The sequence below is a fragment of the Stenotrophomonas sp. STEN056 genome, assembly GCF_056759635.1.
In genome coordinates, this window is record NZ_JBRRDL010000005.1 from 57,672 (window position 1) to 114,682 (window position 57,011).

Genomic DNA, 57,011 nt, shown 5'->3' on the forward strand with positions numbered 1-57,011 from the left:
CGCGCAGCTCCCGGCACAGCGACAGCCCGTCTTCGCGCGGCAGGTTGAGGTCCAGCACGATCAGGTCGATATGCTCGCGCGCCAGCACCTGCCGCATCTGGTTGCCGTCACCGGCGGTGCTCACCGCATAGCCGGCCCGCCCCAGCTGTTCGGCCAGCAGGCCGCGGATATCGCTGTCGTCATCTACCACCAACAGTCGGTGCATGGTCTCTACGTTGCTCATGGCGCCATGATCCATGCTAGCGGATGAACCTGTGTGATCGTGCATGTATCGGCGTGTATCAACCGCCCATCTGGATACATTGCGATACACGGCAGCTGCGGCCGGACACAAAGTGACACACGGCGAGTGTTGAGACGCCACCGCCAGCTGTCCACACTGGCACCGACGCCGCAGCGTGCGGCCCGCCATGAGTGCCCCATCATCGTGAAGCTGCTGCCCTCCTCCCGCCGCAACCGGATCCTGCTTGCCACCGCCATCGTCGCCCTGCTGGCCGGCTGCGCCGCGTGGGCCACGCGCAAACCTGCCGCGCCTTCGGTGGCCACCTCGCCGGTCACCCGCGGCAACCTGGAACAAACCGTCGATGCCACCGGCGTGATCGACGCCTACAAGCTGGTCAGCGTGGGCGCGCAGGCCTCCGGCCAGATCAAGTCGCTGAAGGTGCAGTTGGGCGATGTGGTCAAGCAGGGCGACCTGATCGCCGAGATCGATTCGGTCACCCAGGAGAACAGCCTGAAGAACGCCCAGGCGGCGCTGGAGAACATCCGTGCCCAGCGTGCGGTGCAGGCCGCCTCGTTGAAGGAATCGGAACTGGCTTTTGCCCGGCAGAAGGAAATGCTGGACGCCGAGGCCACTTCGCGCGCCGAATACGAATCGGCCGAAGCCAACCTGGCCAGCACCCGCGCGCAGATCCGTGCCCTGGATGCACAGATCCGCCAGCGCGAAACCGAACTGGGCACCGCCCAGGCCAACCTGGGCTATACCCGCATCACCGCGCCCATCGACGGCACCGTGGTGGCGGTGGTCGCCGAAGAAGGCCGCACCGTAAACGCCAACCAATCGGCGCCAACCATCGTCAAGCTGGCGCGGCTGGACCTGGTCACGGTCAATGCGGAGATATCCGAAGCCGATGTGGTCAAGGTCAAGCCGGGCATGCCGGTGTACTTCACCATCCTTGGCAATCCGGATCACAGGTACGAAGCCAAGCTGCGCACGGTGAACCCGGCGCCGGCGTCGATCAGCACCGACAGCACCAGCTCCAGCAGTTCGTCCTCGTCCAGCTCCAGCACGGCGGTGTACTACAACGCGCTGTTTGACGTGGAAAACCCGGACGGCACGCTGCGCATCGACATGACCGCGCAGGTGTCGGTGCTGTTGGCACAGGCGACCGACGCGTTGTTGATCCCCACCGTCGCACTCGGCCAGAAGGTTCCCGAAGGCGGCGCCCCGCGCGCCGCACGCAGCAAGCAGGAAGGCCAGCGCCAGCAACGTCGTCAGCCCGATGCCGCCGCCCTGGCCAAGAGCAACAGCTACATGGTGCGCGTGGTCAACCAGGAAGGGCAGCCGGAGCCGCGCCGGATCAAGGTCGGCCTGAACAACGGCTCCAATGTGGAAGTGCTTGAAGGCCTGAGCGAAGGCGACCTGGTGGTCGTGGGCGAAGGCAATGCGGCCGACAAGGCCAATGCACGCGGCAACCAGCGCAACCCGATGAGCCCGATGATGGGCGGGTCGCGCCGATGAGCCAACCGCTGCTGCAACTGCGCGAACTGCGCCGCGAGTTCCCGGCCGGCGAGGAAACCATCGCCGTGCTGAAGGACGTCAACCTCGATATCCATGCCGGTGAAATGGTGGCCATCGTCGGCCAGTCCGGCTCGGGCAAATCGACGCTGATGAACATCCTCGGCTGCCTGGACCGCCCCACCGTCGGCTCCTACAAGGTGGCCGGCCGCGAGACCGGACGCATGCAGCCGGACGAGCTGGCCGAGCTGCGCCGCGAACACTTCGGCTTCATCTTCCAGCGCTACCACCTGCTCGGTGATCTGGACGCGCGTGGCAACGTGGAAGTACCGGCGATCTATGCCGGCACGCCGTCCGATGCACGCCGCACCCGCGCCGAGGCCTTGCTGGCACGGCTGGGGCTGTCCGACCGCATGGGCCACAAGCCCGGGCAGTTGTCCGGCGGCCAGCAACAGCGCGTGTCGATCGCGCGTGCGCTGATGAACGGTGGCGAGGTGATCCTGGCCGACGAACCCACCGGCGCGCTGGACAGTGCATCGGGCGAGGAAGTGATGAACATCCTCGGCGAGCTGCATGCCGAAGGCCACACCATCATCATCGTCACCCACGACATGCACGTGGCCGAACACGCGCAGCGCATCATCGAAATCCGCGACGGCGAGATCATCGCCGACCGTCACAACGACAAGGTGCCTGCACTGCAGAAGCAGCAGCGCCCTGCCCCGGTGAAGACCGGCGGCAGCGCTTTCCAGGCGGCGCGTGATCGCTTCCTCGAAGCCTTCCGCATGGCACTGCTGGCCATGAACGCCCACCGCCTGCGCACCTTCCTGACCATGCTCGGCATCATCATCGGCATTGCCTCGGTGGTGTCGGTGGTGGCGATGGGCAATGGTTCGCAGCAGCAGATTCTGCAGAACATCTCCGCACTCGGCACCAACACCATCGACGTGTACCCGGGCCGGGGTTTCGGCGACATGCGCTCGGGCCGCGTGCAGACGCTCAAGGCCAGCGACGCCGATGCGCTGGCTGCGCAGAGTTACATCGACAGCGCCACGCCCAGCGTATCCAGCTCGGTCACCGCACGCGTTGGCAACAAGGCCGCCAGCGCGCAGGTCAGTGGCATCGGTGAGCAGTACTTCCGGGTCAAGGGCATGACCCTGGTGTCGGGCCGCTACTTCGACCAAAGCGAAGTGAAAAGCCTGGCCCAGGTGGTGTTGATCGACGAGAACACACGCACGCAGTTGTTCGGCAGCGATGACCCGATCGGCCAGGTGGTGTTGCTGGGCAATGTGCCGGCGCGGGTGATCGGCGTGGCCAAGCGCCAGTCGATGGGCTTTGGCAGCAGCACCAACCTGTCCGTATGGGCGCCGTACACCACGGTGATGTCGCGCATGCTCGGGCAGAGCTACATCAGCGGCATCACCGTGCGCGTGGCCGACGACACGCCGATGGACGCAGCGCAATCAGCCATCACCAAACTGCTGACGCTGCGCCACGGGACCGAGGATTTCTTCCTTTCCAACACTGCTGAAATCCGCGAGACCATCGAGTCCACCACCAAGACCATGACCCTGCTGATCGGCGCCATTGCCGCCATCGCGCTGGTGGTCGGCGGCATCGGCGTGATGAACATCATGCTGGTGTCGGTGACCGAACGTACCCGTGAAATCGGCGTGCGCATGGCCGTTGGCGCACGCCAGAGTGATATCCGCCAGCAGTTCCTGATCGAGGCGGTGCTGGTGTGCCTGCTCGGCGGCATCCTCGGCATTGCGTTGGCGCTGTCCATCGGTTGGGCGTTCAAGACCTTTGGCGCCAGTTTCACCCTGTTGTTCTCCACCGCCTCGATCATCGCCGCCTTCGCCTGCTCGACGCTGATCGGCGTGGCGTTCGGTTTCCTGCCGGCCCGCAATGCCGCACAGCTCGACCCGGTGGAGGCATTGGCCCGCGAATGAAGATGACCATGAAACCTATTCGTCCCCTGCTGCTTGCCGCTGCATTGACCGCCGCACTTGCAGCCTGCGCCACCACACCCAGCGCCGACCCGGCCGCACACCTGCCGGTCGCCGCGCAGTATGGGCGTGGCGATGCTCTTGCCAACGCGGCGGTGCAGGACATCGAACGCAACCTCACCGCGCCACCGGCCGACGTGCGCGCCGATGCGTGGTGGCAGGGCTTCGCCGACCCGCGCCTGGATCGGCTGATCGAACGCGTGCTCGACAGCAACACCGACATGGCTTCGGCCGGGCTGAAGCTGGAGCGCGCGCGCGTGCAGGCGGGCCTGGCCGGGGTGGATCTGTGGCCCCAGGCATCAGGCTCAGTCAGCGCCAACGGCAGCCGCAGCATCGACAGCAGCGATGACTGGTCACGCAACCACAGCGCCAACGTGTCGCTGGGCTGGGAGTTGGACTTGTGGGGCAAGCTGCGCGGCCAACGCGACATCGCCCGCTGGGAAGCACAGGCCACCGCGCAGGACCTGCAGAACACCACGCTGAGCCTGATCGGGCAAAGCGCCGAGCTGTACTGGCAGCTGGGTTACCTCAACCAGGCCATTGCCACCGGCCAGGCCAACCTGGAGCGATTGAAGCGCACCGCTTCGCTGGTACAGACCCAGTTCGATGCCGGCGCGGTATCGCGGCTGGAAGTACGCCAGGCGCGGCAGAACATCGAAAGCCAGAAAGCCACGCAGGCGCAGTTGGAACAGCAACGCGTGGAAACCCGCAACGCACTGACCGTGCTGCTGGATGGCCAGCCGTGGCCGCAGGCCGATGAGCCGCAGAATCTGGATGTCGCGCAAAGCCCTGCGCTTGCAGAAGGCCTGCCGGCGGAGCTGTTGGCCCGCCGTCCAGACCTGCGCGCGGCCGAGCTGCGCCTGCGGCAGTCGCTGGCCAACATCAAGGTCACCGCCACCAGTTACTACCCGAGCCTGAGTTTGAGCGGCTCGGTGGGAAGTTCCAGTCCATCGCTGGGTGATGTGCTGAGCAACCCGGTAGCGACGCTGGGCGCCGGATTGAGCCTGCCGTTTTTGAAGTTCCGGCAGATGCAGCTGGATATCGACTCGGCTGATCTCTCGTATCAGATCGCGGCCAACGACTTCCGTAAAACGCTGTACACCGCATTGTCGGAAGTGGACAACGCACTGTCGGCACGCACGCGCCTGGCCGAGCAGGTTGCAGCGGCGCAGGCCTCGTATGACGAAGCCGTGGAAATCGCGCGTCTCTACGAGGTGCGTTACCGCGCCGGCGCCACCGATCTGCGGACATGGCTGGAAGCGGAGCAGACGCGTCGCAACGCGGAATTGTCACTGGCGCAGACCAAGCGCAGCCAGCTGGTGAATGATGTGACGCTGTACAAGGCGTTGGGTGGAGGGGCCCAAAGCCTGCAGTGACCAAAGCCCCTCTCCCGTTTACGGGAGAGGGGTTGGGGTGAGGGGAAGCTTCTAGCCAAGCAACGTCAAAAGCTCCCCCTCTTCCGCCCTTCGGGCACCTTCTCCCACAAGGGGAGAAGGGAGTGGCCAAGCATTACGACAATTGGTGAGCAATCCAACACCGTTCCCGCTCAAAGCCCCTCCCCCGTCTACGGGAGAGGGGTTGGGGTGAGGGGGCTCTATCGCTTCAACGCACCAACCCCATGCGCTTGCAGAATCTCCCGCACCCGCTCCAACGGAATCGCCTCCACCGTCTGGCCGTTGCCGCTGACCGTGGTGGCCATGAACAGGGCGTTGTAGACCGATTCTTCCACTGCATCCACGCTGGCCTGGAACACCGCGCTCATCGCTTCGTTGGCCAGCTCGGTGGTCTGCAGCTGCGGTGCATCGAAAGCACGCCGCACCGATTCGGCGGTGGAAAACGCCAGTACGTAATCGCCACTGCCGTTGGATGCGGAGCTGCCGGTGCGGCCCAAACCCATCATTCCGCGTGATGCCAGCCGCTTGAGATTGCGATCAGACAACGGTGCATCGGTGGCGATGACGATAATCACCGAGCCATCGCCGCGGTCATCAGCAAGCCCACGCCCATTGCCCTGCGCAGCTACTGCATTCTGGAACGCATAACGGTCCAGTTCGCGGCCGACCGGCGCGCCTTCCACCTGCAGTACGCCGCCAAAATTGGCCTGTACCAGCACGCCGACCGTCCAGCCACCGAGGCTGTCGGGCAGTTTGCGCGAAGACGTGCCGATGCCGCCCTTCCAGCCGAAGGCTACCGTGCCCGTGCCGGCGCCCACACTGCCTTCGCGCACCGGACCGCTCTGCGCGGTGTCCAGTGCGCGACGCACGGCGTCGGCAGTGATCGGCCGCGCGCGGATGTCATTGAGCCCGCCGTCATTGGTCTCGCCGACCACGACATTCAACGAGCGCACCTGCTGCATGTCCGGCCGGGCCAGCATCCACTCGGCCATCGCATCGGCGGCCTTCCACACGCACAGCGTGCAGGTCAGCAGGATCGGGGTTTCCAGTTCGCCCAGTTCGTTGACCTGGGTGCTGCCGACAAACTTGCCGAAGCCGTTGCCCACGTGCAGTGCTGCCGGTACCCGCGAACGGTAGACATTGCCCGCATGCGGCAGGATCGCGGTGACGCCGGTGCGTACCGTGTCACCTTCAATCAGGGTGGTTTGGCCCACGCGCACGCCGGCCACGTCGGTAATGGCGTTGTGCTGGCCGGGGGTGAAGATGCCGGGCGCAACGCCCAGCTCGCGGGCGCGCGCCCGTGGGGCTTCCTGCGCGGAAGCGGCCAGGGCAACCAGCCCCAGCAGCGCCGCAGTCAGTCGAAGGGAGAGACGGTGCGGCGCGTGGGGCATGCAGGTTCCTTTACAGACGTTGGCGGACGGCTTCAAACAGGGCCACGCCGGTGGCCACGGAGACGTTGAGGCTTTCGACATCACCCGGCATCGGGATGCGCACCAGCTGGTCGCAGGTTTCGCGGGTGAGACGGCGCAGGCCATCGGCCTCGCCGCCCATCACCAGGGCCACGTTGCCGCGCAGGTCGAGCTGGTGGATGGTGGTGTCCACTTCACCGGCCAGGCCGTATACCCACACGCCCAGCTTCTGCATGTCCTTGATGCAGCGGACCAGGTTGGTCACCGCCACCACCGGAATGCGGTCGGCCGCACCGGCACTGACCTTGCGCACGGTCGCGTTGACCGGCGCGCTCTTGTCCTTGGGAATCACCACGGCGGTGACGCCGGCAGCAGCGGCGCTGCGCAGGCAGGCGCCGAGGTTGTGCGGATCCTGCACCTCGTCCAGCACCAGCACCAGTGCCTTGCCTTCGGCCGCTTCGATCAGGCCCTGCAGCTCGCTCTCGGCCCACAGCTTGGGCGCGGCATAGCGCGCGGCCACGCCCTGGTGGCGCACCTGGCCGGCCACGCCGCCCAGTGCCTGGGCGTTGACCTTGCGCACGTCGATGCCCTTGCGCAGGGCTTCTTCTTCAATTTCGACCAGGCGCGGGTTCTTGGCCCCGGCCTCGATCAACACTTCGCGAACGTTCTCCGGGTCCTTCTCGATGGAAGAAGCCACGGCATTGACGCCGACGATCCACTGGTTCTGCTTGCTCATGGGCGCCACATGGGGAAATTCGGGGGGCAATGTTACTACCGGGGGGCCGGCGGGGCGTAACCGGAGCCCGTGGCCAGCCTTGCTGCCACGGGTCCCTGCCGGGCGACCCGCGGCGGTCCTCAGTACTTCTGCTTGATCCGCTTGGCCGGCTTGCCACGCTCCGGCAGCGGCGGCAGGCCGCTGTCCACGGACTCGCCGTCCAGCTTCTCGACCAGGCGGAAATCGATCTTGCGCTCTTCCATGCTGGCCTTGAGCACCAGAATCCGCACCCGGTCGCCCAGCCGGAATTCATTGCCGCGGCGGTCCCCGGACAGCGTCTTGCGGATCGGGTCGAACTGGTAATAGTCGTGCGGCAACTGGGTCACGTGGATCAGGCCGTTGACCTTGGATTCGTCCAGTTCAACGAACAGGCCGAAGCTGGTCACGCCGCTGATCACGCCATCGAACTGGCCGCCGACGTGTTTTTCCATCCAGGCCGCGCGGAACCGCTCGTCCACCTCGCGCTCGGCCTCGTCAGCACGGCGTTCGCGCTCGGAACACTGCAGCGCCAGCGCCGCCATTTCACGCGGGGTGTAGGTGTATTTCTCGCGCGGGCCGCCGGTCAGCGCGTACTTGATGGCACGGTGCACCAGCAGGTCCGGGTAACGGCGGATCGGCGAGGTGAAGTGCGCATAGGCTTCCAACGCCAGACCGAAGTGGCCGTTGTTGTCCGGCGAATACACCGCCAGCGACTGGCTGCGCAGCAGCACCGACTCCAGCAGGGCTGCGTCCGGGCGCTCGCGCACCTTCTTCAACAGCTTGGTGTAGTCGCCCGGCTGCACCTTGCTCCACGCCGGCAGGCTCAGCTTGAACTCCTTGAGGAACTCCAGCAGGTCGGCGTACTTGGACTCCGGCGGCCGCTCATGCACGCGGAACGGTGCCGGAATGTGCGTGGACAGCAGGTAACGTGCGGCCTCGACGTTGGCCGCGATCATGCATTCCTCGATCAGCTTGTGCGCGTCGTTGCGCACCATCATGCCGGCCTGGGTGACTTCACCGCGGTTGTCCAGCACGAAGCGTACTTCGGAGGATTCAAACTCGATGGCGCCACGGCGCTCACGCGCCTTGGACAGGATACGGTAGAGCTGGTGCAGGCTCTGGATCTGCGGCAGCAGCGGCCCGATGAAGGCCTTGGCATCGGCGTCGTCCTCGCCCACCGCGCCCCACACCTGCGTGTAGGTCAGGCGTGCGTGCGAGTTCATCACCGCTTCGTAGAACTTCGAGCCGGTCACCTGGCCGTCGCGCCCCACCTGCATGTCGCAGACAAAGCACATGCGGTCTTCCTTCGGCCGCAGCGAGCAGATGCCGTTGGACAGCGTCTCCGGCAGCATCGGCACCACGAAACCCGGGAAGTACACCGAGGTGGCACGCTTCTGCGCTTCGTCGTCCAGCGGCGTGCCCGGACGCACATAGTTGGATACGTCGGCGATGGCCACCACCAGACGGAAGCCGTCATGGTTCGCTTCGCAGTACACCGCGTCGTCGAAATCCTTGGCGTCTTCGCCGTCGATGGTCACCAGCGGCATCGACCGCAGGTCCACGCGCTTGCCGATCATCGACGGCTCCACCGTCAACGGGATGGCAGTGGCTTCGTCCAGCACTTCCGGCGGGAATTCATACGGCAGTTCGTGGCCGTGGATGGCGGTTTCCACCACCAGCGACGGGGTCAGCTTGTCGCCGAGCACGGCGATGATCCTGCCGATCGGCGGGCGTCGCGAATCCGGCGCGTGGGTCAGTTCGCACACCACCAGCTGGCCATCCTTCGCACCGCCGGTGGCGTCAGCGGGAATCTGGATGTTGCGCTGGATGCGCTTGTCATCGGGCACCACATAACTGATGCCAGCCTCCACGCTGAAGTGGCCGATCATGCGGTTGACGCCACGCTCCAGCACGCGCGCGATGCTGCCTTCGCGGCGGCCGCGGCGGTCGATGCCGGTGACGTTGGCCAGCGCGCGGTCACCGTGCATGACCTTGCGCATTTCATACGGCGGCAGGAACAGATCGTCGCCGCCCTCGTCCGGGCGCAGGAAGCCGAAACCTTCCGGGTTGGCGATCACCACGCCGGGGATCAGGCTCAGCGCCAGCACCGGGGCGAAGCCGCCACGGCGGTTCTGCACCAGTTGGCCGTCACGCACCATCGCGCCCAGGCGCTTGGCCAGCGCGTCGGCACGATCCGGTTCGGTCAGGCCCAGTTGTGCGCCAATTTCCTCGGCGTTCTGCGGGCCTTCGCAACGCTCCAGCAGCTGCAGGATGGCTTCACGGCTGGCAATGGGTTGCGCATAGCGCTCGGCCTCGCGTGAGGCGTAGGGGTCATCAAAGACAGGTGCCGGTGCTGCCTTGCGGCGCCCCCGCACGAAGCTCTGCGGCGCAGCCGCGGTGTCCTTGGGTTTCTTGCTGCGGCCGGATTTGGCCGGGGCCGACAGGCTCTCCGGCATCCACGGCGGCAGCTTTGCGGATTTGCGGGCCTTGCCCGGGGCCTTGTCCGGCTTGGCGCCGGCGGCGGACTTGTGGGCCTTTCCGGCCCCAGTGGTCTTTTTGTTTTTCATTGACCGCCATGGTACCTGCTGAACCGTGTACACAGTGCGCATGCCAGCACACCCGGCAATGTGAAAAAACGTTGACAAAGGCAGCTGCGCTGGCCAAAATCGCCGGCCTGAAGTGCCCAGGTGGCGGAATTGGTAGACGCACTAGCTTCAGGTGCTAGCGGGGGCAACTCCGTGGAGGTTCGAGTCCTCTTCTGGGCACCACGTTTCAAGATCAAACCCGCGCAAGCGGGTTTTTTCGTTTCCGGCGTTTGGTTTTGGGGTTGAGCCAGAGGCAACGGCCTTACCCCTCCCCAACCCTCCCCTTCGCTATGCGAAAGGGAGGGAGCCCATCTCACAGACCGCGAAATGGCGGAGATATCGCTTTTGCCCCCTGCCTTTGCCGCAGGCAAGGGGAGGACTGGGGAGGGGTAGCCTCGGATCTCCCGGAGCCGAAGCCCGCCTCTTCACAAAATGGTTGACGGCATTCAAAACGTCCCACATAATTCCGCTCCTGAGTCGCCCAGGTGGCGGAATTGGTAGACGCACTAGCTTCAGGTGCTAGCGGGGGCAACTCCGTGGAGGTTCGAGTCCTCTCCTGGGCACCATGACTCAAGAATGAAAAACCCGCGCAAGCGGGTTTTTTCTTGCCTGCGATTCGGCCTTGCCGAGGTGATGCAGGTATCGCGCCGTTGTCGGCAACTACATGAAGACCGTCGAAGAACTGTGCACCGGCACTGCCGTGCATCCATGGTTGCAGACACGACGACACCACCACCGCACTCCACCATCAACGCGTTGCATTGAGCGGCAACTGGACCCGCATCACCTGTGCCTGCGCTTTGCACACGGAAAGACACTCGCCACTGCAATGCGCAACCTGCTGCTCCTGCGCATGAGCACACCCGGGTATCGAAGGCTCGAAGAAAGCCAGGCTTCTGCGTGAAAACCTGTTGACACATCCAGCGTTCTCACACAGAATTCGCGTCCTGAGTCGCCCAGGTGGCGGAATTGGTAGACGCACTAGCTTCAGGTGCTAGCGGGGGCAACTCCGTGGAGGTTCGAGTCCTCTCCTGGGCACCATGACTCAAGAAAAAACCCGCGAAAGCGGGTTTTTTGTGCCTGCGATTTGGACATTGCAACCGCGGTACCGAGCCATGCGCGGTAGAGGCAACACCGATACCCCCGGCGGCGCATGGCCCGCGCTGCCAATGCAACGCGGGCCTGCGGCTCAATGCCCGCCCGCAGCCGCCGCCCCGCCACCTGCGCCGAACGGCGGCCTGGCCATCCATACGAAAACGATGACCGCCAGGAACACCCAGCCCAGCAGCAGGAAGATGTCGTTGAAGCCCATCTGCGATGCCTGGTGGACGATCATGTTGTCCAGCACCGCCGCGCCACGTTGCAGGTCACCCTGCCCCATTGCCGTGATCTGTTCGTGCATGCCCGGGTCGTAAAGCGAGATGTGTTCGGTCAGGCCGGCGTGGTGCTCCTGGGTGCGCCGCGCCCACAGCCAGGTGGTCAGCGATGCGGCAAAGCTGCCGCCCAGCGTGCGCAGGAAGGTTGCCAGGCCGGAGCCCGCCGCCACTTCGCGGCCGTCCAGGTCGGACAGCAGAATCTGCAGCACCGGCATGAAGAACAACGCCAGGCCCATGCCCATCAACAGCTGCACACCGGCCACATGCGCGAAGTCCACCTGCAGGTTGAAACCCGAACGCAGGAAGCTGGTCATCGACAACACAAAGAACGCCAGCGTCGCCAGCATGCGCATGTCGAACTTGTGCCCGAACTTGCCCAGCATCGGTGCCAGCAGGATCGGCAGGAAGCCCAGCGGCGCGGTGGCCAGGCCCGCCCAGATCGCGGTGTAGCCCATGTCACGCTGCAGCCACTGCGGGATCATCAAGGCCACCGAGAAGAACGCCGCGTAACCAACCACCATCGCCAGCGTGCCGGCGCGGAAGTTGCGATGGCGCAGCAGGCGCAGGTCAACGATGGGGTCCTTGTCGGTCAGCTCCCAGATCAGGAACACCGCCAGCGACACCACCGAGACACAGGTCAGCACCACGATCTTGGTTGAGGCGAACCAGTCTTCCTCGTTGCCCAGGTCCAGCAGCAACTGCAGGCAGCCGACGCCGATCACCAGGGTGACCAGGCCAACGTAGTCCATCTTCGGCCGCTCGGTCTGCTCCACCCGGTGGCGCAGCTGGCCACCCACGATGGCTGCGGCAATCACGCCCAGCGGCACGTTGATCAGGAAGATCCATTCCCAGCTGTAGTTGTCGGTGATCCAGCCACCGAGAATGGGCCCGGCGATGGGTGCGACCACGGTGATCATCGCCAGCAGCGCCAGCGCCTGCCCGCGTTTTTCACGCGGGTAGATCGACACCAGCAATGATTGGGTGATCGGGTACATCGGGCCGGCGACAAAGCCCTGCAGCGCGCGCGATACCACCAGCATGCCCATGCTCTGCGCAATGCCACACAGCAGCGAGGCGATGGAGAAGGCAATCGTCGCCCACATGAACAACTTGACCTCGCCGAAGCGACGACTCAGCCAGCCGGTCAGCGGCAGCGCGATGGCTGTACTGACCGCGAACGAGGTGATGACCCACGTCGCCTGTTGCGAGCTGGCGCCAAGGTTGCCGGCGATGGTCGGCAGCGACACGTTGGCGATGGTGGTGTCGAGCACCTGCATGAACGAGGCCAGCGCCAGGCCGGCGGTGCACAGGGCGACATTGGCCGGCCCTGCACCCACCGCGGGTGCGGCAGGTGCGGTGGGAGCTTGAGCGGACATGATGACCTCAGCTGGCGCGTGCCGACGACGGCAGGTTGCCCTGGATGATGGTGTGGATCAGCGCGTCAGCGTCCTGCAGTTGGCGGGCGTAGACCTCGGTGCCATACACCGTGCCCTTGGCTGCATCGACCGGCAGCACCGTGCCCTTCTGGTCGTGCAGGTTCACCTCGGCCTTCATCGACAGACCAATGCGCAGCGGGTGTGCGGCCAGCTGCTTTTCGTCGATGGCAATGCGCACCGGCACGCGCTGCACGATCTTGATCCAGTTGCCGCTGGCGTTCTGCGCCGGCAGCAGCGAGAACGCCGAGCCGGTGCCCAGGCCAAGGCTGGTGATCTGGCCGGTGTAGGTCACCTCGCCGCCGTACAGGTCCGAGCGCAGTTCCACTTCCTGGCCCAGGCGCATGTGACGCAACTGGGTTTCCTTGAAGTTGGCTTCCACCCACATCTGTTCGCTGGGCACCACGGCCATCAAGGCGGCGCCGGGCTGCACGCGCTGGCCCACCTGCACCGAGCGGCGCGCCACATAGCCGGTGACCGGCGCGACGATGCCGGCGCGGGCGTGGTTCAAGTACGCCTGGCGCAGCTGTGCGGCAGCGGCCTGCACGTCGGGCTGGGTGGCGATGACGGTGTCATCGACCAGCGCGCGGCTGCGCTCCATGGTTTCGCGCGAGCCTGCAACCGAGGCTTCGGCAGCCGCCAGTTCATCGCGGGCATGGGCCAGTTCCTCGTTGGAGATGGCGCCGCTGGCGGCCAGGTCCCTGCGCCGCGCGAAGTCGTCACGCGCACGTTTGAGGGTGACCTGACGCGCATTGAGATCGGCCTGCGCACCTTCGACGCTGCGGTACATGCCGCGCACCTGGCGCACGGTGCGGGCCAGGTTGGCCTGCGCCTGCTGCATGGCCACCTCGGTATCGGAGGGATCCAACTGCACCAGCAACTGGCCCTGCTCGACCTTCATGCCGTCATCGGCGGCGATTGCCACCACGGTGCCGGCAATCAGCGGCGTGATCTGCACCTGGTTGCCGACCACGTAGGCGTCATCGGTTTCTTCGGCCCAGCGGCCGAGCAGGTAATACCAGGCGGCAAACGCGGCAAGCAGGATCACCACGATCAGGAACAGGCCGCGCAGCAGTTTGCCGCGGCGGCTGGGTGCGGCGGTTGCCGCTTCGGGGGAGGAGGTCTGGCTCATCGGGGGTTCTCAGGAATGCGTGTCATCAGATTCGGCGGCGACCGGCAATGCGTTGTCGGCCGGCTGGAAGCCGCCACCAAGGGCGGCGCTCAAGCGGACGCTGGACAGCAGCCGCTGCGACTGCAGGTTGCTCAGGCGCTGCTGGGCCTGCAGCAGCAGATCCTGGGTGCTGAGCACGTCGAGGTAGTTGCCAATACCGGCGCGGTAACGCTGCTGCGCAAGTTCATAGGCGGCCTGCGCGATGGACATCGCCTGCTGCTGGGTTTCCACTTGCGTGGCCAGCGAACGCACCGCGTTGACCTGGTCGGCTACGTCGCGCAGCGCATCAACCACCGCGCGGTTGTAGCTGGACACGGCCAGGTCGTAATCGGCATCGCGCGTGGCAAGGCCGGCGCGCAGGCGGCCGCCGTCGAAGATCGGCAGGCTCAGTGCCGGGGCGAGGATGCCAAAGGTGGAACTGCTTTCGAGCAGGCTGCCGATGTCCTTGGACACCACGCCGCCCAGCGCGGTGAGGTTGAGGCTGGGATAAAAGCGCGCCTTGGCCGCATCAATCTGGCGGCCGGCCGCTTCCACCCGCCAACGCGCGGCAACGATGTCCGGGCGACGGCCCAGCAGCTCGCTGGGCAACACGCCGGGCAATTGCAGTGCCAACGGGTTCAACGGCTGCGGCTGGGTGATCTGCAGGCCGCGATCCGGCCCCTGCCCGAGCAGCGCGGCCAGCGCGTTGCGGGCGGCATCAATCTGCTGCTGTGCGGCCAGCTGCTGCTGCCTTGCCACCGGCAGACGTGCTTCGGCCTGACGCACCTGCAGTTCGCTGTCGATGCCGGCGCTGCGGCGCTGACGGGTCAGCGACAGGGTTTTGTCGGCGCGCGCCAGTTCGTCATTGGCAACGTGCTGCAGCTCCCAGGCGTGGGCCAGTTCCAGATAGGCCTGGACGATGCCGCTGGACAGCTCCAGACGCGCGGCCTGCGCATCCACGGCGGCGGCATGGCTGCTGTCCACGGCCGCTTCCCAACTGGCGCGTTTGCCGCCCCACAGGTCCACGCCGTAGCTGAAGTCCAGCACGGCCTGCACGCTGCCGGCGTAGTGGCCACCGGCCTCGCCGGCCATCGATTCGGGCAGGCGCATGCCGGTGTAACCGGGCGACACCGACAGGCTGGGCAGGCGGTCGGCCTGTGCGCCGGCTACCTGCGCCTGCGCTTGCCTCAGCCGCGCATCGGCAATGTCCAGCGACGGGCTGTTGCGCAGGCCTTCTTCGACCAACGCATCGAGCTGGGCGTCCCCCAGCGCGCGCCACCAGTCACCGGCGGGGAAACCCGCTGCACTGAGCGGCGTACCTGCCAGTGAATTGCCGGCCTGCAGGCCATCGACATCCAGCAGGCGCGCCTGTGGCTGCAAACCACGGCTGCTGGCGCATGCGGCGAGCGCCAACACCAAAGCACCCACCAGCAGCGGGCGGGTCAAACGTAGGGGGGAGGTTTTCATGGGGGCGTGAGGGAGTCGCGTACGCGGGTGAGCAGGGAAAACAACTGGTCGCGCTCGGCGGGCGCCAGATCGTGCATGGCCAGGTCCATCACCTGGTCACCACGCCGCTTGAGCCGCAGCCAAAGCGCGCGACCTTCGTCGGTGAGCACGATCTGCAGGGCGCGCCGATCCTGGACATGCGGCTCGCGCCGCACACAACCCAGCTCTTCGAGCCGGTCCAGCAGACGGGTCACGGCGCTGGGCACCTGACCAATGACATTGCCCAGTTCGGCTGCGGTGCAGGGCGCCTTGCAGGACAAGGCCTTCAGGCCAATGTAGTGACTGAAGCCGATGCCCTGCCCCTCCTGGCCCATGGTCTCGTCCAGTTGCCGGACAAGACCGTCGCGGACTTGCCGCAACAGCAGGCCGAAGCTGGGCGGCATGCCCGGCGGAAGGGAGGTGGAGATCGTCATGACGCGGCATTTTATTTCCATCTGGAAATATTCTCAAAGGAATATTCCTTTCTGGAAATGAATTCTGAATTACACACATGGAACAATGCCGCGCCGGCTCCATCCGGCTTGGCATCCCCGCCACCATCCGGATAATCGGCAGGCTGGAAGCCGGCAGCCACGCCGCGGCTTCACGTTTACAGGTAGCACCACCCGCAATGACCGACCTTGCACGCCCGGCCTTCCACGGCTTCGAACAGCAGCCGCTGCGCGAATACGCTGAACGCGCCTATCTCGACTACTCCATGTATGTGGTCCTGGATCGCGCCCTGCCGTTCATCGGCGACGGTCTGAAGCCGGTACAGCGCCGCATCATCTATTCGATGAGCGAACTGGGGCTCAACGCCTCGGCCAAGCCCAAGAAATCCGCACGCACCGTCGGTGACGTGATCGGTAAATACCACCCGCATGGCGACAGCGCGTGCTACGAGGCGCTGGTGCTGATGGCCCAGCCGTTCTCCTACCGTTATCCGCTGATCGAGGGCCAGGGCAACTTCGGCTCCAGTGACGACCCCAAGTCGTTCGCGGCCATGCGTTACACCGAATCCAAGCTCACCCCCATCGCCGAAGTGCTGCTGGGCGAACTGGGCCAGGGCACCGTGGACTGGGCGTCCAACTTCGACGGCACACTGGAAGAACCCAGCTGGATGCCGGCGCGCCTGCCGCACCTGCTGCTCAACGGCACCACCGGCATCGCCGTGGGCATGGCCACCGACGTCCCGCCGCACAACCTCAATGAAATCGTCAGCGCGCTGCTGCACCTGATCGACAGCCCCGATGCCACCGTGGCCGAGCTGTGCGAGCACGTGAAGGGCCCGGACTACCCGACCACGGCCGAAATCATCACCTCGCCCTCGGACCTGCGGAACCTCTACGAGACCGGCAACGGCAGCGTCCGCGCCCGCGCCACCTTCATCAAGGAAGGCAGCAACATCGTGGTCACCGCGCTGCCGCACCAGGTCTCGCCGTCCAAGGTGATCGAGCAGATTGCCGCACAGATGCGCGCCAAGAAGCTGCCGTGGCTGGAAGACATCCGCGACGAATCCGACCACGCCAACCCGGTGCGCGTGGTGCTGATGCCGCGCTCCAACCGCGTGGATGCCGAACAGCTGATGGGCCACCTGTTCGCCATCACCGACCTTGAGCGCAGCTTCCGCGTCAACCTCAACGTCATCGGCCTGGACGGACGCCCGCAGGTCAAGAACCTGAAGATGCTGCTCGAAGAGTGGCTGCGCTTCCGCCAGGACACCGTCACCCGCCGCCTGAACCACCGCCTGCAGAAGGTCGAGCGCCGCCTGCACCTGTTGGAAGGCTTGCTGGTTGCGTTCCTCAACCTGGATGAAGTGATCCGCATCATCCGCACCGAGGACGACGCCAAGGGCGCGTTGATCGCACGCTTCGAGCTGAGCGAAGACCAGGCCGACTACATCCTGGACACCAAGCTCAAGCAGCTGGCACGCCTGGAAGAAATGAAGATCCGTGGCGAGCAGGACGAGCTGGCCAAGGAGCGCGACAAGATCCTGTCCATCCTGCAGAGCAACGCCAAGCTGAAGAAGCTGGTCAAGGACGAACTGCAGGCTGACGCCAAGAAGTTTGGCGACGCGCGCCGCTCACCGCTGGTGCAGCGTGTCGCCGCGCAGGCCATCGACGAAACCGAACTGGTCGCCAGCGAACCGATGACCGTGGTGCTGTCGGAGAAGGGCTGGGTACGTGCAGCCAAGGGCCACGACGTGGACGGCTCCACCCTGTCCTACCGCGACGGCGACCGCCTGCTTGCGGCCGCGCGCACGCGCAGCACGCAGCAGGTTGCCTTCCTCGACAGCGAAGGCCGCGCCTACTCCACGCCGGTGCACACGCTGCCCTCGGCACGCGGCAACGGCGAGCCGCTGACCGGCCGTTTCTCGCCGGCAGCGGGCACGTCCTTCGTCACCGTTGCCAGCGGCGACAACACCACCCGCTTCGTGCTGGCCTCCTCGCACGGCTACGGTTTTGTCACCCGCTTCGAGAACCTGGTGGGCCGCAACAAGGCCGGCAAGGCCATGCTCAACCTGTCCACCGGCTCGACGGTTTTGTCACCGTCCACGGTGGCCAACGTGGAAACCGACCGCATCGTCGCCGTCACCAGCGCCGGCAACATGCTGGCCATCCCAGCCAGTGAGCTGCCCGAGCTGGACAAGGGCAAGGGCAACAAGATCATCGAAATCCCCAAGGCCAAGCTCGCCACCGAGCGCGTGGTGGCGGTGGTGGCGGTGAGCCCGGGCAACACCCTGCTGGTGCGCAGCGGCCAGCGCACGATGAACCTGTCGTTCAAGGATCTGGAAACGTATCTGGGCACGAGAGCGACACGCGGGCATTTGTTGCCGCGCGGGTGGCAGAAGGTTGAGGGACTGGAAGTCCAGTAAGTCACTTCACTGGCGCGCAGCGGCGCGACTGGCATTGCAACGGCCGGTTGTCTGCATGGCGCGGCAAAAGGTTGAGGGACTGGAAGTCCAGTAACAGCAAAAAGCCGGGCAGACGCCCGGCTTTTTTTGTAGGAGCGGCCTCGGCCGCGAAGCCGACCTTCATCCCGATCAAGCCCAGCCTGCAATTGCAGCCAACCTGATTGCAGAACAACCGACACCGGCCCGCATTCCCTGCTTCGCGGCCCAGGCCGCTCCTACAATGGTCGGCACCCTTCCTTCGGACACACCCCATGCACCCCGATTTCTGGCTTCAACGCTGGCAGGACGGACAGATCGGCTTTCATCGCAGCGACGTGATGCCGCTGCTGCAGAAGCACTGGCCGTCGCTTGAGCTGCCCACCGGCAGCCGCGTATTGGTGCCGCTGTGCGGCAAGACCTTGGACATGCATTGGCTGGCGGCACAGGGCCACCGCGTGCTGGGCGTGGAGCTGTCGTCGTTGGCGGTGGAGCAGTTCTTCGCCGAAGCCGGCCTCACACCCCAACGCCATCGCAGCGCCTTCGGTGAGCATTACAGCGCCGGCCCCATCGAGATCATCTGCGGCGATGCCTTTGCGCTGGACGAAAGCCTGCTGGCCGACATTGCCGGCGTCTACGACCGCGCCGCACTGATCGCATTGCCGCCGGAACTGCGCCTGCGCTACCGCGACACGCTGTATGCACGCCTGCCCAGTGGCTGCCAGGGCGTCTTGATCACCCTGGAATATCCGCAGGATGAAAAGCAGGGGCCACCGTTTTCTGTCGAACAGGTGGAGGTCGAGCGTCTGTTCGCTTCCCCTTGGCAGGCGGAGCTGCAGGAGCGGCGCGACATCCTCGACCAGCAACCGGACTTCCGCGCGCAGGGCGTCAATGCCTTGTCCACGGCGGTATACAGGTTGAAGCACGGCTGAGAACCGCCTGAAGCCAAAAGCTTCCCCTCACCCCAACCCCTCTCCCGCGTGCGGGAGAGGGGCTCAGAGTGCGTAGGCTCGTAGTGCATTAGCCCCTCTCCCGCACGCGGGAGAGGGGTTGGGGTGAGGGCGGCTCTGCGCTCTGCGTGATCAGCACTGAAAACAGCCCCGATCCCCGGAAACAAAAACCGCCCCCAACAAGAAAGGGCGGCTTTCGCCGCCCTTCCGTTCAATCAATGCGCCGCGGTGCCCTTGGCGTCCATCTTGCTGGCCTGGTACAGCTCCAGGCCGATGCGCTTGATCAGGCTCAACTGCTGCTCCAGCCACCAGGCGTGGTCTTCCTCGGTGTCACGCAACTGCGCGATCAGGATGTCGCGGCTGACGTAATCACCGTGCGCTTCGCACAGCTTCACGCCAGCGGCCAGGTTGGCACGCACCTGGTACTCGACCTGCAGATCCTTCTCCAGCATCTCCATCACCGTCACACCCGGCTCGAAACCGTGCGGGCGCATGTCCGGGTTGCCGCCGAGGAACAGGATGCGACGCAGCAGCGCATCGGCGTGCTCGGTCTCTTCTTCCATCTCGTGGCCAATACGCTCGTACAGCGCCTGCAGGCCCTGGTCTTCGTAACGGCGGGAATGGATGAAGTACTGGTCACGCGCAGCCAGCTCGCCGCGCAGCAGCTCATTCAGGCATTCAATGACTTCGGGTTTGCCCTGCATGGGGGTGCTCCTGATGGTTCGAATGCGCATAGGGTGCCCCATCCTGCGCGGCAATGATCTAATCGGAATCACTTTCAGTTGCGATTCCAGCTTCACCGCGCCGGGCTCGCCCCCACATACCCGCCGCCACACGCGGCCTTCACAACCTGTCTACAATCGGCCGCACTGACCGCTACCGGGGGTGGGCCTGTGCTGCGTTGGCTGCTGCGTGTACTGGGGATCGTGCTGGGACTGCTGCTGTTGCTGCTGTTTGTCGCATGGATGCTGCTGCGCGGCAGCCTGCCACGGCTCGACGGCGAACTCGCCTTGCCGGGGCTGTCCGCGCCGGTCAACATCGAGCGGGACGCCCTGGGGGTGCTCACCGTCGACGCCGCCAATGAAACCGACATGGCCCGCGCGCTGGGCTATGTGCACGCGCAGGAACGTTTCTTCGAGATGGACCTGATGCGGCGCTCGGCCGCAGGTGAGTTGTCCGAACTGTTCGGCGCCGATGCACTCCCGCTTGACCGCAAGATGCGTGTCCATAGGCTGCGCGCACGCTCCGTGGACAGCCTGAACACCGCACTGGGCAGTAAGCGGGCAACGGCCCAGGCCTACCGCGACGGCGTCAACGCCGGGCTGGCCGCCTTGCCCGTCCGGCCCTGGCCCTACCTGCTGCTGCGCCAGCAACCGCGCCCGTGGGAGCTGGAAGACTCGGTACTGACCGGGCTGGCCATGTACGCCGACCTGCAGGACACCACCAACACCCGCGAGCTGGCACTGGCACGCATACGCGGCGTGGTTCCACCGGCGCTGCATGCCTTGCTGTCGCATGACGGCAGCGCGTGGGATGCGCCGTTGTTTGGGGAGCCACGGGGGGATGCTGTTTTGCCGGATGCTTCCGTCCTGGACCTTCGGGCAGTGCTGAAAGCCGCAGAAGCGGCTGGCGAGTCCGCTGCCCTCACTCCACCACCTGCTTCGCAAGTGGTCCCCCTCTCTCCCGCTGCGCAGGAGAGAGGCATCGGTTGGCCGCCGGTGGCGGCCGAGTATTTTGCGGGCAGCAACAATTTCGCCGTGGCCGGCGCGCTCACCGCCGATGGCCGCGCCATCGTTGCCGACGACATGCATCTGGGCCTGCGTGCGCCCAACATCTGGTTCCGCGCACGGCTGCGTTACAACGATCCCACGGCACCGGCAGGCAAGGTGGATGTCGCCGGCTTCACCCTGCCCGGCCTGCCGGCCGTCATCGTCGGCAGCAACACGCGCGTGGCCTGGGCATTCACCAACAGCTACATCGACACCGCCGACTACGCATGGCTGCCGCCTGATGCACCGCTCAAGCACTACGACGAGCATATCGCCGTGGCCGGCAAGCCTTCGCAGACGCTCACCGTGCGTGAGAGCGCCTGGGGGCCGGTATTGGAAGAGAACACCGATGGCAGCCTGCTTGCCCTGCGCTGGGTGGGACAACTGCCAGGCGCGGTGAAGCTGGACTTTGCCGAGATGTCCAAGGCCGCCGATCTCGACAGCGCCCTGGCCATCGCCGACCGCTCGGGCATTCCGGCACAGAACCTGGTGATCGGTGATCGCAAAGGACGCATTGCCTGGCGCCTGATTGGCGCCCGCCCCGACCGCACTGCCAACTGCAGCAGGGACGGCATCGCCAATGCGCCTGATAACGCGCCCACGCAAAGCGGCAACGCCGCCTGCCAACCCTGGGCACTGCGTACCGACAACGCGCCATCCCTGATCGATCCCCCCGACCATCGCCTGTGGACGGCCAACAGCCGCGTGCTCGATGGCGACGCCCTGGCCGTTGCCGGCGATGGCGGCTATGACTTCGGCGCGCGCGCCAAGCAGATCCGCGATGGCCTGTTCGCCCGCAAGCGCTTCACCGAGCGCGACCTGCTGGCGATCCAGCTCGATGACCGCGCCTTGCTGATGGAGCGCTGGTGGAAACTGATGCGACAAACGCTGGAGCACAGCGACGATCCGGCCTTGAAGCGCCTGGAGGCCGTCAGCCGTGAATGGCAGGGCCACGCCAGTATCGATTCGGTCAGCTACCGCATGGCACGCGGCTTCCGTGGCATCACCCTGGATACGCTGCAGACTGCACTGCTGGCACCGGCCAGGCAGGCACTCGGCGAGCAGTTTGTCGCCCCCAACCTGCCGCAGCTGGAAGGCGTGGTCTGGCCGATGCTGAGCGAACGCCCCGCCCACCTGCTGCCACCGCAGTTCGACAGCTGGGATGCATTGTTGGCGGACAGTGCCCGGCAGTTGGAACACGACCTGGCCGAACAAGGGCCGGACCTGGGCCAGCGCACCTGGGGCGAACGCAACACCGCTGCCATCTGCCATCCGGTTTCGCGGGCACTGCCGGGGCTGTTCAAGCGTTGGCTGTGTATGCCACGCCAACCGCTGCCCGGCGACAACAACGTGCCGCGCGTGCAGGGGCCGGCCTTTGGCGCATCCGAACGCATGGTGGTCTCGCCCGGCCACGAAGCCGATGGCATCGTGCACATGCCCGGCGGCCAGAGCGGCCACCCGCTGTCACCGTTCTGGAGCGCGGGCCATGACGATTGGGTACAAGGCAAGCCCACGCCGTTCCTGCCGGGCGCTGCCAAACACAAGCTCACCCTGCAACCGAGATAACGCCGCTGTTGTAGAGCGGAGCCATGCTCCGCTGAAGCTCTGCTTGTAAAGCTTCTGCCGAGCATGGCTCGGCACTACAGATCACCTGTTTCAGAACGCGTCGCCCGGCACGCGCACCCAGCCTTCCATCAGGATGCGTGCGCTGCGGCTCATCACCGCCTTGGTGACCGTCCACTGCCCATCGACCAGCGCGACCGCGGCACCAACGCGCAGCGTGCCGGAGGGATGACCAAAACGCACCGCATCGCGCTGTCCGCCGCCTGCGGCGAGATTGACCAACGTGCCCGGCACTGCGGCTGCCGTGGCGATTGCCACCGAAGCGGTACCCATCATCGCGTGGTGCAGCTTGCCCATCGACATGGCACGCGCGTTGAGGTCGATATCAGCGGCGTGGATCTGCTTGTTGGCGCTGGACAGGTAATCCTGTGGCAGCGCGACAAAGGCCACCTTCGGCGTGTGCTGGCGCTTGAGTGCTTCTTCCGGCGCCTTGATCAAGCCCATGCGCAACGCACCAGCAACACGAATGGCTTCCAGCTTGGCCAGCGCCGCCTTGTCTTCATTGATCGCCGGCTGCAGCTCACAGCCGGTGTAGCCGATATCGGCGGCGTTGACGAACACCGTGGGAATGCCGGCGGTGATCATCGTCGCCTGCAGCGTACCGACGCCGGGCACCTCAAGGTCATCAATCAGATTGCCGGTGGGGAACATCGCACCGCCGCCCTCGCCTTCGCCCTCGTCTGCCGGGTCGATGAACTCCAGCACGATTTCCGCCGCCGGGAAGGTCACACCATCCAGCTCGAAATCGCCGGTTTCCTGCACCTGGCCATTGCTGACCGGCACGTGCGCAATGATGGTCTTGTTGATGTTGGCCTGCCAGATACGCACCACGCAGATGCCGTTGTCCGGCACGCGCGACGCATCGACGTAACCGGCATGCAGGGCAAACGCCCCCGCGGCCGTGGACAGGTTGCCGCAGTTGCCGGACCAATCGACGAAGTCGGTGTCGATGGACACCTGACCGTAGAGATAGTCCACATCGTGATCGGGCTTGCTGCTGGGCGAGATGATCACGCACTTGCTGGTGCTGGAAGTCGCACCGCCCATGCCATCGGTGTGCTTGGCGTAGGGATCGGGCGAACCGATCACCCGCTGCAGCAGGCGATCACGCGCAACGCCGGGTTGCTGTGCGCTGGCCGGCAGGTCTTCCAGGCGGAAGAAAACGCCTTTGGAAGTGCCGCCGCGCAGGTAGGTTGCCGGAATCTTGATCTGGGGGATGTGGGACATGGGTGGGTTCCCTTGGGTTGTTGGTTTTTGAGAGGGAGCCTTCCCCCTCTCCCCAACCCCTCTCCCACGAGGGGAGAGGGGCTTTGGTTACCTGCGAGTGCCGGCATCGCTGCCAACATCATGATCTGCTTTTACTCCCCTCTCCCTTCACGGGAGAGGGGTTGGGGGAGAGGGCGCTGACCGTTGCAAGAATCACTTCAAGCACCGCATCGCCATTCCCAAGAATCTCGTTGTTCCAGAACCGCAACACTTTGAAGCCCTGTGACTGCAACCAGGCATCGCGCGCCGCGTCCCGCGAACTCTGGTTGTGCTGCCCGCCATCCGCTTCAACGATCAGCCGCACACCGAAATGCACGAAGTCCACAACATACGGCCCCAGTGGCTGTTGGCGACGAAACTTCTGCCCCAACAATCTGTGTGCCCGCAAGTGACGCCAAAGCACCTGCTCGGCATCGGTCATGTTGCTGCGTAGCTGCTTTGCGAATTTGAGTTGCTGCATGATCGGGGCCTCCTTTGCCTCCTCTCCCCAACCCCTCTCCCGCGAAGGGAGAGGGGCTAAAGCTCATGCAGTCTCATAAATCTCGTAGCGCAGTTGGATCACCACTCCCCTCTCCCTTTACGGGAGAGGGGCCGGGGGAAAGGGTAGCTTTAGCCCTCAGCCCACCGAGCCTTCCAGAAAGTCCTGCGCAAACCGCTGCAGCACGCCGCCGGCTTCGTAGATCGCCACTTCCTCGTCCGAATCCAGACGGCAGGTCACCGGCACCTTCAGTACCTCGCCGTTGCGTCGATGGATGACCAGCGACAGATCCGCACGCGGGGTGCGCAGGCCCTGCACGTCGTAGGTTTCGGTGCCGTCCAGCTGCAGGGTGTTGCGGTCGGTGCCCGGCTTGAACTCCAGCGGCAGCACGCCCATGCCGATCAGGTTGGTGCGGTGGATACGCTCGAAGCCTTCGGCGGCAATCGCTTCAACACCGGCCAGGCGCACGCCCTTGGCGGCCCAGTCGCGCGAGCTGCCCTGGCCGTAGTCGGCACCGGCAATGATGATCAGCGGCTGCTTGCGCTCCATGTAGGTTTCAATCGCTTCCCACATGCGCATGACCTTGCCTTCCGGCTCCACGCGCGCCAGCGAGCCCTGCTTCACGCTGCCGTCTTCGTTGCGCACCATCTCGTTGAACAACTTGGGGTTGGCAAACGTGGCGCGCTGCGCGGTGAGGTGGTCGCCGCGATGCGTTGCATACGAGTTGAAGTCTTCTTCCGGCAAGCCCATTTTTGCCAGGTATTCGCCGGCGGCGCTGGACAACAGGATCGCGTTGGACGGCGACAGGTGGTCGGTGGTGATGTTGTCCGGCAACACCGCCAGCGGGCGCATGCCCTTGAGCGTGCGTTCCCCGGCCAGCGCGCCCTCCCAATACGGCGGGCGGCGGATATAGGTGCTCTGCGGGCGCCAGTCGTACAGCGGGCTGACCGGCGCGCCATGCTCAACGCGCACGTTGAACATCGGGTTGTAGACGCTGCGGAACTGCTCCGGCTTGACCGAGGCCTTCACCACCGCATCAATCTCGGCGTCGCTCGGCCAGATGTCCTTCAGCCGCACCTCGTTGCCGTCGGCATCGACGCCCAGCACGTCCTTTTCGATATCAAAGCGCACCGTGCCGGCGATGGCGTAGGCAATCACCAACGGCGGCGAAGCCAGGAACGCCTGCTTGGCATACGGGTGGATGCGCCCGTCGAAGTTGCGGTTGCCCGACAACACAGCGGTCGAGTACAGATCGCGGTCGATGATCTCCTGCTGGATCGCCGGATCCAGCGCGCCGCTCATGCCGTTGCAGGTGGTGCAGGCAAACGCAACGATACCGAAGCCCAGCTGCTCCAGTTCCGGCAGCAGGCCGGCTTCTTCCAGGTACAGCTGCACGGCCTTGGAACCGGGTGCCAGCGAGGACTTCACCCACGGCTTGCGCAGCAGGCCGCGTGCGTTGGCGTTGCGTGCCAGCAAACCGGCGGCAATGACGTTGCGCGGGTTGGAGGTATTGGTGCAGCTGGTGATGGCGGCGATGATCACCGCGCCATCGGGCATCAGCCCCTGTGCTTCTTCGGCCTTGCCCGAAGCGAGCTTGGCTTCGTCGGCAATGCCCCGCTCCACCAGATCCGACACCGGCAGGCGCTTGTGCGGATTGCTGGGGCCGGCCATGTTGCGGACCACGCTGGACAGATCAAATTCCAGCACACGTTCGTACTGCGCCGTGGCCAATGCATCGGCCCACAACCCGGTGGTGCGTGCGTAGTTTTCCACCAGTGCAAGCTGCGATTCCTCACGGCCGGTCAGGCGCAGGTAGTCGATGGTCTGCTCGTCGATGTAGAACATCGCCGCGGTTGCGCCGTACTCCGGGCACATGTTGGAAATGGTGGCGCGGTCACCGATGGTCAGCCCCGAAGCGCCTTCGCCGAAGAACTCCAGGTACGCGCCGACGACGCGTTCCTTGCGCAGGAATTCGGTCAGCGCCAGCACCACGTCGGTGGCGGTGATGTTGGGCTGCGGCTTGCCGGTGAGCTTGACACCGATGATGTCGGGCAGGCGCATCCACGACGCGCGACCCAGCATCACGTTCTCCGCCTCCAGGCCGCCAACGCCAATGGCAATGACGCCGAGTGCATCGACGTGCGGGGTGTGGCTGTCGGTGCCCACGCAGGTATCCGGGAAGGCGACGCCGTCCTGCACATAGATCACCGGCGACATTTTCTCCAGGTTGATCTGGTGCATGATGCCGTTGCCCGGCGGAATGACATCGACATTCTCGAAGGCCAGCTTGGTCCAGTCGATGAAGTGGAAGCGGTCTTCGTTGCGGCGGTCTTCGATGGCGCGGTTCTTGGTGAACGCATCCGGATCAAAGCCACCACATTCCACGGCCAGCGAGTGATCGACGATCAACTGCACCGGCACCACCGGGTTGACCTTGGCCGGGTCACCGCCCTTGTCGGCGATGGCATCACGCAGGCCGGCAAGGTCCACCAGCGCGGTCTGGCCAAGGATGTCGTGGCAGACCACGCGCGCCGGGAACCACGGGAAATCCAGCTCGCGCTTGCGCTCGATCAACTGCTTGAGCGAATCGACAAGCGTGGACGGCGAGCAGCGTCGCACCAGGTTTTCGGCCAGCACGCGCGAGGTGTATGGCAGCGTGGCGTAGGCACCTGGCTGGATGGCATCGACGGCGGCGCGTGCGTCGAAGTAGTCCAGATTGCTGCCGGAAAGATGCTTGCGGTAATCGGTGTTCATGGCTGGCCTGTGAGGGTCTGGGCTTGCTGGTGCTGCAGTGGATTGCTGCACAGATGCCTGTGATTGCAGCAATCCCACAGCAACACATGGAACGTGGGCTTTTCCCTTCTCCCGCCTGCGGGGGAAGGTGCCCGGAGGGCGGATGGGGGGAGCTCTTGCTCTTGCTTGAACTTCTGCTTTGCTTCGCTTTTTTCCACGAGCTGGAAGCATGCTGTACGTGCTGGAAGCTTCCCCTCACCCCAACCCCTCTCCCGCACGCGGGAGAGGGGCTAGATCTCGCTTGCGGGGGGTTTGCCGCTAGCGTTACGCGCGCTTGTCCAACGGCACAAACGCCTGGTCTTCCGGGCCGGTGTAGTTGGCGCTCGGGCGGATGATCTTGCCGTCAATGCGCTGCTCGATGATGTGCGCGCTCCAACCGGCGGTGCGGGCAATCACGAACAACGGCGTGAACATGGCGGTCGGCACGCCCATCATGTGGTAGCTGACGGCGCTGAACCAATCCAGGTTCGGGAACATCTTCTTGATGTCCCACATCACCGTTTCAAGACGCTCGGCGATGTCGTACATCTTCATGTTTTCCTGCTCGGCCGACAGCGCGCGCGAGACGTCCTTGATCACTTGGTTGCGCGGATCGGACACGGTGTAGACCGGGTGGCCGAAACCAATCACCACTTCCTTGCGCTCCACGCGCGCCTTGATGTCGGCCTCGGCTTCGTCCGGCGTTTCGTAACGCTTCTGCACCTCGAAGGCGACTTCATTGGCGCCACCGTGCTTGGGCCCGCGCAATGCACCGATACCGCCGGCAATGGCGCTGTACATGTCGCTGCCGGTGCCGGCGATGACGCGGCAGGCAAAGGTCGAGGCGTTGAACTCGTGCTCGGCGTACAGGATCAGGCTGGTATGCATGGCCTTGACCCACGACTCGCGCGGCTGCTCGCCGTGCAGCAGGTGCAGGAAGTGGCCGCCGATGGAGTCATCGTCGGTTTCCACGTCGATGACGCGGCCGTTGTGGCTCCAGTGGTACCAGTACAGCAGCATCGAACCCAGGCAGGCCATCAGCTTGTCGGCGATGTCGCGCGCGCCCGGGTGATTGTGGTCGTCCTTCTCCGGCGACACGCAGCCCAGTACCGACACGCCGGTACGCATCACATCCATCGGGTGGGCCGACGGCGGCAGTTCTTCCAGCGCCGCCTTGACCGATGCCGGAATGCCGCGCAGTGCCTTCAGCTTGGCCTTGTACGCGCGCAGCTCGGCCTTGTTGGGCAGCTTGCCGTGCACCAGCAGGTGCGCGATTTCCTCGAACTCACTGGTGTTGGCCAGGTCCAGGATGTCGTAGCCACGGTAGTGCAGATCGTTGCCGCTACGGCCAACGGTACACAGCGCAGTGTTGCCGGCAGCGGTGCCGGACAGGGCGACGGACTTCTTCGGCTTGAACGCCGGTGCGGCAGTGGATTCAGACATGGTGTGAACCTCGATCAGATGCGGGATTTGGCTCCCCTCTCCCGCCTGCGGGAGAGGGGCTGGGGGTGAGGGCCTACGCGTGCAGCCCTGTTACTTCTTCGCAGCGAACGTCTTGTCCAGGCTGCGCTCGAATTCGTGATAGCCGATCCGGTCGTACAACTCCTCGCGGGTCTGCATGCTGTCCACCACATTACGCTGGTGGCCGTCACGGCGGATGGTTTCGTAAACGTTCTCCGCCGCCTTGTTGGCCGCGCGGAACGCCGACAACGGGAACAGCTGGATCGCCACGCCGGCCGAAGCCAGTTCATCGCGGCTGAACAGCGGCGTGGCGCCGAATTCAGTGATATTTGCCAGCAGCGGCACCTTCACCGCATCGGCAAAACGCTTGTAGGTTTCCAGGTCGTAAGCAGCTTCGGCAAAAATGCCGTCGGCGCCGGCTTCCACACAGGCGATGGCACGTTCGATGGCGGCGTCCACGCCTTCCATCTGGATGGCGTCGGTGCGCGCGATCAGGAAGAAATCCGGGTCGGTCTTGGCATCGGCGGCAGCCTTCACGCGGTCCACCATTTCACCCTGCGTCACGATTTCCTTGCCCGGGCGGTGACCACAACGCTTGGCGCCGACCTGGTCTTCAATGTGGCACGCGCCCGCACCGGCCTTGATCAGCGACTTCACCGTGCGCGCGATGTTGAACGCGCTGGGGCCGAAGCCGGTGTCGATGTCCACCATCAGCGGCAGGTCGCAGACATCGCTGATGCGGCGCACATCGATCAACACATCTTCCAGGGTATTGATGCCCAGGTCCGGCAGGCCCAGCGAGCCCGCAGCGACGCCGCCACCGGACAGGTAGATGGCGCGATAACCGGCGCGCTTGGCCAACAGCGCGTGGTTGGCGTTGATCGCACCGATGACCTGCAGCGGGGATTCGGCGGCCAGTGCGGCGCGGAAAGCAGCGCCGGCGGAAGGAAGACTCATGGGTTGGCTCCTGGCTTGTGGCTGGGCGGTGGCGAGCATGCCATTCCGCTGTGACGGTTAATCTGTCACCATCAGATGCATTGATCAATCTTGATTCAATGAATCAACCTGTTGAATACGCCATGTCCGACGCGCTCGACCCCGAACTGATCCCCGCCAACGAAGCCTGCGCCCTGCTCGGCATCAGCCCGGCCACGCTGTACGCCTATGTCAGCCGCGGGCAGCTCAGTTCGCGGCCGGGCGCCTCGGCACGCAGCCGGGTCTACCTGCGTGCCGAGGTGGAGCGGCTGGCGCAGCGCAAACGTGCCGGGCGCGGTGCCGAACGCGGCGCGGCGCAGAGCCTGGACCGCGGCCTGCCGGTGCTGGAAACCCGCATCTCGCTGATCCGCCCCGATGCGCCGTACTACCGTGGCCGCTCGGCCGTGGCGGCCGCGCAGGCAGGCGCCAGCCTTGAGGACATCGCGCGGTTGCTGTGGGAATGCGAGGAGCAGGATCCGTTCACGGCAACCGCGCCCGCGCCCTGGCCGCAGCGCATCGCCAGCCTCGCACTGGACCCCGGCCTGCCGCCGGTGGAACGCGCCATGGCCTGCATCCCGCTGCTGGCGTTGGAGCAACGGCAATCGCTCAATGCCGCCGCCGCGGTGCGCCGCGAGGTCGCGGCCCTGCTGCTGCGACAGAACGCCGCCCTGCTGGTGGGTACCGAGCCGGACGCGCGGCCCGTACACCGCCTGCTCGCCGATGCCTGGGTTCCCGGTGACGCGGCCTTTGCCGAGCTGGTGCGCGTGGCCCTGGTGCTGTGCGCCGACCACGAACTGAATGTCTCCGCGTTTGCCGCACGCGTGGTCGCCTCCACCGGCGCGCACCTGCATGCCACCGTCAGTGCGGGCCTGGCGGCGCTGTCCGGGCCACGCCACGGCGGCGCCACCGCACGCGCGCACGCCCTGCTGGTGGACGCAGAAGCCAGCGGATCAGCGGCCACCTTCGTTTCCGAACGCTGGCGGCGTGGCGACGAGCTGCCCGGCTTCAACCACCTGCTGTATCCCGAAGGCGACCCGCGCGGTGCCGAAGTGCTGCGCCTGCTGCGCGAACTGCGCGGCAACTCGCCGCGCATGCGGCATGTGGAAGCGGTGTTGGCGGCGACCGAGGAAGTTAGCGGCCAGCGGCCGAACATCGACGGCATGCTGGGCGCCATCTGCTATGTGCATGAGTTGCCAGGCGCACATGCGCTGGTGATGTTTGCCACCGCGCGCCTGACCGGCTGGCTGGCGCATGCACTGGAACAACAGGCGCTGGGTACGTTGATACGACCGCGTGCGCGTTATACGGGCTTGGCGCCGAGGGGATGAGCCCCCTCCCTTTTGCGCAGCAAAGGGGGTGAAGAAGGCCTGCTTGCGCGCCACCGGCGCGCGGCCTGATGAACGACCGAAGGCTATGCCTTCGGGCCGGGCGGGTTGGGGAGGGGTGGGCTTTTGCGGCCTTTCGCGCATCACCAGCTTCGCTGCTTATGCCGCCCCCACATCCGGCGGATGCACCTGATTTCAGGTCAATTGGCGGTTTGGTTGCTGCCTGCTTCGCGGCCAAGGCCGCTCCTACAAGCGCCCTGCTCGTTTCGACCATTGCTGGATGATCTGCGCGATCGCCTGCACGCCGTCGGTCAATGCCGCCGGGCCAGGCTGGAGGATCAGCGGCGATTTGATTTCGTGCAGCTCGCCGTCACGCACCGCGTTGATCGCCGCCCAACCCGGACGTGCCGCTACGCGCTCGGGGCGGAACTTCTTGCCGCACCATGAGCCAATGATGATGTCGGGGTTGCGGGCAATCACCGGGTCACCATTGGCGAGAATGCGCGCCTTGGCCAGCGGCTCGCGCGACAACTCCGGGAACACATCCACGCCACCTGCAATCTCCACCAGCTCGGCGCCCCACTGGATGCCGGTGATGATCGGCTCGTCCCATTCTTCGACATACACACGCGGCCGCTGCGGCAGCAACGCAGCCTGCGCGGCAATGGCGTCCAGCCCGCGCTGCAGTTCATCGGCGTAGGCATTGGCGCGCTCGGCCACGCCCACCAGCCCGCCCAGGCGGCGGATGTAATCGATGATGCCGGCCACACTGCGATGGTTGGCAATCCACACCTCCACGCCGTTGCGGATCAACTCGGCGGCAATGTCGGCCTGGATGTCGGAGAAGCCAATCGCAAGATCCGGCTTCAACTTCAATATTTCATCCACCTTGGCACTGGTGAACGCGCTGACCTTGGGCTTCTCGCGCCGCGCCTGCGGTGGCCGCACGGTAAAGCCACTGATGCCGACGATGCGCTCCTGCTCGCCCAATGCGTAAAGCGTTTCGGTGGGTTCTTCGGTCAGGCAGACAATGCGGCGTGGGCCAATCATGGGCTTGCGAACTCCATTGCATCGACGAACACCGCCGGGCTGTTCCAGGGATGATGCGCGGCAACCGCCGCAAGCAAGCGCTGCAGGCGCTGCGCATCGCGCGGTATGCAGAACTCCAGCCGCACGCTGGGCTCGCGCACCAGCTGCCCGGCTTCGCCGCAGGCACTCAAGGTGCCGGTGTTTGCGCGGAACTGTTCATGCCCCGGCGCCGATTCCCACATGCCCTGCGAATACCCGCCAGCGGCAAGATCATCCACGGCAAGAATGCCGGCCTTCAATGCCTGCAGATGCGCCGGCGGTACAAACACCGTGATGCGATACAGCGGGTGCAGCCTCATCGCGCTGCCCCGCCCAGCGGCATGCGGTAATACACCACCCGCTCGGTTTCGGTGAAGCCGCAAGCAGCATGCGCGGCCTGTGCCGGCAGATTGTCCAACGCGGTATCGGAAGCCAGCTCGCTGCAGCCCTGCGCCTGCGCCCATTGCGCCACCGCGGCCACCAGCTCGCGCCCTGCCCCGCTGCGGCGGAACGATTCACGGACCAGCCAGCCCTCCAGAAAGCCCACCGGCGAGCTGGATGTTCCGTTGACGTAGTCCGTGCGCAGGCTGGCCTCGGCCAGCCCCAGCGCATTCCCGGCCCCATCGAACGCCAGCAGGCAAAGGCTCCCGGGGGCTTCCAGCAATTCCTGCAGATCAGCCAACGTGGTTTCGGCGTCGGGCCACAGCTCCCTGCGCAACGCGGCCCAGGCCGGCCAATCGCCAGCCTGCGCCCGCCGCACATGGAAGCGCTGTTCACTCATGGGAAAAGCAGCTGCTTGCTCCACTGGCCTGCGGCATCCGCTTCATAGCACCAGCGCTCATGCAGACGGAAGTTGGCGCCGTACCAGAACTCGATGCGCCGGGGCACCACGCGCACGCCACTCCAGCCTTCCGGGCGTGGTACTTCGCGGCCTTCAAAACGCGCTTCAAAACTGGCCAGGCGTTGCTCGAACTCCTCGCGCGAAGCCAGCGGCTGGGATTGTGCCGATGCCCAGGCACCGATCTGGCTCATGCGCGGCCGTGATGCGAAGTACGCGTCGGCTTCGGCCGCCGACACCAGCTGTGCCTCGCCTTCCACCCGCACCTGGATGCCAGCCTCGCGAAGGCTACGCCACAGGAACAACAACGCCACCTGGCCGTTGGCATGCAACTCGCGGCCCTTGCGGCTGTCCAGATGCGTGTAGAACACAAAGCCGCGCGCATCGAACGCCTTGAGCAACACGGTGCGTGCCGACGGCCGGCCATCGACGTCGGCGGTCGCCACGGTCATTGCCGTGGCATCGATTTCCTTGCTGGCCTTGGCCTCTTCAAACAACGAGGCGAAGGTCGAAAGCGCTTCTGCATAAAGATCGGTCATGGTTCCAGTTCGGACAGCACGGGATTGGGCTATTGTGGCGCCATGTCCCCCGTTCCGCACCGTTTTTCCCCCCGCCGCTTTTCGCAGACGCTGGTGACACAGGCGCTGGACGATGCGCTGGCCAGCAGTGCGTCCACTCCGGTGCTTGCGATCAGCGGCGTGCAGGGCAGCGGCAAATCCACACTGGCCGCGCAGGTGGTTGAACTGGCCCGCTCACGCGGCCTGTGTGCCGCAGCGTTGTCCATCGACGACACCTACCTCACCCGCGCCCAGCGCCAGCGCCTTGCCGACCGCATCCACCCGTTGCTGGCCACGCGCGGCCCGCCGGGCACGCACGATCTTGCGCTGGCACTGTCCACACTGGATGCCGCCAAGGTAGGGCAGCCGTTCGCCTTGCCCCGTTTTGACAAACTCGCCGACGAGCGCGTGCCTGAGCTGCAGTGGAACCGCATCGAGCAACCGCTGGACCTGCTGGTATTTGAAGGCTGGTTCCTGGGTACTCCCGCCGAAGCCGACGCTGCCCTGCAGACACCGTTGAATGCGCTGGAGCGCGACGCCGATGCCGACGGCACCTGGCGCCGCTGGTGCAACCAGGCACTGGCCGATGACTACCCCGTGCTTTGGCAACGCTTTGACCGCTTGTGGTTCCTGCAGCCGCCCGGCTTCGCGGTGGTGCCGCAGTGGCGCTGGCAGCAGGAGCAGGCGCTGCAACAGGCCTCGCCCGGCCGTACCAGCATGAGCCGGCCGCAGGTGGAGCGTTTCGTGCAGTTCTACGAGCGCGTCAGCCGGCAGGCATTGCGCACCCTGCCGGACATCGCCGACCGCACCATCGCGCTGGATGCGCAACGCCAGCCGCTGCCGGCACAGGGCGCGCACGACTGACCGGCACGGCTATTGCCTGCGTCTGAATTCCACCAGCCCCATCGGCCCGCCAATCAGCAGGTCCGCATTGCGCCGGGTCAGCGTGAACGACACGCCAGGCTGGTGCGGATTGCGCAGGGTGATGGTGTCGCCTTCCACGTCGTATTCCAGCTCCACCTGCACGCCTGCCGCCGCCTGTGTGGCCTTGCCATTGCCATGGAAGGTGATGGCCTGCTCGCCCATCACGCCGCCCTCGAACGTGCCTTTCATTCCATCACTGCAGGCGGCAAGCGCCAGCAGCAGCGATACCCGCAGTGCTTTCCCGATGGTTTTCATCACCCTCTCCCTTGTCTGCGTGCGTCTTCGACGCCAAACCCACCTGCTGCTCAGTAATCGCGCTCGGCCAGTGTCGTGCCGTCAACCGCATCGGTGACCACGGCCTTGCGCAGCACCGCGCGCACCACCGAATGACGGGTGCCGGCCACGAATCCCGGCGCACCCGGTGTGAAGGTGACCGACACCATCGCCCGGCGCTCGGGGTTGCGTTGGCTGAAGGCCGCCGCCGCGGCGCGGTCCATGTTGGGTGCCGGCACCTGCGCCGGGGCGCGGTGGTCGATCAAACCGCCCATGCCCGGCTGCGCGTCACCGAACACGACAAACCACTGGGACTGTCGCGAGAACCGATACAGCCGCTGGCCATCGGCACTGACGCAGGCAATATCGGAGATCGGTGCCTGCGCCTCGCGCAGTTGCCAGTTGCCGTCGCGGTCGGACCCCAATGTCACCGTGGCACCGTTGGGCGAGAGCTGTTCGACCTGGCGTTCCACCTGCCGCGCATCGATGTTGGTGGCGCCATGCCAGAGCGCGGTGGTCAGCGGAAAATTGCCGGTGGCCTCGTTCCATTTGCCCATCTGCACCATGAAATGCAGGGTGAGCGCCGGCGGTTGGCTGGCAGCGAAAGCCTGCAACGCCTGGCGGGCGCTGACCACTGCCGCCTGGCCGCGTGCGCGGTCGCCAAACTCCCCCGCCAGGTCCTCGCTCATGGCAATGCCCTGTTCGCACGAGCGCAACGCCGCCCACCACACCCAGACCGGCTCGAAACGTTCGTCGATCAAACTGTCATGGGCCACCGCCCACAGCGTGAACGGCGTGGTCAACTGCATTTCCTGGCGCAGTGAATGCTGCAGCGGCGGGTCCAGCTGAAAACTGCTGTTGCCATAGGCATCGCCACGGAATGCATTGCGGTCCCAGTCCGCTGGCATCCATGCCGGCGGGGTCAACAGGGAGTCCTGCGCCGGGCTGTGTTCCACCGCAGGCGCGCTGGGCGTATGCACAGGCGCCGCTGCCACAGCCGTTTGATGCGCGCCGTCAGCCGTCGAGTCCTGCGGCGTTGATGTGGCCGCCGGCTCGCCGCCACAGCCCACCAGGGTCAGCATTGCTGCCAGCAGGCAGCCGCGCCTGGCGGCCGTCCTGCTGATGAAGTTGCGGTCAGTCATGTCGATCTCCTCCCCGATGCACGCGCCAGCACGGGAACACGTGCTGACCCAGCGGCTGGCCAGCTGCATGTCACAGGTTTTTGCAGGCGGCCTTGTTGGCGCCGATGCTGTCGGCGTTGCGCTCACAATCCTTGCGTGCCTCGCTCTTGCACGCCGCCAGCAACAGCGCCACCAGCAACACCAGCACCCGTTGCAGCACTGCTCGATTCCATCTGCACGTACGCATGTTCATCACTCCTCTCCCGCATCACGTTCGCAAGCCTGCCGACGATCGGCAGGCACGTTTTCAATGGACCAGGCGCAGGGCATACGGAAACCGCCAGGCCTGCCCCTTGCTGACCCTCACCGCTGCCATCACACAGAACACCAGGTTGCACACCAGCACCGCCGGGGCCAGCACCAGACCGACCAGCAACGGAATCAACAGCAGGCTGAGCAACAACGCCGCGCTCATGGTCAGGCCGAAGTTCAATGCCTCCGTGGCCTGCATTTCCAGAAAGGTGCGGCCGGTGTCGGAGCGCTTGATCAGGCGTATGACCAGGATGCCGACCAGGCCCACCGGCAGGACGATGCCCAGCACATGCGCCAGGACCGCGCCGATCACCTGCTCGCGTGATCCGGCCTCCGTGGCAGCCGGATCGGCCGGCCCGACGTGGCCCCCACCGTATTCCTCGTCCATCGCGCTCTCCCTGCCCGGCCCCCGCCAGGCGTCGGCCGCACTATCGCCAAAGGCCGGCACACCGTCCTCACGCAGGGTTCAAGCAACCTTCAAGGTGGCGTTTGCCGCCGCACAGGATTACCGCGAGGCTGCAGCCAGCCGTGCCCCGAAGGTCCGCACCGTGGCGCTGTCACCACCAAAGCCCAGCCGCAGCTGCTGCTCGGCCTGCTGCAGGTGCCCGATACCCGTGGCATGTTCACCGCACTGCAGTTCAAGCCCACCGAGGTGGCCGGTTTCGATCAGGCTAGCCTGCATCCGGGTACCAAAGCGCCCGGCCATGCGCCGTTGCACATCGCGGGCCAGCGACAAGGCCAGCGGACAGTTGCCACTGGCGGCGTGGATACGGGCCAGGGCCGAGCGCTGGGTCAGGGTGAGATAGTCGTCCGGGCCCAGGAACCGGGTGCTTTCCTCCACCGCCGCCTGCATCAACGGCAATGCCTCGGTGTCCCTGCCCAGGTCGTGCAGGGCGTGGGCCCTGGCCGATTTCAGCAGGGCCGTACTGACCTCGCCGATACGCACCGGCGCCAGCAGCGGGTCATCGGCTGCGGTCTCCAGCCAGGCCAATGCCTGCTGGGGCTGGCCAGTACGGCGCAGGGCTTCGGCGACATCGGCGCGGATCAGCGCCGCCGTCACCGCGTCATCGGCGGCAATCCGCCGCTGCAACGCGTCGGCCCGGCGCAGCGCCTGCAGCGCCAGGTCCGGCTGCAACCGGCACAAATGGTAGATGCCCCGCTCCAGTGCCGCCCGCAGGGCCACTGCGTTGTCCTGCTGCAGTCGCTCACCGGCCAGGCGGTCGGTTTCGGCCAGCAGGGCCTCGGCCTCGCGGAAGGCTGCCGGGGTCTGTGCGTAGGACAGCGTGCGGACCAGTGCATAGCGTGCCTGCAGCGTGCGTTCGTGGTCCCGGCCAAAGGCCTGCGCATAGTCCTGCACCGCGGCGCGGTACTCGTCCGCCCCGCGCATCGGCTCGCCGAGCAGGCGCCAGGAGCGCCCCATCAACGTGCGCAGGTCACCACGCACCCGGGGGTCATCGCTCAGCGCGGCGTTGCCCGGTGCCGATACGTATTCCAGCATCTGGCGGATGGTCGGGTCATGGCCATAGCCGCTGGTGCCGGTGCTCAGCGTGGCCAACGCCTGGTCGAAGAAACGCATCGATGCTTCCGCCCGCGCCGCCTGCTGCTCGGCCAGGACGCGTTGCGCCTCGCTGTGCCGCCACAACAGGCCGCTGCCGACGGCACCCAGCGCCAACATCAACATGGCGGTGAGCAGCCATGGCCGACGCGCGGCATTGCGCTCCACGGCACGGCGCAAGGCCGCCTCGGCCTGTTCCTGCGCGGCACGGCGCTGCTGCTCGGCATGCCGCTGTGGCAGCTGGCGCAGCCGCCCGGCCAGTTCGGCCGCGCTGTCCATGCGCCGCGCCGGATCAAGATCGGTGGCACCGGCGATATCCGCGCACAGCAGTGGATCGTCGATATCCCGCTCCCAACCCGGCGCCAGCGGGCGCTGGAGATCGCCTGCCAGGCACTGGTACAGCATCACTCCCAATGCGTAGACGTCGCTGCGCACACTCGGCGACTGCCCGACGATCAGCTCGGGCGCCAGGTACAGCGCGGTGCCCGCCGCTGCGCCGTCCTCCACAGTCAGTCCCAGCCCAGTGATGCCCAGCGCCGCCAGCCGTTCCGGCTGCAGCAGACGGCTGTTGCCGAAGTCGCCAAGCCTGACCTGCCAATCCGCGCCCCGCGCAGACACCAGCACGTTGGAAGGCTTGAGATCCTTGTGCAGCACGCCCACGCCATGCGCGGCAGCCACCGCATCGGCGATCTGCACAAACACCCCGATCCGCTGCGGCCGCGTCAACGCCGACAGCCCGCCCTGCTCCGCCCATTCCAGCAGCGAACTGCCGCCGTATTCGCACTCCAGGAAAAACGGCGGCTGCTCGAAGTTCCAGTCCAGCACGCGGACCAGATCGGCGCGCTCCCCCAGGCTCTCCTGCAGCACGCGGGCCACCGTCGCTTCGCGTTTGAGGCTGTGCAGGTGCTCCCCATCCAGCGCGAACTTGAACACCCGTGGCTCACGGCTGCGCGGTTGCCGCGCAAGCCATACTTCATTGCCAAGTGTGCGGCCCAGCAGGCGCTCCAGCACCAGGCTGCCGCGCCCGGGCACCGCCTGCCCCTGCTGCAGGCACAGGGCACTGCTCAGTGGCTGGCCGACGGCCATCTTTTCCAGCGCACCATCGAACCGATAGCCCACCCGGGGCAGCGTGACGATCCGGTTTTCGCCCGCGCTTTCCAGCACTTTGCGCAGCTTGCCCACCGCCGTGGAAAGCACATGGTCAACCGTGGGCCGGCCGGCCCACACCTGCGCAAACAGTTCCTGTTTGGTCACCACCTCGCCTGCGTGGCGCAGCAGCAGTGACAGCACTTCCAGCGGCCGGTTTTCCATTTCCACCGACAAACCCGCCACATACAGCTCGCGCCGGGCTTCGTCGTATTCAACGGCACCAAAGCGCCATCGGAAAAGTGGACCGTTCATCAGGCGGGGCGTGCACCGGCATGTCTGTGGCGACGGTGCCGGCAATCATGCGAACTTCCCTGCCTGGCGTAAAGCAACCGGGACGGCCAGGCGTGTGGCACGGGTACAGCCGCTTCCCGCCCGCACCGCCCCAGTGCACCGGGCGGTTTACTGCACCAGGAAAGTGATCCGCAGGTTGACCCGCCATTCGGTGATGTTGCCATCACCATCGGTCACCACCTTGGTTTCGTTGACCCAGGCGCCCTGGATGCCCTTGACGGTCTCAGCGACCTTTTTCAACCCGGAACGCACCGCATCTTCGACGCTGGTTTTGGACGACGCGCTGACTTCAATGATTTTCGCCACTGACATGTCCGACTCCTTGGTTGCACCACGAACCATTTCGTGGAGCCTGCGAGCTTGGCTGCTACCGTGTTAAGGCACTGACACGAGGTGCTAGCATCGCCTGACAATGAATCCCGCCCCCAATCTCATCCTGGTCGGCCCCATGGGCGCCGGTAAAACCTGCATCGGCCGCCGCCTGGCCGAGCGCTTCGGGCTGGCGTTTGTTGATGCCGACCAGGCCATCGTCGACGACGTGGGTTCCAGCATTCCCACCATTTTCGACAACGTCGGCGAGCCCGGCTTCCGCGCCCATGAAAAACGGGTACTGGCAGACCTGCTGGCGCAGCGCGGCCAGTTGATCTCCACCGGCGGCGGCGCGGTGCTTGATGCCGACAACCGCCAGCGCCTGCATGCACGCGGCTTCGTGGTCTACCTGCGGGTCAGCGTGCCGTCGCAGCTCACGCGCCTGCAACGCGACAAGACCCGGCCCCTGTTGCAGCGGCCCGACCGCGAACAGGTGCTGCTGGCCATGGCCGAACTGCGCGATCCGCTGTACCGCGAAGTGGCCGACCTGACCATCGACACCGACCTTTATTCCCCCGCCGAAGCCACCGCCCAGCTGGTGGTGCGGCTTGCCGCGCAATGGCAGCTTCCGGAACTCTCCGCATGACCGCTTCCCCCCGCACTGTCGCCGTTGGCGGCGAACTCCCCTACTCCATCCACATCGGTCCGGGCCTGCTGTCCGAACCCGACCTGCTGACCGGCGCCATCCGTGGCCGCCATGTCCTGCTGGCCAGCGACGACACCGTCGCCCCGTTGTATCTGGCGCGCGTGCGCCAGGCCCTGCAGGCCGCGCGCCCCGAGCTGAAAATCGGCGAGTACATCATCCCCGCCGGCGAAGCCTCCAAGACGCTGGAGAACTTCGGCGGTGCCATCAACGCATTGGCCACACTGGGTGCCACCCGCGATGCCTGCGTGCTGGCGCTGGGCGGCGGCGTGGTGGGCGACCTGGCCGGCTTTGCCGCCGCCTGCTGGATGCGCGGCGTGGATTGCGTGCAGTTGCCGACCACCTTGCTGGCGATGGTGGATTCCTCGGTCGGTGGCAAGACCGCGGTGGATATCGCGCAGGGCAAGAATCTGGTCGGCGCGTTCCATCCGCCGCGTGCGGTGATCGCCGACACCAGCGCATTGCGCAGCCTGCCGGTACGCGAGCTGCGCGCCGGGCTGGCCGAAGTGATCAAGTACGGCGCCATCCGCGACCCACTGTTCTTCCGCTGGCTGCAGGCCGAGCGCGAAGCACTGCTGGCCGGCGTTGACATCGCACTGGCCCAGGCCATCGCCCGCAGCTGCGAGCACAAAGCCGAGATCGTCGAACGCGACCCGCTGGAGAAAGGCGAGCGCGCCCTGCTCAACCTCGGCCACACTTTTGGCCACGCCATCGAGACCGCGCAGGGCTACGGCGCCCCGGGCAACGACAACCTCAACCACGGCGAAGCCGTGGCCGTGGGCATGGTGCTGGCCGCGCGCCTGTCGGCGGCACTGGGCATGGCCACGACGGCCGATACCGACACACTGCGCGAGCTGCTGGTGGCCTACGGGCTGCCGGTGACCATTCCCGCCGGGCTGAAACCCGAAGCCCTGCTGGCGCACATGCGCCTGGACAAGAAGAACATCGCCGGCCGCCTGCGCCTGGTGCTGTGGCGTGGCATCGGCAAGGCCGAAGTAGTGCCGGATGTGGACGAGGCGGCGGTTCTGGAGGTATTGCGGCTGGGTTGAAGCGGTAGCGCATTACCCCTCCCCAACCCTCCCCTTGGCCTGCGGCCAAAGGGAGAGGGGTAACAGCCGCTGCACGGCGATCTCACCGCCACAGCATGATCAGCTCCCTCCCTTTGGCCGCGGGCCAAGGGGAGGGTTGGGGAGGGGTAAGCCGTTTGTGTCCGGCTCCAAAGCGGCCGAAAACCCGCGCAGCGGCTACAATCAGCGCCATGCGCGTCCTACTGCAACAGCCGCCCAGCGGCAACGAAGCCCCCCGCTATGTACAGCTCACCCTGGTGCCGGACCTGCTCGGCGGCTGGGAGCTGCAGCGTGAAAGTGGCCAGATCGGCGGCCGCGTGCAATTGCGCCGGGAGCTGTTCCTGCATCAGGAAGAAGCCCAGCAGGCCTTCGAGAAAGGCCGTGACGCCCAGATCAAACGCGGCTTCCAGGTGATGTTCACCAGCGGCCTGTAACAACCCTGATCGGCCCTCCCCTGGCCGCATGCCGCGGCCGGCGCCGTTCCCTGTCCAGGAGTTTCTTCGTGACCAGCCCACTTCGCAACGACCGCTTCCTGCGCGCCCTGCGCCGCGAACCCGTGGACTGCACCCCCGTCTGGCTGATGCGCCAAGCCGGCCGCTATCTGCCGGAATACCGCGCCACCCGCGCCCGCGCCGGCAGCTTCCTGGGCATGGCCAAGCATCCGGAAGTGGCCTGCGAAGTGACCCTGCAGCCGCTGGAGCGCTTTGACCTGGATGCGGCGATTCTGTTCTCCGACATCCTCACCGTGCCCGACGCGATGGGCCTGGGCCTGTACTTCGTCGATGGCGAAGGCCCCAAGTTCAAGCACCCGATCCGCGATGTTGCCGCCGTCGACAAGCTGGCCGTGCCGGACATGGAAACCGAGCTGGGCTATGTGATGGACGCGGTGCGCCTGATCCGCCGCGAGCTGGACGGCAAGGTGCCGCTGATCGGCTTCTCCGGCAGCCCGTGGACGCTGGCCTGCTACATGATTGAAGGCGGCGGCAGCAAGGATTTCGCCCGCATCAAGGCCATGGCCCTGAACGAGCCCAAGGCCCTGCACAAGTTGCTGAGCGTGGTGACCGATGCGGTCATCGCCTACCTGTCGGCGCAGCGCGCGGCCGGTGCACAGGCGCTGCAGGTGTTCGACACCTGGGGCGGCGTGCTTGGCCCGGCGATGTACCGCGAATTCTCGCTGCGTTACCTCAACCGCATCGCCGCCGAACTGAAGCGTGGCGAAGGCGCCGAGCGCACGCCGCTGATCCTGTTCGGCAAGGGCACCGGCCAATATGTGTCCGAACTGGCCGCCAGCGGCGCCGAGGGCGTCGGCGTGGACTGGACCATTTCGCTGGAAGACGCCGCCCGCGCGGCCGGCGGCAAGGTCGCGCTGCAGGGCAACCTGGACCCGACCACGCTGTACGGCTCGCCCGAGGCCATCACCCGCGAAGTGGGCAAGGTGCTGGACAGCTACGCCGCCGGCAACAACGGTTCGCGCGAAGGCCACATCTTCAACCTGGGTCACGGCATGTCGCCGGATATGAACCCGGACCATGTCGCCGTGCTGGTGGACGCCGTACACCGCCTCAGCCGCCGCTGAACCCAAACTGCCGGGCGAGTGGCCTGCCCTCGCCCGGCACGCGTGCATTCAAGGAACGGAACATGCGATCACTGCACACCGTGTTGCTGGCGGTTCTTCCGGTTGTGGCCAGCAGTTGGGCGCCTGCCCATGCAAGCGATGCCGCGTCCAAACCGCTGCAACTGCAGCGCCGTGATTTCCCAACGCTGGCAGCAAACCAGAACATCCAGCGCCTGGTGATGTTCAATGCCGGCATTGAAGATTTCCCCAGCCGCTGCGACCAGCTGCGCGTGGTAAAGCTGCACGAGCTGTCGCCGCGCTGGCAGCCCCGCATCGCGCAGCTCGCATTGAAGCGCTGTGACATCAGCGCCTTCGACGATGGCGAAACCTACCTGAGCTACGAAGCCCAGGCCACGTTCAAACCTGGCGCGGTCACGCTGGAAGGCTTGCCGGTACTCGGCTACGACGAAGCCATGGGCGAAATGCACATCCAGCAAGGCTATCTCGTCGATGCGCCCATCGCCGCGTTGCTCAAGGCGTTGCGTCCGCTGATCGAACGCGATTGCCAGCCGATGCTGGAACTCAACCCAATGACCGTGCAGAGCTGCGCCATGAGCTACGACGGTGAAGCGTGGTCGGTGCTCGTCGGCGAGTTGAACCACACCGTTTGGCTGCGCGCGGACCCGGACAATCCCGCCCGTTCGTTGTACCAAGTCAGCGGCGGCGACTGATCTACGCAGCGCCTGCACACTGCAGGGAGGACAATGGCGGCCCGCACCCACGCCACGCGCCCTGATGACCAGTTCCGTTTCCAGCCCGCCGCCCGCCAGCACTACCCACAAGCCGCTGCTCTGGCTGGTGTCGCTGGCCATCTTCATGCAGATGCTGGATTCGACCATCGTCAACACCGCCTTGCCGGCGATGGCGCGCAGCCTCGGCGAAAGCCCGTTGCAGATGCAGTCGGTGGTCTTCAGTTATGCGTTGGCGGTGGCGACCTTCATTCCCGCCTCCGGCTGGATCGCCGACCGTTTCGGCACGCGCCGTACCTTCCTAGCGGCAATCGTCCTGTTCACCCTTGGCTCACTGGCCTGTGCCTTGTCGCCGACGCTGCAGTGGCTGGTGGCCTCGCGCGTGCTGCAGGGCATTGGCGGCGCGCTGCTGTTGCCGGTGGGGCGCCTGGCGGTGATGCGCACGGTGCCGCGCGATCAGTTCCTGGCGGCGATGAGCTTCATCGCCATTCCCGCGTTGGTTGGCCCCCTGCTCGGCCCGACGCTGGGTGGCTGGCTGGTGGAAGTGGCGTCGTGGCACTGGATCTTCCTGATCAACCTGCCGATTGGCTTGATCGGCCTGGTCGCGGCGGCGCGGATCATGCCCGACCACTATGCCCAGCGTAAGCACCGCTTCGACCTGGCCGGCTACCTGATGCTGGCCTTCGGCATGGTGGCGTTGTCATTGGCGCTGGACGGCGTTTCGGCCGTCGGCTCGGCGCAGGCGCTGGTGATCCTGATGGCGGTGATCGGCATTGCCGCGCTGGTTGGCTACTGGCTGCACGCGGCCAACAGCCGCGAGCCACTGTTCTCGCTGACGCTGTTCCACGTTGCCAGCTTCCGAATCGGCATTCTCGGCAACCTGTTCTCACGCATCGGCAGTGGCGCGATGCCGCTGCTGATTCCACTGCTGCTGCAGGTGGGCATGGGCATGAGCCCGATGCGCGCCGGCATGATGATGATCCCCGTGGCGCTGGCCGGCATGGCCGCCAAGCGCGCGGCGGTGTCGCTGGTACAGCGCTTTGGTTACCGCCGCATCCTGATGATCAACACCGTCTGCGTGGGCCTGGCAATGGCCAGCTTCGCGCTGATCAACCTGCAGCAGCCGCTGTGGTTGCAGGTGGTGCAACTGGCGATCTTCGGCGCGGTGAACTCCATGCAGTTCACCGTGATGAACACTGTCACCCTGCGTGACCTGGACATGGAACAGGCCAGCAGCGGCAACAGCCTGCTGTCGATGGTGATGATGCTGGCCACCGGCTTTGGTGCCGCCACCGCCGGCAGCTTGTTGGCGACATTCGGCACGCATCTGGTCGGCCACGGTGCGACTGCCGCGCTGCATGCCACCTTCGTCTGCGTGGGTGCGATCACGCTCAGTTCGACCCTGGTGTTCTGGCAGTTGCCGGAGAACCGGCCGCATCCGCGCGCCGTGGAGGAAGTGGCCGAATAAGCCCGTCCAAACACACGGTGAGAGGCCGCAAACGCCCTGCAGAAGCAGCGATGGCGATGCCGTGTACTTTGCTGCCGCAGGCGCGTTACCGACTGGGCCGCAGCAGCGTTCTGTGGATGCGCTGCCGCTGCTGGTGACACCCGGCTTCAGCGCGGCGGCAGGCCCTGCTCACGTCGCTGACGCGCATCGAGCACGCCGGCCATCGCCTCCAGCAGCAGCTGCGCCGTTACCGGCTTGCGCAGGAAATCATCAAAGCCCGCCTTCCGCGCCTGTGGTTCGGCCTCCGTGTCCGAGCGCGCGGTGACGGCGATCAACGGCATGTCATAGCCCATCGTGCGCAGTTGCAGGGCCAGGCCAAAACCGTCGATGCCCGGCAGGTCCAGGTCCAGAAGCGCGATGTCGAAACGGGTTGTCGATACTTCGGCCAGCGCCGCCAGCCCATGTGCGGCGTGCACCACGCCATGGCCGTGCACCTCAAGCAAGCCGCGGATCACCGCGGCAATGGTGGGGTCGTCCTCCACCAGCAGCACCTGCAGGGGCGGCAACGCGGCCCAGGGAGTTGCGCTACCACCCGCAACATCGGCCTCGGGTGCCACATTCCATGCCAACGGCAGTTGCACATTGAAACAACTGCCCTTGCCCGGCGTGCTGTCCACGTCGATGGCACCGCCCATCGCGACTGCCAGTTCATGGCAGATGGCAAGCCCCAGTCCGCTACCGCCGTAGCGCGCGGCAGTGCGTGCACCGTCGGCCTGTTCAAAGCGGCGGAACAGCCGCTTGCGTTGTTCGGCACTGATGCCCGGCCCGGTATCGCTCACGGCAAAACCAATACCGTGCCCGCCTTCGTCTGCATGCACGCGCAAACCCACCGCGCCGGCATTGGTGAACTTGATGGCATTGCCCACCAGGTTGAGCAGGATCTGCCGCAGGCGCAGCACGTCACCTGTGACCCGCGTGCGTGGCGGCGCGGTGTTTTCCAGGGTGAACTCCAGGCCGCGACGTTGCGCCAGCGGCTCCATCAGGCCACGCACATCGTCCAGCAACTGCTGCAGGTCAAAGGGCTGCACCTGCAGCTCCAGACGGCCGGCTTCGATGCGGGCCAGGTCCAGCGCGTCATTGACCAGGCGCAGCAGGTGCTCGCCGGCACGGCCGATCGCCTGCGTGTAACCACGCTGCCGCTCATCCAGGTCCGAGGCCAGCAACAGCTCGCTCATGCCCAGCACGCCGGTCATCGGTGTGCGCACTTCGTGGCCCAGGGTGGCCAGGAAACGGGTCTTTGCCAATGACGCCTGTTCGGCAAGTTCCTGCTTGTGCCGGGCTAACTGCCATTCGCTGCGGCGGCGCAGCCGGCGCCGGTACAGCCAGCCGCCCCACCACAGCAGGGCAACGCCCAGCACGATGAAAACCACCAGGCCCCCCGCACTGCGCCACCACGGCGGCTGCACGCGGAAGCTCAGGGTCCTGCCACGCGACCACACGTTGTCCGACGTCGCTGCCTGCACTTCCAACTGGTACTGCCCCGCCGGCAACCGTGAGAACACACGCTCGCCGGTCACGCCGACATCCACCCAGTCGGTGTCATAACCGGCCAGCCGGAAGCGGTAGGTGTTGGTTGCCGAATCGGCAAAGGACAGCAGCCGCGCGACGATGCGCAGGTCGCGGTCGCTTTCATGCACCACCGGCAAGGCGTCATGGGTAAGGTCCTGCACACCGTCACCCCGGCGCACGCTGACCCGTTCAATCACCAACGGCGGTTGTCGCGTGGACGGTTTGACCAGCGTGGGCTCGAACAACACCACGCCATCGGGTGTGCCGCCAGCCAGCTGACCACTGCGAGCCTGCACCAGCGTGCGCCGGCGGAACTCCTGCCCGGGCAGGCCGTCATGCACGCCGTACAAACGCACCGAACGACTGGCCGGGTCGATACGGATCAACCCGCGGGCACTGATTGCCCAGACCACCCCCTGTGCATCCACCACCACGTCGCTGGGTGTCAGCATCGGAAAGCCACGGTCTGCGCCAACGGTGTCCAGCAGCGCCATGCGCTCCCCGTCCCACAGGTAGCTTTCCATCCGCCCCAGCGTGCCCACCCAGACCACGCCGCTGTCGGTGACGTTGAAGGTTGATACACGCCCGCCCGGCGCGCCCGGCACCGGGGCAAAGTGCCCCTGCTGCGGCTGCCACGCCAGCAGCCCCGCGCCGGTGGCCAGCCACAGGTTGTCGTGCGGGCCACATTGCATGTCTTCGACCAGCGCGGACGGCAGGCCTGACTGCCCCAGCGGCAACTGCAGCAGCACCCGCCCCTCGGCGTTGCGCTGCTGCATGCCGCCGTCTTCCGAGTACACCCAGATGCGGCCACCATCACAGCTGCGGATGATGTCGGCATCGCCCAGCATCGCCGCGTCGGCAAGATCACCACGGCGCCAACGGCGCACGCTGTGATCGCGCGGGTTGTAACGCAGCAGCTCGTCCAGCCCGCCGATCCAGACCTGCCCGAGCGGATCTTCAGCCAGTGACTGCGGCCAGTTGTTGCCGTTGACCCTTTCCAGGTGGTGCCGCACCTCGCCGGTTGCCGGATCAAACCAATCCAGCGCCCCGCGCGTGCCAACCACCCACACGCCCCCGGAAGCCGAGGGCGCCAGCGCCAGCGGATACGGGTTGCGCAACGAGGCCGGATCGTCCTGGTGGCGTGACAGCACCGAGAACTGGCGCCAGCTCGGCGGCAGGTGCCACAAGCCGGCGTTGGTGCTGGCAAACCACAGCCCGCCCTCCCGATCTTCGTAGGCGCTGGTCCAGTTGGGCTTGACCAGCCCGCGCTCCTGCATGCTGTACAGCGGCACGTTGCGCACGCTGCCACTGCGGATGCGGCCCAGCCCATCCACGGTGTCCAGCCAATAACTGCCGTCGCTGGAGAACTCCAGCATGTTGAACACGTCCTGCGTTCCCGCCCCGAGCCAGGAGGCGCGCTCGAAACGACCGTCGGCCTGGCGCACCACCAGGCCGGCATTGGTGGCGATCCACAGCCGCCCCTGGCGATCCACCTTCAAGCCGTTGATCCGGTCCGACGGCAATACGCCCTGGCCAATGCGCTCGAACCCATCGCCATTCCAGCGTGCCAGCCCACCCTTGGTGCCCACCCACAGGCTGCCATCGGCTGTTGTCACCAGATAGGTCACCGCGGCGGCCGGCAGGCTGCGAGGGTCACCGGCCACCGGCATGAAACGCTGGATCACTCCCTCCGTGTTCAACCTGTACAGACCGCCGGTGGCGGTGCCAAACCACACGCTGCCATCGGGCGTGGAGGTGATTGCCCAGACCGTATTGCTGCTGATCTGCGGAAAACGCTGCTTGTCATGGAAGTGGAAGCGGCGCCGGTCCGCGCTCAGCATCACCAGCCCGGCATTCTGCGTGCCTATCCACAGCCGGTTGGCTGCATCCACATGCAGGCTCCATATCTGGTTGTCGCGCAGGCCATCCTCGGCGCGCCAGATGCGGTAGTTGCGGCCGTCGTAACGCGCCAGCCCGTCGCGGCTGCCCAGCCACAGGTAGCCGGTGTGGTCTTCGGCAAACGCATTGATGTTGCTTGATGGCAGGCCGTCGGCCACGGTGAGCTGGCGCGGCTGCGGCGTCGCGGGCACCTCTGCCCCTGCCACCGGGGCGAACACCAGCACAGCACTCAACACACTGCCAACCAACCACTTGATCAAGCCTGGCTCTCCTGCACACCCGCACCCATCGCCGTCGACCGCGGCGGAGTGCCGCGACCGCGCGCCAGTATCTGCGCGATGGCGCCCATCAGTATCTGGCCTGTCAGCGGCTTGCGCAGGAAACCGTCCATGCCTGCCTCACGCGCCAGGCGCTCGGCCTCGGCATCCGAGCGCGCGGTGACTGCAATCAGCGGGAACGCGTAGCCGGAGCCCCGCAGCTGCCGGGCCAATGCCATGCCGTCCAGTGCCGGCAGGTCCAGATCCAGCAGACCGATGTCGAAGGCATGCACGGCCACTTCCGTCAGCGCAGCCAAACCATGTGGCGCATGCACCACCTGGTGACCCCGCGCGCTGAGCAAGCCGCTGATGACCTGGGCCACGGTGCTGTCGTCCTCGACCAGCAGCACGTTCAACGCGCGGCCGATGGCCGGTTCGGCGCCTTCGCTGCCAGCGGTGTCCGGCTCGGCGGCGCTCTCCCAGGGCAACGGCAGCGCAACGAAGAAACGGGTGCCGGCACCCAGCCGGCTTTCCAGAGTGATGCCACCGCCCATGGCAATGGCCAGTTCCTGGCAAATGGCCAACCCCAGGCCGCTGCCGCCGTAACGCGAGGCCGTGCGCGGACCCTCGGCCTGCTCGAACCGATGGAACAGACGTTCCTGCTGTTCCTCGTTGATGCCCGGGCCCGTGTCACTGACCACCAGTTCGATGCCGCTGTGGTCCGGCTGCAAGGTGACCGACAGGCCCACCTTGCCCTGCTCGGTGAACTTGATCGCATTGCCCAGCAGGTTCATCAGTATCTGCCGCAGCCGCATCGCATCGCCGCGCACGCGCACCGGCGTCGCCAAAGGCGCGCCACGCTCGAACACAAGGCCACGGCGTTCGGCCATGGGCGCCATCAGCAGGACCACGTCTTCCAGCACGCATCCCAGGTCGAACGGCTGGTTTTCCAGCTCAAGCTTTCCCGACTCGATGCGCGCCAGGTCCAGCGCATCATTGACCAGCCGCAGCAGGTGCGTGCCGGCCTGCTGTATCGCGCCGGCATAGCGCTGCTGGCGTGCGTCCAGCTCGGTGTCCAGCAGCAGCTCACTCATTCCCAGCACGCCGGTCATCGGCGTGCGTACTTCATGGCCCAGGGTGGCCAGGAAGCGCGTCTTGGCCAGCGATGCCTGCTCGGCCAGTTCATGCTTGTGGATGGCCAGTTGCCATTCGCTGCGGCGTTGCACGCGACGCCGGTAGGCCTGCACCGCCGCCGTGATCAGCAACAGCGCCAACAGCACATACGCCGCGATGGCCCAGGCATTGCGCCACCAGGGCGGCGTTACTTCGATCAGCAATGACTGCGGGGCGGTCCACGCGCCATCATCCACCGCGCCCTGCATCTCCAGACGATGGCTGCCGGCAGGCAAACGCGACAGGATGCGCTCGCCCTCACTCCCCAGTTCCACCCAGTTCTGGTCATAGCCATCGATGCGGAAACGGAAGCGGTGGCTCTGCGGGTCGGCAAAGGACAACACGCGCGTGGTCACGCGCAGGTCGCGATCATCCGGGCCCAGCTGGATCACCTCACCGGCCAGGCGCTGCTCCTGCACGGCGTCCTCGCGCCGCACATGCACCGCGTCCACCACCAGTTGCGACATCGCCTTGCCAGCGACCGCCGCATCCGGGTCGAACCCCACCAGGCCGGTCGCCGATACCGCCAGCGCGCTACCGCAGCCGTTGTGTGCCGGCGGCCGGCTGGTGAACTCCACATCCGGCAGTCCGTCGCGTTCATTCAGCACCTGCAGGCGCTGGCCCTGCGGGTTCCACCACACCAGACCACGCGGCGTGGTCGCCCACAACTGCCCCGTACAGCCCAGCACCAGCCCACCCATCGACACCGCGGGTACGCCCTCGGCCGCACCCAGGCTGCGCTGCATAACGAAACCTCCCCCCTGCGGCCGGTAGAACTCCAGCCGCCCTTCGCGGCCCAGCCACAGCTCACCTTCCGCAGTGAAAGCCAGGTCGTACACCATGCTCTGTTCGATCCCCGGCACCGGCGTGAAGCGGCCGTTCTCGAACCGCAGCACACCGCCGCCCCCTGCCACCCACAACCGGCCCGCGGCATCCAGCCGCAACTGTTCGACCAGCTTCACCGGCAGCCCCGAGTCGCCACCGGCCGGGTAGTCGGCCAACAGCCGGCCGTCCGCGGCGCGGTGCTGCAGGCCGTGGTTGATGATCGACAGCCACACGCTGCCGTCAGGCGCCAGCCGCATCAGGTCGGCGCGCCGCTGCGGGTCATCGCCCACGCCCAGGTCAATGCGCTGGACGCGGCCATCGCCGGGCCGGTACAGCGCAACACTGCCGGCACGTCCCACCCAGACCTGGCCGTCAACGCCACGCAGTACCGACCAGTTGCTGCCCTTGCCCAGTTGCGCGTCACCCAGCAGCAGCGACAGGCGGCCGTCACGGTCGAGCCGGTGCACCCCATGCCCGCCGGCGATGAGGAAGCCGTCGCCGTCCACGGCCGCATTGAGCAGATACAGGCTTTCCAGCGCCTGCCCATCCAGTTGGTAATGCGTGGAGAAGCGTGCCCAGTCCGGCCGCAGGTAGGCCAGCCCCTGGGTGAGCATGGCCATCCACACGCCACCTTCGTGATCCTGCAACAGGTCCAGCACCCCACTGCGCGCGGTCAGGAAACCACTTCCCTGGTCGCCATCCAGCAACTGCAGGGTATGGGCGTCACCGCGGTACAGGCCGCTGCTGCTGCCAACCCAATAGCCGCCATTTCGGTCGTGCAACACCATCGCCGCGCGCGCCTGTTGCGCCTGCGGCCACGGGGCAGGTGTCACCGTGCCGTCGTCCAATACCCGGTACAGGCCCTGGCTGGTGCCCGCCCAGATGCCACCGTCACGGTCACCACTGAGCCGGATCACATCCTTGTCCTGCAGCAGTGGCGAGGCGATGCGGGTGAAGCGTCCGTCGGCCGCGTCCCAGCGCGCCAGCCCGGATGCCGTCCCCACCCAGACCACCTTGCCGCCATTGCTGGCCAGCAGTGAATAGATGGTGTCATCGGGCAGGCTGCGCGGATCGTCGGCCTGGTGCTGATAACGGCTCACGCTGCCATCGGCGTGAAGCCGGCAGATGCCGGCCCCGCTGGTGCCGACCAGCAGATCGGCACCACTGCTGGCCAGGGCCCACACCTGTTGAGGACAGGTTTCCTCAAGACGCGCGAAACGGCGGAACTGGCGGCGGTCAGCATCCAGCATGGCCAGCCCTGCGCCGTTGCTGCCGACCCATATCCGGTCCTGCGCATCGATGGCCAGCACTTCCAGCATATTGCCGGGCAGTGAGCCGGGACGCTGCGGATCGTGCCGCCACACCTGCAGTTGCTTGCCGTCGTAGCGGGCCAGCCCGTCATCGGTCGCCGCCCACAGATACCCCTGGCGGTCCTGCGCCAAGGCCAGCACCATCCGCGACGGCAAGCCCTCGGCCACGCCCAGGCGACGCAGGCGGGGCGTCTCGGCAAGCTCGGAAGCCATGCTCCAGCCCGGCCATGCCACCAGCAGCAGCACCACCGCCAGGCGGGTACAGTCCAGTAGCCATTTCATCAAGGTTCGGCACTCCCTGCGCTGCCGTGGATTCCCGGTGCCAGCGCACAATACGCCGCAAACCCCTTCGTGAGAGCCGACTTTAGCGCCCACCGGAACACGGGGCAAAGCACCAGTGCCGCCAGCGAATGCTCCCTGTAACAAACCGTTGCGCAATCCGGACACAAACGCTGACCTGCATCCGCCTAGAATCGGTGGCACTCACCCATGGGGCCGGAACCTTGCTGCGACTCTTCCTGCTGCTCAGCTGTGCCCTGCTGCCGCTTGCCGCCAACGCCGGCACCGACCGCTACCGGCTGGACCCGGTGCACACGCGCGTGCTGTTTGCCATTGAACATGCCGGTTTCTCGCAGGCATTGGGCACCGTATCGGGCAGCGAAGGCGTGCTGCTGTTCGACCCGGATGACTGGTCCAGTGCGCAGCTTGACGTGGTGGTGCCGATCAGCCGGCTGGATCTGGGTGACGACAAATGGAACCAGGCCACGCTGGCCCGCAACCTGCTTGATGGCGAGCGCTTCCCGCAGGCGCGGTTTGTGTCCGAGCGGGTCGAAGCCGTGGATGCCGGGCATGCGCGCGTATTCGGCCGCTTGAGCCTGCGCGGCGTCACCCGCGAGGTGGTACTGGAGGTCACGCTCAACGCGCTCAAGCGTCACCCGCTGCCACCGTTCCGGCGCACGGCGGGTTTCTCCGCCACCACCACGCTGAGCCGTGCTGACTTCGGCATCGACGCCTGGAAATCGGTCATCGGCGACCGCGTGGAGTTGCGTATCGAGGCCGAGGCGGTGCGCGATGGCAACGCCGAAGTGCCGGACATGCCTGCGGACAACCCTTCCCTGCCGCCCGACGATGCACTCCAGGACGCGGCAGACGCCGCCCTGAAACTTGAACAAGGAAACCACCCATGAGCCTGAAAAACACCGCCGAGCGCTGGGGCAGCGTCAGCAAATCCCTGCATTGGCTGATTGCCGTGCTGATCCTGGCACTGGGCATCGTCGGCCTGATCATGGGCGAGTTCCCCAAGACGCCCAAGTATTTCTGGATCTACACCCTGCACAAATCCATCGGCATCACCGTGCTGGTGCTGGTGGCGGCCCGGCTGGTCTGGCGCCTGTACGCCGGGGCGCCGGAGGCGGTGCCCGGCACGCCGCGCTGGCAGGAGCGCATTGCCTCGGCCACGCATTGGCTGCTGTACGTGATGATGTTCGCCATCCCGGTGGCCGGCTGGGTGTACGACTCAGCCAGCGGCCTGCGCCCGTTCAAGCTGTTTGGCCTGTTCGAGATGCCCAAGCTGGTCGCCCCCAGCGATTCGGTCAGCCAGGTGTCCCACGCCATCCACGAATGGGGCTTCTGGGCGCTGATCCTGATGGTGCTGGCACACGCTGGCGCTGCGTTCTATCACCATATTCACCAACGTGATGCCACCCTTGCCCGCATGCTTCCGCAGCGTTGGCTCACTTCCCCCCAAAAGGAATCCGCATGAACATCAAGCTCACTTCTCCGGCCGCCGTGGCCGCCGCCCTTGCCGGCATGCTGGCCACCGCGCCGGTGTTGGCCGCTGACTATGTGCAGGCCCCGGGGGCCGGCTCGATCCTGGTGTTTGCCACCAAGTACGACGGTGAAGTGTTCACCGGCACGTTCCCCGGCTTCCAGACGCAGCTGAGCTTCGACCCGGCAGACCCGGCCGCTGCCAAGCTTGATGTCACCATTCCCCTGGCCGGTGCCAAGAGCGGCAACAGCGACCGTGACTCCACCCTGCAGGGCGCGGATTTCTTCAACGTCGCCTCCTTTGCCCAGGCCCGTTACACCGCCAATGGTTTCCGTGCACTGGGCAACAACCAGTTCGCTGCCGACGGCACGCTGGAGCTGCGCGGCATCAGCAAGCCGGTGAGCTTCACCTTTACCTGGGCACCGGGCGCACAGCCGGTACTGACCGGCAAGGCCACGGTGAAGCGCCTGGACTTCGGCGTTGGCGGCGGCGATTGGGCCGACATCAAGACCATTCCCAACGAGACGGCAATCAGCACCATCGTCAAGTTCAACGCCAAGTAAGATCGCAGGCCCGGTCATCCAGCGATGACCGGGCCACGCAAAACGCCAGTGCCGGGCCCTGCCCGGCAGCGGTTTCATTGATCAACGCCCACGCACCAGCCGGTGCAACACCATGCCGCCGATCATCGCCGGCACAAACCACAGCGCCTCGGGCGAGAGCACGCCCAACCCGACCAGCGCCGGACCCGGGCAGTAGCCTGCCAATCCCCAGCCGATGCCGAACAACGCCGCGCCCAGCAACAAGGGCCGGTCGATGCTGCGCAGGTCCGAAATCTGAAAGCGCTCGGCGAACACCGGCGATGGCCGCCGCAACACGAAACGGAACAGCAGCAGCGTGGTCAGCACCGCGCCGGCAAGCACGAACAACAGCGCCGGGTCGAAATCACCAAACACATCCAGAAAGCCCAGTATCCGCAGCGGATCGGTCATCCCCGATACCGCCAGGCCAAGCCCGAACAAGGCACCGGACAACAGCGCCGCCACGGTGATGCGTACGCTGCTCATGCCACGTGCCTCAGCAGATACGTGGTCACGATGGCGGTGGACATGAAGGTCACCACCGCGGCCAAGGAACGCAATGACAGGCGGCCCAACCCACACACACCGTGACCGCTGGTGCAGCCGTTGCCCATGCGCGTGCCGAAGCCCACCAGCACGCCGGCAATCACCAGCAACAGCGGTGAAAAACCCTGTCGTGGCGCATACGCGCCCGGCACCCACCACAGCCACGCGGCACCGGCGCCGACCAGGCCCAGCAGGAATGCCAGCCGCCACGCCACCTCGCCACGCTGCGGCATCACCACGCCGCCAACGATGCCGCTGATGCCGGCGATGCGGCCGGTCAGCCACAGCAACAACGTAGCCGCCAGACCAATCAGTACACCGCCGCCCAGCGCGCTCATCCAGGTACTCATTGCACGCGCCCCATCTGGCCCAGCGGCAGGCGGAAATAGCGGATGCCATTGGCGTCGGCGTCAGGCAGGCGCCCGCCGCGGATGTTGACCTGCAGCGCCGGCAGGATCAGCCGCGGCACGGGAAGAGTGGCATCGCGCTGCTGCCGCATCTGCACAAAGGCGGCCTCGTCGGTGCCGTCCTTCAGATGCACGTTGTCCAGCTTCTGCGCAGCAACGCTGGTCTGCGGCTGCGCCTCGCGCTTGCCACCGGGATAGTCGTGGCACAGGAAGATGCGGGTGGTTTCCGGCAGCGACAGGATCTTCTGGATCGAGGTGAACAAGCGGTGTGCATCACCGCCGGGAAAGTCGCAGCGCGCCGTGCCGGTATCCGTGGCAAACACGGTATCGCCGATGAAGGCCGCATCGCCGACCACATAGGTCAGGCTGTCATCGGTATGCCCTGGCGTGGCAATCACCCGCGCCTGCATCGGGCCAATGTTGAAACGATCACCATCAACGAACAGACGGTCGAACTGGCTGCCGTCGGCGGTGAATTCATCGCCCAGGCCAAACAATGTCTTGAAGCGCTGCTGCACCTGGATGATGCCGCGCCCAATGGCCACCGGCGCGTGCAAGGTATCGGCCAGGTAGCCCGCCGCACTGAGGTGATCGGCATGGGCGTGGGTTTCCAGTATCCACTCGACCTTCAACCGCCGCTCACGCACGAAGGTGAGCACCGCATCGGCCGATGTGGTGGCGATGCGCGCGCCGGCCGCGTCGTAGTCCAGTACCGGGTCGATGATCGCCGCCGCCCCATCCACCTGGTCGTAGACGACATAGGTGAAGGTGCCGGTATCGCGGTCGAAGAACGCTTCGACGTGCGGTGCAGGTTGCGGAATCTGGCTCATGGAAGCCCTCGCGTTTTGTAATTTAGATTTTTCTAAACTATATTGGCCGCCAGCAAATCACAAGCCCCCGGCGGGCCCCCATACATGAATGCGACTGACATCGACGTTGAGCAGATGCAGGTGCACGCCGAACAGGCGGCCCAGCTGCTGAAATCACTTGCTCACCCCGCCCGCCTGCGGGTGCTGTGCCAGTTGGTGGAGGGTGAGGCGTCGGTCGGCGAACTCCAGGCAAGGGTGGGCTTGTCGATGTCAGCCCTTTCCCAGCACCTTGCCGTGCTGCGCGAAGGCGCCCTGGTCAGCACCCGTCGCGAAGGCCAGACCATTTACTACGCCCTGGCCGACAGCCCGGCGCTGGGCGTGATGCATGCACTGCATGAAGCCTACTGTGGCAACAGCAAACCCAAACGCCGCAAAGCCCGGGCGTAGCCGCGCATCCGTTCCACATCCCGCTGCACAACACGCAAACCCCGATGCCCTGCGAGCGCACCCAGGGCCGGCGACCGGAACCCAAGTGCTTACGCCTGGGTCTTCGGTGCCAAAGCCCGCGCAGCCAGCAGGCGATCCAGGATTGATTTCAGGGCCAGGGGCCGCACGGGTTTCTGCAACAAGGTCAGCCCCTGTTCCATCACTTCGCGGCGTGTGGAAAGGCTGTCATCGGCACTGAGAATCAACGTCGGCCGTGCACCGAAACGTTCCGCCAGACGCAACTGCAGCGCGGTGCCGGTATCACCGTCATCCAGGTTGTAGTCGAACAGCCACAGCATCGCCGGCTGCCGCTCCATCGCCGCCTGCGCCTGCGCGTCACCGCTGGCCTCGGCCACCGCGTAACCCCAGCCGCGCAACAGGCCGGCCAGTGCTGCCAGTGCTGCCGGGTCGTTGTCCACCACCAATACCGACACCGCCTTGCTGCTGGCGCCGCCAGGCTGGCCGGTCGCAACAGAGGCCAGTGGCGCATCGGCCGACGGCACCGCTACCGAGAACACCGTCCCCCTGCCCTTGTCACTGCGCAACGCCAGCGGCGCATGCAGCAGGCCGGCGATGCGATCGGCAATGGCCAGCCCCAGCCCCAATCCCTGCCCACTACTT

The 57,011-nt window shown here is 66.0% G+C and carries 49 protein-coding genes and 3 tRNA genes (2 of these 52 cut by a window edge); 21 read left to right on the forward strand and 31 right to left on the reverse strand.

All coding sequences use genetic code 11. The features are described 5' to 3' along the window. On the reverse strand, window positions 1-205 hold the 5' end (the start) of the coding sequence (locus ACVOLO_RS04445) for a response regulator (protein ID WP_481569196.1). Its footprint begins 506 nt before the window's first position; only the first 205 of its 711 coding nucleotides appear in the window; its start codon is at window positions 203-205; its stop codon lies beyond the left edge, outside the window. A 216-nt stretch (window positions 206-421) separates the two neighbouring features. Between ACVOLO_RS04445 and ACVOLO_RS04450 the strand changes: the two genes are divergently transcribed. The 3 genes from ACVOLO_RS04450 to ACVOLO_RS04460 are packed head-to-tail and all read left to right on the forward strand — an operon-like array spanning window position 422 to window position 5,123. Beyond that, window positions 422-1,741 carry an efflux RND transporter periplasmic adaptor subunit gene (locus tag ACVOLO_RS04450; protein WP_481569197.1) on the forward strand — a complete coding sequence of 440 codons (1,320 nt, stop codon included), beginning with the start codon at window positions 422-424 and terminating at the stop codon, window positions 1,739-1,741. Continuing rightward, entirely contained in the window at window positions 1,738-3,690 is a 1,953-nt protein-coding gene (locus ACVOLO_RS04455) for a MacB family efflux pump subunit (protein WP_481569082.1), read from the forward strand. The genes ACVOLO_RS04450 and ACVOLO_RS04455 overlap by 4 nt, the downstream gene beginning before the upstream one ends. Window positions 3,691-3,698: 8 nt before the next feature. Then, window positions 3,699-5,123: an efflux transporter outer membrane subunit gene (locus tag ACVOLO_RS04460; protein ID WP_481569083.1), complete on the forward strand. Its 1,425-nt coding sequence runs from the start codon at window positions 3,699-3,701 to the stop codon at window positions 5,121-5,123. A 218-nt stretch (window positions 5,124-5,341) separates the two neighbouring features. Here ACVOLO_RS04460 and ACVOLO_RS04465 read toward each other — a convergent pair whose 3' ends face one another. From ACVOLO_RS04465 to rnr, 3 genes are all read right to left on the reverse strand, one after another. Continuing rightward, window positions 5,342-6,532 carry a DmpA family aminopeptidase gene (locus ACVOLO_RS04465; protein WP_481569084.1) on the reverse strand — a complete coding sequence of 397 codons (1,191 nt, stop codon included), beginning with the start codon at window positions 6,530-6,532 and terminating at the stop codon, window positions 5,342-5,344. Between the two features lie 10 nt (window positions 6,533-6,542). Next, entirely contained in the window at window positions 6,543-7,286 is a 744-nt protein-coding gene (gene rlmB, locus ACVOLO_RS04470) for a 23S rRNA (guanosine(2251)-2'-O)-methyltransferase RlmB (RefSeq protein WP_481569085.1), read from the reverse strand. 119 nt (window positions 7,287-7,405) lie between these two features. Continuing rightward, on the reverse strand, window positions 7,406-9,871 hold the full coding sequence (gene rnr, locus ACVOLO_RS04475) for a ribonuclease R (RefSeq protein ID WP_481569086.1): 2,466 nt from the start codon (window positions 9,869-9,871) through the stop codon (window positions 7,406-7,408). A 114-nt stretch (window positions 9,872-9,985) separates the two neighbouring features. Here rnr and ACVOLO_RS04480 point away from each other — a divergent pair. The 3 genes from ACVOLO_RS04480 to ACVOLO_RS04490 all read left to right on the forward strand — a co-directional run bounded on the left by ACVOLO_RS04480 (window position 9,986) and on the right by ACVOLO_RS04490 (window position 10,930). Then, window positions 9,986-10,072, forward strand: a tRNA-Leu gene (locus ACVOLO_RS04480). Window positions 10,073-10,368: 296 nt separating this feature from the next. Next, a tRNA-Leu gene (locus ACVOLO_RS04485) sits at window positions 10,369-10,455 on the forward strand. 388 nt (window positions 10,456-10,843) lie between these two features. Further along, window positions 10,844-10,930: transfer RNA gene (locus ACVOLO_RS04490), tRNA-Leu, on the forward strand. A gap of 148 nt (window positions 10,931-11,078) precedes the next feature. On the opposite strand, the gene ACVOLO_RS04495 is transcribed toward ACVOLO_RS04490, so the two are convergent. The 4 genes from ACVOLO_RS04495 to ACVOLO_RS04510 are packed head-to-tail and all read right to left on the reverse strand — an operon-like array spanning window position 11,079 to window position 15,767. Beyond that, window positions 11,079-12,641: a DHA2 family efflux MFS transporter permease subunit gene (locus ACVOLO_RS04495; RefSeq protein ID WP_481569087.1), complete on the reverse strand. Its 1,563-nt coding sequence runs from the start codon at window positions 12,639-12,641 to the stop codon at window positions 11,079-11,081. Window positions 12,642-12,648: 7 nt separating this feature from the next. Then, window positions 12,649-13,830 carry a multidrug transporter gene (locus ACVOLO_RS04500; protein ID WP_481569088.1) on the reverse strand — a complete coding sequence of 394 codons (1,182 nt, stop codon included), beginning with the start codon at window positions 13,828-13,830 and terminating at the stop codon, window positions 12,649-12,651. A gap of 9 nt (window positions 13,831-13,839) precedes the next feature. After that, window positions 13,840-15,315, reverse strand: a complete 1,476-nt coding sequence (locus ACVOLO_RS04505) for an efflux transporter outer membrane subunit (protein WP_481569089.1) — start codon at window positions 15,313-15,315, stop codon at window positions 13,840-13,842. Continuing rightward, entirely contained in the window at window positions 15,312-15,767 is a 456-nt protein-coding gene (locus ACVOLO_RS04510) for a MarR family winged helix-turn-helix transcriptional regulator (RefSeq protein ID WP_481569090.1), read from the reverse strand. The genes ACVOLO_RS04505 and ACVOLO_RS04510 overlap by 4 nt, the downstream gene beginning before the upstream one ends. A gap of 197 nt (window positions 15,768-15,964) precedes the next feature. Between ACVOLO_RS04510 and parC the strand changes: the two genes are divergently transcribed. After that, window positions 15,965-18,208 carry a DNA topoisomerase IV subunit A gene (gene parC / locus ACVOLO_RS04515; protein WP_481569091.1) on the forward strand — a complete coding sequence of 748 codons (2,244 nt, stop codon included), beginning with the start codon at window positions 15,965-15,967 and terminating at the stop codon, window positions 18,206-18,208. 1 nt (window position 18,209) lies between these two features. Here the strand turns inward: parC and ACVOLO_RS04520 are convergent, their stop codons facing one another. Continuing rightward, window positions 18,210-18,380, reverse strand: a complete 171-nt coding sequence (locus tag ACVOLO_RS04520; protein WP_481569092.1) for a hypothetical protein — start codon at window positions 18,378-18,380, stop codon at window positions 18,210-18,212. A 118-nt stretch (window positions 18,381-18,498) separates the two neighbouring features. Between ACVOLO_RS04520 and ACVOLO_RS04525 the strand changes: the two genes are divergently transcribed. Next, window positions 18,499-19,155 carry a thiopurine S-methyltransferase gene (locus ACVOLO_RS04525; protein ID WP_481569093.1) on the forward strand — a complete coding sequence of 219 codons (657 nt, stop codon included), beginning with the start codon at window positions 18,499-18,501 and terminating at the stop codon, window positions 19,153-19,155. Window positions 19,156-19,388: 233 nt separating this feature from the next. Here the strand turns inward: ACVOLO_RS04525 and bfr are convergent, their stop codons facing one another. Further along, window positions 19,389-19,877: a bacterioferritin gene (bfr, locus tag ACVOLO_RS04530; RefSeq protein ID WP_481569094.1), complete on the reverse strand. Its 489-nt coding sequence runs from the start codon at window positions 19,875-19,877 to the stop codon at window positions 19,389-19,391. Between the two features lie 189 nt (window positions 19,878-20,066). On the opposite strand from bfr, the gene ACVOLO_RS04535 reads away from it, so the two are divergent. Further along, entirely contained in the window at window positions 20,067-22,508 is a 2,442-nt protein-coding gene (locus ACVOLO_RS04535) for a penicillin acylase family protein (RefSeq protein WP_481569095.1), read from the forward strand. Between the two features lie 90 nt (window positions 22,509-22,598). On the opposite strand, the gene prpF is transcribed toward ACVOLO_RS04535, so the two are convergent. From prpF to prpB, 5 genes are all read right to left on the reverse strand, one after another. Further along, window positions 22,599-23,792 carry a 2-methylaconitate cis-trans isomerase PrpF gene (gene prpF, locus ACVOLO_RS04540; RefSeq protein ID WP_481569096.1) on the reverse strand — a complete coding sequence of 398 codons (1,194 nt, stop codon included), beginning with the start codon at window positions 23,790-23,792 and terminating at the stop codon, window positions 22,599-22,601. Window positions 23,793-23,910: 118 nt separating this feature from the next. Further along, the gene (locus tag ACVOLO_RS04545; protein ID WP_481569097.1) at window positions 23,911-24,291 is read right to left on the reverse strand and encodes an endonuclease domain-containing protein; all 381 of its coding nucleotides are present in this window, start codon (window positions 24,289-24,291) and stop codon (window positions 23,911-23,913) included. A 156-nt stretch (window positions 24,292-24,447) separates the two neighbouring features. Next, on the reverse strand, window positions 24,448-27,063 hold the full coding sequence (acnD, locus tag ACVOLO_RS04550) for a Fe/S-dependent 2-methylisocitrate dehydratase AcnD (protein ID WP_481569098.1): 2,616 nt from the start codon (window positions 27,061-27,063) through the stop codon (window positions 24,448-24,450). 303 nt (window positions 27,064-27,366) lie between these two features. Continuing rightward, on the reverse strand, window positions 27,367-28,524 hold the full coding sequence (prpC, locus tag ACVOLO_RS04555) for a bifunctional 2-methylcitrate synthase/citrate synthase (RefSeq protein ID WP_481569099.1): 1,158 nt from the start codon (window positions 28,522-28,524) through the stop codon (window positions 27,367-27,369). Window positions 28,525-28,614: 90 nt separating this feature from the next. Further along, entirely contained in the window at window positions 28,615-29,499 is an 885-nt protein-coding gene (gene prpB, locus ACVOLO_RS04560; protein ID WP_481569100.1) for a methylisocitrate lyase, read from the reverse strand. 122 nt (window positions 29,500-29,621) lie between these two features. On the opposite strand from prpB, the gene ACVOLO_RS04565 reads away from it, so the two are divergent. After that, window positions 29,622-30,845, forward strand: coding sequence for a citrate/2-methylcitrate synthase (locus tag ACVOLO_RS04565; protein WP_481569101.1), 1,224 nt, complete (start codon window positions 29,622-29,624; stop codon window positions 30,843-30,845). 243 nt (window positions 30,846-31,088) lie between these two features. On the opposite strand, the gene ACVOLO_RS04570 is transcribed toward ACVOLO_RS04565, so the two are convergent. The 4 genes from ACVOLO_RS04570 to pdxH are packed head-to-tail and all read right to left on the reverse strand — an operon-like array spanning window position 31,089 to window position 33,287. Further along, entirely contained in the window at window positions 31,089-31,889 is an 801-nt protein-coding gene (locus tag ACVOLO_RS04570; RefSeq protein WP_481569198.1) for a cobalamin-binding protein, read from the reverse strand. Beyond that, a complete protein-coding gene (locus ACVOLO_RS04575; RefSeq protein ID WP_481569102.1) occupies window positions 31,889-32,230 on the reverse strand; it encodes a YqfO family protein in 342 nt (113 codons plus the stop codon). The genes ACVOLO_RS04570 and ACVOLO_RS04575 overlap by 1 nt, the downstream gene beginning before the upstream one ends. Further along, window positions 32,227-32,691 (reverse strand): aminoglycoside 6'-N-acetyltransferase, encoded by a 465-nt coding sequence (gene aac(6') / locus ACVOLO_RS04580; RefSeq protein ID WP_481569103.1) that lies wholly within the window; start codon window positions 32,689-32,691, stop codon window positions 32,227-32,229. The genes ACVOLO_RS04575 and aac(6') overlap by 4 nt, the downstream gene beginning before the upstream one ends. After that, window positions 32,688-33,287, reverse strand: coding sequence for a pyridoxamine 5'-phosphate oxidase (gene pdxH, locus ACVOLO_RS04585; protein ID WP_481569104.1), 600 nt, complete (start codon window positions 33,285-33,287; stop codon window positions 32,688-32,690). Before pdxH ends, aac(6') begins: the two co-directional genes overlap by 4 nt. Window positions 33,288-33,329: 42 nt before the next feature. On the opposite strand from pdxH, the gene ACVOLO_RS04590 reads away from it, so the two are divergent. After that, a complete protein-coding gene (locus ACVOLO_RS04590) occupies window positions 33,330-34,169 on the forward strand; it encodes a kinase (protein ID WP_481569105.1) in 840 nt (279 codons plus the stop codon). 9 nt (window positions 34,170-34,178) lie between these two features. Here ACVOLO_RS04590 and ACVOLO_RS04595 read toward each other — a convergent pair whose 3' ends face one another. From ACVOLO_RS04595 to ACVOLO_RS04620, 6 genes are all read right to left on the reverse strand, one after another. Continuing rightward, on the reverse strand, window positions 34,179-34,484 hold the full coding sequence (locus ACVOLO_RS04595; RefSeq protein WP_481569106.1) for a hypothetical protein: 306 nt from the start codon (window positions 34,482-34,484) through the stop codon (window positions 34,179-34,181). A 50-nt stretch (window positions 34,485-34,534) separates the two neighbouring features. After that, a complete protein-coding gene (locus ACVOLO_RS04600; RefSeq protein WP_481569107.1) occupies window positions 34,535-35,644 on the reverse strand; it encodes a hypothetical protein in 1,110 nt (369 codons plus the stop codon). Between the two features lie 70 nt (window positions 35,645-35,714). Continuing rightward, window positions 35,715-35,876 carry a hypothetical protein gene (locus tag ACVOLO_RS04605; RefSeq protein WP_481569108.1) on the reverse strand — a complete coding sequence of 54 codons (162 nt, stop codon included), beginning with the start codon at window positions 35,874-35,876 and terminating at the stop codon, window positions 35,715-35,717. A 54-nt stretch (window positions 35,877-35,930) separates the two neighbouring features. Continuing rightward, complete coding sequence (locus ACVOLO_RS04610; protein ID WP_481569109.1) at window positions 35,931-36,323, reverse strand: DUF4870 domain-containing protein; 393 nt, start codon at window positions 36,321-36,323, stop codon at window positions 35,931-35,933. Window positions 36,324-36,440: 117 nt separating this feature from the next. Then, window positions 36,441-38,891, reverse strand: a complete 2,451-nt coding sequence (locus tag ACVOLO_RS04615) for a protein kinase domain-containing protein (RefSeq protein ID WP_481569110.1) — start codon at window positions 38,889-38,891, stop codon at window positions 36,441-36,443. A gap of 147 nt (window positions 38,892-39,038) precedes the next feature. Next, window positions 39,039-39,242: a dodecin family protein gene (locus ACVOLO_RS04620; protein WP_481569111.1), complete on the reverse strand. Its 204-nt coding sequence runs from the start codon at window positions 39,240-39,242 to the stop codon at window positions 39,039-39,041. A 100-nt stretch (window positions 39,243-39,342) separates the two neighbouring features. Between ACVOLO_RS04620 and ACVOLO_RS04625 the strand changes: the two genes are divergently transcribed. The 6 genes from ACVOLO_RS04625 (at window position 39,343) to mdtD (ending at window position 44,781) form a co-directional block, all read left to right on the forward strand. Next, window positions 39,343-39,885: a shikimate kinase gene (locus tag ACVOLO_RS04625; RefSeq protein ID WP_481569112.1), complete on the forward strand. Its 543-nt coding sequence runs from the start codon at window positions 39,343-39,345 to the stop codon at window positions 39,883-39,885. Continuing rightward, on the forward strand, window positions 39,882-40,991 hold the full coding sequence (gene aroB / locus ACVOLO_RS04630; protein ID WP_481569113.1) for a 3-dehydroquinate synthase: 1,110 nt from the start codon (window positions 39,882-39,884) through the stop codon (window positions 40,989-40,991). Before ACVOLO_RS04625 ends, aroB begins: the two co-directional genes overlap by 4 nt. Before the next feature lie 209 nt (window positions 40,992-41,200). Further along, window positions 41,201-41,443 carry a WGR domain-containing protein gene (locus ACVOLO_RS04635; RefSeq protein WP_481569114.1) on the forward strand — a complete coding sequence of 81 codons (243 nt, stop codon included), beginning with the start codon at window positions 41,201-41,203 and terminating at the stop codon, window positions 41,441-41,443. 68 nt (window positions 41,444-41,511) lie between these two features. Further along, window positions 41,512-42,585 (forward strand): uroporphyrinogen decarboxylase, encoded by a 1,074-nt coding sequence (gene hemE / locus ACVOLO_RS04640; RefSeq protein ID WP_481569115.1) that lies wholly within the window; start codon window positions 41,512-41,514, stop codon window positions 42,583-42,585. A 62-nt stretch (window positions 42,586-42,647) separates the two neighbouring features. Beyond that, window positions 42,648-43,295 (forward strand): hypothetical protein, encoded by a 648-nt coding sequence (locus ACVOLO_RS04645; RefSeq protein ID WP_481569116.1) that lies wholly within the window; start codon window positions 42,648-42,650, stop codon window positions 43,293-43,295. Window positions 43,296-43,359: 64 nt separating this feature from the next. Then, entirely contained in the window at window positions 43,360-44,781 is a 1,422-nt protein-coding gene (gene mdtD / locus ACVOLO_RS04650) for a multidrug transporter subunit MdtD (RefSeq protein WP_481569117.1), read from the forward strand. Between the two features lie 146 nt (window positions 44,782-44,927). Here the strand turns inward: mdtD and ACVOLO_RS04655 are convergent, their stop codons facing one another. Both ACVOLO_RS04655 and ACVOLO_RS04660 read right to left on the reverse strand, forming a co-directional pair. Continuing rightward, on the reverse strand, window positions 44,928-48,485 hold the full coding sequence (locus ACVOLO_RS04655) for a sensor histidine kinase (protein ID WP_481569199.1): 3,558 nt from the start codon (window positions 48,483-48,485) through the stop codon (window positions 44,928-44,930). Beyond that, on the reverse strand, window positions 48,485-52,075 hold the full coding sequence (locus tag ACVOLO_RS04660; RefSeq protein WP_481569118.1) for a hybrid sensor histidine kinase/response regulator: 3,591 nt from the start codon (window positions 52,073-52,075) through the stop codon (window positions 48,485-48,487). The genes ACVOLO_RS04655 and ACVOLO_RS04660 overlap by 1 nt, the downstream gene beginning before the upstream one ends. A 221-nt stretch (window positions 52,076-52,296) precedes the next feature. Between ACVOLO_RS04660 and ACVOLO_RS04665 the strand changes: the two genes are divergently transcribed. From ACVOLO_RS04665 to ACVOLO_RS04675, 3 genes are read left to right on the forward strand one after another with little or no spacing between them, the layout of a single operon-like run. After that, window positions 52,297-52,980, forward strand: a complete 684-nt coding sequence (locus tag ACVOLO_RS04665) for a YceI family protein (RefSeq protein ID WP_481569119.1) — start codon at window positions 52,297-52,299, stop codon at window positions 52,978-52,980. Continuing rightward, the gene (locus ACVOLO_RS04670) at window positions 52,977-53,555 is read left to right on the forward strand and encodes a cytochrome b (protein WP_481569120.1); all 579 of its coding nucleotides are present in this window, start codon (window positions 52,977-52,979) and stop codon (window positions 53,553-53,555) included. The genes ACVOLO_RS04665 and ACVOLO_RS04670 overlap by 4 nt, the downstream gene beginning before the upstream one ends. Further along, window positions 53,552-54,124: a YceI family protein gene (locus ACVOLO_RS04675; protein ID WP_481569121.1), complete on the forward strand. Its 573-nt coding sequence runs from the start codon at window positions 53,552-53,554 to the stop codon at window positions 54,122-54,124. The genes ACVOLO_RS04670 and ACVOLO_RS04675 overlap by 4 nt, the downstream gene beginning before the upstream one ends. Window positions 54,125-54,205: 81 nt before the next feature. Here ACVOLO_RS04675 and ACVOLO_RS04680 read toward each other — a convergent pair whose 3' ends face one another. From ACVOLO_RS04680 to ACVOLO_RS04690, 3 genes are read right to left on the reverse strand one after another with little or no spacing between them, the layout of a single operon-like run. Continuing rightward, entirely contained in the window at window positions 54,206-54,628 is a 423-nt protein-coding gene (locus ACVOLO_RS04680; RefSeq protein WP_481569122.1) for a DUF6691 family protein, read from the reverse strand. Further along, the gene (locus ACVOLO_RS04685) at window positions 54,625-55,038 is read right to left on the reverse strand and encodes a YeeE/YedE family protein (RefSeq protein ID WP_481569123.1); all 414 of its coding nucleotides are present in this window, start codon (window positions 55,036-55,038) and stop codon (window positions 54,625-54,627) included. The genes ACVOLO_RS04680 and ACVOLO_RS04685 overlap by 4 nt, the downstream gene beginning before the upstream one ends. Continuing rightward, window positions 55,035-55,925 (reverse strand): MBL fold metallo-hydrolase, encoded by an 891-nt coding sequence (locus ACVOLO_RS04690; protein WP_481569124.1) that lies wholly within the window; start codon window positions 55,923-55,925, stop codon window positions 55,035-55,037. The genes ACVOLO_RS04685 and ACVOLO_RS04690 overlap by 4 nt, the downstream gene beginning before the upstream one ends. An 84-nt stretch (window positions 55,926-56,009) precedes the next feature. On the opposite strand from ACVOLO_RS04690, the gene ACVOLO_RS04695 reads away from it, so the two are divergent. Beyond that, window positions 56,010-56,351, forward strand: a complete 342-nt coding sequence (locus tag ACVOLO_RS04695) for an ArsR/SmtB family transcription factor (protein WP_481569125.1) — start codon at window positions 56,010-56,012, stop codon at window positions 56,349-56,351. An 89-nt stretch (window positions 56,352-56,440) separates the two neighbouring features. On the opposite strand, the gene ACVOLO_RS04700 is transcribed toward ACVOLO_RS04695, so the two are convergent. Beyond that, window positions 56,441-57,011, reverse strand: the final stretch of a protein-coding gene (locus ACVOLO_RS04700) for a sensor histidine kinase (RefSeq protein WP_481569126.1). Its footprint extends 2,783 nt past the window's final position; only the last 571 of its 3,354 coding nucleotides appear in the window; the start codon falls outside the window, past its right edge; the stop codon is at window positions 56,441-56,443.

Bases quoted from the DNA above. Each gene is read 5' to 3' on its own strand.
- rlmB (WP_481569085.1), bottom strand. From the start codon at position 7,286: ATGAGCAAGCAGAACCAGTGGATCGTCGGCGTCAATGCCGTGGCTTCT.
- pdxH (WP_481569104.1), bottom strand. From the start codon at position 33,287: ATGACCGATCTTTATGCAGAAGCGCTTTCGACCTTCGCCTCGTTGTTT.
- ACVOLO_RS04565 (WP_481569101.1), top strand. From the start codon at position 29,622: ATGTCCGACGCGCTCGACCCCGAACTGATCCCCGCCAACGAAGCCTGC.
- prpF (WP_481569096.1), bottom strand. From the start codon at position 23,792: ATGTCCCACATCCCCCAGATCAAGATTCCGGCAACCTACCTGCGCGGC.
- ACVOLO_RS04525 (WP_481569093.1), top strand. From the start codon at position 18,499: ATGCACCCCGATTTCTGGCTTCAACGCTGGCAGGACGGACAGATCGGC.
- prpC (WP_481569099.1), bottom strand. From the start codon at position 28,524: ATGTCTGAATCCACTGCCGCACCGGCGTTCAAGCCGAAGAAGTCCGTC.
- ACVOLO_RS04635 (WP_481569114.1), top strand. From the start codon at position 41,201: ATGCGCGTCCTACTGCAACAGCCGCCCAGCGGCAACGAAGCCCCCCGC.
- ACVOLO_RS04600 (WP_481569107.1), bottom strand. From the start codon at position 35,644: ATGACTGACCGCAACTTCATCAGCAGGACGGCCGCCAGGCGCGGCTGC.
- ACVOLO_RS04625 (WP_481569112.1), top strand. From the start codon at position 39,343: ATGAATCCCGCCCCCAATCTCATCCTGGTCGGCCCCATGGGCGCCGGT.
- ACVOLO_RS04610 (WP_481569109.1), bottom strand. From the start codon at position 36,323: ATGGACGAGGAATACGGTGGGGGCCACGTCGGGCCGGCCGATCCGGCT.
- ACVOLO_RS04645 (WP_481569116.1), top strand. From the start codon at position 42,648: ATGCGATCACTGCACACCGTGTTGCTGGCGGTTCTTCCGGTTGTGGCC.
- ACVOLO_RS04500 (WP_481569088.1), bottom strand. From the start codon at position 13,830: ATGAGCCAGACCTCCTCCCCCGAAGCGGCAACCGCCGCACCCAGCCGC.
- ACVOLO_RS04690 (WP_481569124.1), bottom strand. From the start codon at position 55,925: ATGAGCCAGATTCCGCAACCTGCACCGCACGTCGAAGCGTTCTTCGAC.
- ACVOLO_RS04455 (WP_481569082.1), top strand. From the start codon at position 1,738: ATGAGCCAACCGCTGCTGCAACTGCGCGAACTGCGCCGCGAGTTCCCG.
- mdtD (WP_481569117.1), top strand. From the start codon at position 43,360: ATGACCAGTTCCGTTTCCAGCCCGCCGCCCGCCAGCACTACCCACAAG.
- ACVOLO_RS04510 (WP_481569090.1), bottom strand. From the start codon at position 15,767: ATGACGATCTCCACCTCCCTTCCGCCGGGCATGCCGCCCAGCTTCGGC.
- ACVOLO_RS04575 (WP_481569102.1), bottom strand. From the start codon at position 32,230: ATGAGGCTGCACCCGCTGTATCGCATCACGGTGTTTGTACCGCCGGCG.
- rnr (WP_481569086.1), bottom strand. From the start codon at position 9,871: ATGAAAAACAAAAAGACCACTGGGGCCGGAAAGGCCCACAAGTCCGCC.
- ACVOLO_RS04545 (WP_481569097.1), bottom strand. From the start codon at position 24,291: ATGCAGCAACTCAAATTCGCAAAGCAGCTACGCAGCAACATGACCGAT.
- ACVOLO_RS04465 (WP_481569084.1), bottom strand. From the start codon at position 6,532: ATGCCCCACGCGCCGCACCGTCTCTCCCTTCGACTGACTGCGGCGCTG.
- ACVOLO_RS04590 (WP_481569105.1), top strand. From the start codon at position 33,330: ATGTCCCCCGTTCCGCACCGTTTTTCCCCCCGCCGCTTTTCGCAGACG.
- bfr (WP_481569094.1), bottom strand. From the start codon at position 19,877: ATGCAGGGCAAACCCGAAGTCATTGAATGCCTGAATGAGCTGCTGCGC.
- ACVOLO_RS04615 (WP_481569110.1), bottom strand. From the start codon at position 38,891: ATGAACGGTCCACTTTTCCGATGGCGCTTTGGTGCCGTTGAATACGAC.
- parC (WP_481569091.1), top strand. From the start codon at position 15,965: ATGACCGACCTTGCACGCCCGGCCTTCCACGGCTTCGAACAGCAGCCG.
- ACVOLO_RS04605 (WP_481569108.1), bottom strand. From the start codon at position 35,876: ATGAACATGCGTACGTGCAGATGGAATCGAGCAGTGCTGCAACGGGTG.
- ACVOLO_RS04660 (WP_481569118.1), bottom strand. From the start codon at position 52,075: ATGAAATGGCTACTGGACTGTACCCGCCTGGCGGTGGTGCTGCTGCTG.
- ACVOLO_RS04620 (WP_481569111.1), bottom strand. From the start codon at position 39,242: ATGTCAGTGGCGAAAATCATTGAAGTCAGCGCGTCGTCCAAAACCAGC.
- ACVOLO_RS04505 (WP_481569089.1), bottom strand. From the start codon at position 15,315: ATGAAAACCTCCCCCCTACGTTTGACCCGCCCGCTGCTGGTGGGTGCT.
- ACVOLO_RS04670 (WP_481569120.1), top strand. From the start codon at position 52,977: ATGAGCCTGAAAAACACCGCCGAGCGCTGGGGCAGCGTCAGCAAATCC.
- aroB (WP_481569113.1), top strand. From the start codon at position 39,882: ATGACCGCTTCCCCCCGCACTGTCGCCGTTGGCGGCGAACTCCCCTAC.
- ACVOLO_RS04685 (WP_481569123.1), bottom strand. From the start codon at position 55,038: ATGAGTACCTGGATGAGCGCGCTGGGCGGCGGTGTACTGATTGGTCTG.
- ACVOLO_RS04695 (WP_481569125.1), top strand. From the start codon at position 56,010: ATGAATGCGACTGACATCGACGTTGAGCAGATGCAGGTGCACGCCGAA.
- acnD (WP_481569098.1), bottom strand. From the start codon at position 27,063: ATGAACACCGATTACCGCAAGCATCTTTCCGGCAGCAATCTGGACTAC.
- ACVOLO_RS04495 (WP_481569087.1), bottom strand. From the start codon at position 12,641: ATGTCCGCTCAAGCTCCCACCGCACCTGCCGCACCCGCGGTGGGTGCA.
- prpB (WP_481569100.1), bottom strand. From the start codon at position 29,499: ATGAGTCTTCCTTCCGCCGGCGCTGCTTTCCGCGCCGCACTGGCCGCC.
- ACVOLO_RS04460 (WP_481569083.1), top strand. From the start codon at position 3,699: ATGAAACCTATTCGTCCCCTGCTGCTTGCCGCTGCATTGACCGCCGCA.
- ACVOLO_RS04680 (WP_481569122.1), bottom strand. From the start codon at position 54,628: ATGAGCAGCGTACGCATCACCGTGGCGGCGCTGTTGTCCGGTGCCTTG.
- ACVOLO_RS04675 (WP_481569121.1), top strand. From the start codon at position 53,552: ATGAACATCAAGCTCACTTCTCCGGCCGCCGTGGCCGCCGCCCTTGCC.
- ACVOLO_RS04595 (WP_481569106.1), bottom strand. From the start codon at position 34,484: ATGAAAACCATCGGGAAAGCACTGCGGGTATCGCTGCTGCTGGCGCTT.